The 54217-nt window shown below is 68.4% G+C and carries 62 protein-coding genes (2 of these 62 only partly in view); 22 read left to right on the forward strand and 40 right to left on the reverse strand.

The features are described 5' to 3' along the window. The 6 genes from pdxA to Q8Q71_RS00310 form a co-directional block, all read left to right on the forward strand. Positions 1-254, forward strand: partial view of a 4-hydroxythreonine-4-phosphate dehydrogenase PdxA gene (gene pdxA, locus Q8Q71_RS00285; RefSeq protein WP_305757649.1) — the final stretch only. Its footprint begins 754 nt before the window's first position; the window shows 254 of its 1008 coding nt (coding positions 755-1008); its start codon lies beyond the left edge, outside the window; it ends in the stop codon at positions 252-254. 217 nt (positions 255-471) lie between these two features. After that, complete coding sequence (gene rsmA, locus Q8Q71_RS00290; protein ID WP_305757650.1) at positions 472-1287, forward strand: 16S rRNA (adenine(1518)-N(6)/adenine(1519)-N(6))-dimethyltransferase RsmA; 816 nt, start codon at positions 472-474, stop codon at positions 1285-1287. Between the two features lie 251 nt (positions 1288-1538). Further along, complete coding sequence (locus tag Q8Q71_RS00295) at positions 1539-1916, forward strand: hypothetical protein (RefSeq protein ID WP_305757651.1); 378 nt, start codon at positions 1539-1541, stop codon at positions 1914-1916. A gap of 302 nt (positions 1917-2218) precedes the next feature. Beyond that, positions 2219-2485 carry a hypothetical protein gene (locus Q8Q71_RS00300; RefSeq protein WP_305757652.1) on the forward strand — a complete coding sequence of 89 codons (267 nt, stop codon included), beginning with the start codon at positions 2219-2221 and terminating at the stop codon, positions 2483-2485. A 214-nt stretch (positions 2486-2699) separates the two neighbouring features. Continuing rightward, positions 2700-3257: a hypothetical protein gene (locus Q8Q71_RS00305; RefSeq protein WP_305757653.1), complete on the forward strand. Its 558-nt coding sequence runs from the start codon at positions 2700-2702 to the stop codon at positions 3255-3257. Further along, positions 3254-4507, forward strand: a complete 1254-nt coding sequence (locus Q8Q71_RS00310) for a DNA-packaging protein (protein WP_305757654.1) — start codon at positions 3254-3256, stop codon at positions 4505-4507. The genes Q8Q71_RS00305 and Q8Q71_RS00310 overlap by 4 nt, the downstream gene beginning before the upstream one ends. A 166-nt stretch (positions 4508-4673) precedes the next feature. Here Q8Q71_RS00310 and gmk read toward each other — a convergent pair whose 3' ends face one another. From gmk to fabG, 10 genes are all read right to left on the reverse strand, one after another. Beyond that, positions 4674-5315, reverse strand: a complete 642-nt coding sequence (gmk, locus tag Q8Q71_RS00315; RefSeq protein WP_305757655.1) for a guanylate kinase — start codon at positions 5313-5315, stop codon at positions 4674-4676. Beyond that, complete coding sequence (locus Q8Q71_RS00320) at positions 5305-6201, reverse strand: YicC/YloC family endoribonuclease (RefSeq protein WP_305757656.1); 897 nt, start codon at positions 6199-6201, stop codon at positions 5305-5307. The genes gmk and Q8Q71_RS00320 overlap by 11 nt, the downstream gene beginning before the upstream one ends. Further along, a complete protein-coding gene (mltG, locus tag Q8Q71_RS00325) occupies positions 6198-7361 on the reverse strand; it encodes an endolytic transglycosylase MltG (RefSeq protein ID WP_371315911.1) in 1164 nt (387 codons plus the stop codon). The genes Q8Q71_RS00320 and mltG overlap by 4 nt, the downstream gene beginning before the upstream one ends. Next, positions 7362-8642 (reverse strand): beta-ketoacyl-ACP synthase II, encoded by a 1281-nt coding sequence (fabF, locus tag Q8Q71_RS00330; RefSeq protein ID WP_305757657.1) that lies wholly within the window; start codon positions 8640-8642, stop codon positions 7362-7364. 108 nt (positions 8643-8750) lie between these two features. Further along, positions 8751-8990, reverse strand: coding sequence for an acyl carrier protein (locus Q8Q71_RS00335; protein WP_055830235.1), 240 nt, complete (start codon positions 8988-8990; stop codon positions 8751-8753). A 220-nt stretch (positions 8991-9210) separates the two neighbouring features. Continuing rightward, on the reverse strand, positions 9211-9777 hold the full coding sequence (locus Q8Q71_RS00340; RefSeq protein ID WP_305757658.1) for a hypothetical protein: 567 nt from the start codon (positions 9775-9777) through the stop codon (positions 9211-9213). 17 nt (positions 9778-9794) lie between these two features. Next, positions 9795-11081, reverse strand: coding sequence for a hypothetical protein (locus Q8Q71_RS00345; RefSeq protein WP_305757659.1), 1287 nt, complete (start codon positions 11079-11081; stop codon positions 9795-9797). Continuing rightward, a complete protein-coding gene (locus Q8Q71_RS00350; RefSeq protein WP_305757660.1) occupies positions 11081-12403 on the reverse strand; it encodes a hypothetical protein in 1323 nt (440 codons plus the stop codon). Before Q8Q71_RS00350 ends, Q8Q71_RS00345 begins: the two co-directional genes overlap by 1 nt. Before the next feature lie 14 nt (positions 12404-12417). Beyond that, positions 12418-13314 carry an OmpA family protein gene (locus Q8Q71_RS00355; protein ID WP_305757661.1) on the reverse strand — a complete coding sequence of 299 codons (897 nt, stop codon included), beginning with the start codon at positions 13312-13314 and terminating at the stop codon, positions 12418-12420. A gap of 121 nt (positions 13315-13435) precedes the next feature. Then, positions 13436-14188 (reverse strand): 3-oxoacyl-[acyl-carrier-protein] reductase, encoded by a 753-nt coding sequence (gene fabG, locus Q8Q71_RS00360; protein ID WP_305757662.1) that lies wholly within the window; start codon positions 14186-14188, stop codon positions 13436-13438. Between the two features lie 70 nt (positions 14189-14258). Between fabG and Q8Q71_RS00365 the strand changes: the two genes are divergently transcribed. Next, the gene (locus Q8Q71_RS00365; RefSeq protein ID WP_305757663.1) at positions 14259-15530 is read left to right on the forward strand and encodes a serine hydrolase; all 1272 of its coding nucleotides are present in this window, start codon (positions 14259-14261) and stop codon (positions 15528-15530) included. 7 nt (positions 15531-15537) lie between these two features. Here the strand turns inward: Q8Q71_RS00365 and fabD are convergent, their stop codons facing one another. The 3 genes from fabD to Q8Q71_RS00380 all read right to left on the reverse strand — a co-directional run bounded on the left by fabD (position 15538) and on the right by Q8Q71_RS00380 (position 19976). After that, entirely contained in the window at positions 15538-16482 is a 945-nt protein-coding gene (gene fabD / locus Q8Q71_RS00370; RefSeq protein WP_305757664.1) for an ACP S-malonyltransferase, read from the reverse strand. Positions 16483-16526: 44 nt separating this feature from the next. Continuing rightward, the gene (locus Q8Q71_RS00375; protein WP_305757665.1) at positions 16527-18497 is read right to left on the reverse strand and encodes a beta-propeller domain-containing protein; all 1971 of its coding nucleotides are present in this window, start codon (positions 18495-18497) and stop codon (positions 16527-16529) included. A 72-nt stretch (positions 18498-18569) separates the two neighbouring features. Next, positions 18570-19976 (reverse strand): FAD-binding oxidoreductase, encoded by a 1407-nt coding sequence (locus Q8Q71_RS00380; protein ID WP_305757666.1) that lies wholly within the window; start codon positions 19974-19976, stop codon positions 18570-18572. A gap of 55 nt (positions 19977-20031) precedes the next feature. Here Q8Q71_RS00380 and Q8Q71_RS00385 point away from each other — a divergent pair, with 55 nt between their 5' ends. From Q8Q71_RS00385 to Q8Q71_RS00395, 3 genes are all read left to right on the forward strand, one after another. Beyond that, positions 20032-20442: an NUDIX hydrolase gene (locus Q8Q71_RS00385; RefSeq protein WP_305757667.1), complete on the forward strand. Its 411-nt coding sequence runs from the start codon at positions 20032-20034 to the stop codon at positions 20440-20442. Positions 20443-20536: 94 nt separating this feature from the next. Next, a complete protein-coding gene (locus tag Q8Q71_RS00390; protein WP_305757668.1) occupies positions 20537-21550 on the forward strand; it encodes an SPFH domain-containing protein in 1014 nt (337 codons plus the stop codon). A 3-nt stretch (positions 21551-21553) separates the two neighbouring features. After that, the gene (locus Q8Q71_RS00395) at positions 21554-22012 is read left to right on the forward strand and encodes an NfeD family protein (RefSeq protein ID WP_305757669.1); all 459 of its coding nucleotides are present in this window, start codon (positions 21554-21556) and stop codon (positions 22010-22012) included. Here the strand turns inward: Q8Q71_RS00395 and rnhA are convergent. Further along, positions 22009-22452, reverse strand: a complete 444-nt coding sequence (gene rnhA, locus Q8Q71_RS00400) for a ribonuclease HI (RefSeq protein ID WP_305757670.1) — start codon at positions 22450-22452, stop codon at positions 22009-22011. The genes Q8Q71_RS00395 and rnhA overlap by 4 nt on opposite strands. A gap of 104 nt (positions 22453-22556) precedes the next feature. Here rnhA and Q8Q71_RS00405 point away from each other — a divergent pair, with 104 nt between their 5' ends. From Q8Q71_RS00405 to tatC, 3 genes are read left to right on the forward strand one after another with little or no spacing between them, the layout of a single operon-like run. Further along, positions 22557-22775, forward strand: coding sequence for a twin-arginine translocase TatA/TatE family subunit (locus tag Q8Q71_RS00405; RefSeq protein WP_292066693.1), 219 nt, complete (start codon positions 22557-22559; stop codon positions 22773-22775). Between the two features lie 29 nt (positions 22776-22804). After that, a complete protein-coding gene (tatB, locus tag Q8Q71_RS00410; protein ID WP_305757671.1) occupies positions 22805-23332 on the forward strand; it encodes a Sec-independent protein translocase protein TatB in 528 nt (175 codons plus the stop codon). After that, positions 23329-24216, forward strand: a complete 888-nt coding sequence (gene tatC, locus Q8Q71_RS00415; RefSeq protein WP_305757672.1) for a twin-arginine translocase subunit TatC — start codon at positions 23329-23331, stop codon at positions 24214-24216. The genes tatB and tatC overlap by 4 nt, the downstream gene beginning before the upstream one ends. A 4-nt stretch (positions 24217-24220) precedes the next feature. Here tatC and Q8Q71_RS00420 read toward each other — a convergent pair whose 3' ends face one another. Beyond that, positions 24221-25081 carry a DUF4238 domain-containing protein gene (locus Q8Q71_RS00420; protein WP_305757673.1) on the reverse strand — a complete coding sequence of 287 codons (861 nt, stop codon included), beginning with the start codon at positions 25079-25081 and terminating at the stop codon, positions 24221-24223. 116 nt (positions 25082-25197) lie between these two features. Between Q8Q71_RS00420 and Q8Q71_RS00425 the strand changes: the two genes are divergently transcribed. Then, the gene (locus Q8Q71_RS00425; RefSeq protein WP_305757674.1) at positions 25198-25458 is read left to right on the forward strand and encodes a hypothetical protein; all 261 of its coding nucleotides are present in this window, start codon (positions 25198-25200) and stop codon (positions 25456-25458) included. A 77-nt stretch (positions 25459-25535) separates the two neighbouring features. Here the strand turns inward: Q8Q71_RS00425 and glnA are convergent, their stop codons facing one another. Both glnA and Q8Q71_RS00435 read right to left on the reverse strand, forming a co-directional pair. Continuing rightward, positions 25536-26945: a type I glutamate--ammonia ligase gene (gene glnA / locus Q8Q71_RS00430; RefSeq protein WP_305757675.1), complete on the reverse strand. Its 1410-nt coding sequence runs from the start codon at positions 26943-26945 to the stop codon at positions 25536-25538. A gap of 71 nt (positions 26946-27016) precedes the next feature. Next, positions 27017-27355 (reverse strand): P-II family nitrogen regulator, encoded by a 339-nt coding sequence (locus Q8Q71_RS00435; RefSeq protein ID WP_305757676.1) that lies wholly within the window; start codon positions 27353-27355, stop codon positions 27017-27019. A gap of 120 nt (positions 27356-27475) precedes the next feature. Here Q8Q71_RS00435 and Q8Q71_RS00440 point away from each other — a divergent pair, with 120 nt between their 5' ends. The 4 genes from Q8Q71_RS00440 to Q8Q71_RS00455 all read left to right on the forward strand — a co-directional run bounded on the left by Q8Q71_RS00440 (position 27476) and on the right by Q8Q71_RS00455 (position 31125). Beyond that, positions 27476-28303, forward strand: coding sequence for an NAD(P)H-hydrate dehydratase (locus Q8Q71_RS00440; RefSeq protein WP_305757677.1), 828 nt, complete (start codon positions 27476-27478; stop codon positions 28301-28303). A gap of 74 nt (positions 28304-28377) precedes the next feature. Continuing rightward, positions 28378-29145, forward strand: coding sequence for a peroxide stress protein YaaA (yaaA, locus tag Q8Q71_RS00445; RefSeq protein ID WP_305757678.1), 768 nt, complete (start codon positions 28378-28380; stop codon positions 29143-29145). A 67-nt stretch (positions 29146-29212) separates the two neighbouring features. Then, positions 29213-30061: a 3-hydroxybutyrate dehydrogenase gene (locus Q8Q71_RS00450; protein WP_305757679.1), complete on the forward strand. Its 849-nt coding sequence runs from the start codon at positions 29213-29215 to the stop codon at positions 30059-30061. A gap of 14 nt (positions 30062-30075) precedes the next feature. Beyond that, on the forward strand, positions 30076-31125 hold the full coding sequence (locus Q8Q71_RS00455) for a patatin-like phospholipase family protein (protein ID WP_305757680.1): 1050 nt from the start codon (positions 30076-30078) through the stop codon (positions 31123-31125). Here Q8Q71_RS00455 and Q8Q71_RS00460 read toward each other — a convergent pair. From Q8Q71_RS00460 to Q8Q71_RS00470, 3 genes are read right to left on the reverse strand one after another with little or no spacing between them, the layout of a single operon-like run. Further along, entirely contained in the window at positions 31122-32015 is an 894-nt protein-coding gene (locus Q8Q71_RS00460) for an L-threonylcarbamoyladenylate synthase (RefSeq protein WP_305757681.1), read from the reverse strand. The genes Q8Q71_RS00455 and Q8Q71_RS00460 overlap by 4 nt on opposite strands. Positions 32016-32035: 20 nt before the next feature. After that, a complete protein-coding gene (locus Q8Q71_RS00465) occupies positions 32036-32590 on the reverse strand; it encodes a YceI family protein (protein WP_305757682.1) in 555 nt (184 codons plus the stop codon). Beyond that, on the reverse strand, positions 32587-33138 hold the full coding sequence (locus tag Q8Q71_RS00470) for a cytochrome b (protein WP_305757683.1): 552 nt from the start codon (positions 33136-33138) through the stop codon (positions 32587-32589). Before Q8Q71_RS00470 ends, Q8Q71_RS00465 begins: the two co-directional genes overlap by 4 nt. Positions 33139-33259: 121 nt before the next feature. Between Q8Q71_RS00470 and Q8Q71_RS00475 the strand changes: the two genes are divergently transcribed. After that, a complete protein-coding gene (locus Q8Q71_RS00475; RefSeq protein WP_305757684.1) occupies positions 33260-35044 on the forward strand; it encodes an acyl-CoA dehydrogenase in 1785 nt (594 codons plus the stop codon). A 158-nt stretch (positions 35045-35202) separates the two neighbouring features. On the opposite strand, the gene lpdA is transcribed toward Q8Q71_RS00475, so the two are convergent. The 17 genes from lpdA to lipA form a co-directional block, all read right to left on the reverse strand. Beyond that, positions 35203-36603, reverse strand: coding sequence for a dihydrolipoyl dehydrogenase (gene lpdA, locus Q8Q71_RS00480; protein WP_305757685.1), 1401 nt, complete (start codon positions 36601-36603; stop codon positions 35203-35205). Between the two features lie 20 nt (positions 36604-36623). Further along, a complete protein-coding gene (locus tag Q8Q71_RS00485; RefSeq protein WP_305757686.1) occupies positions 36624-37028 on the reverse strand; it encodes an amino acid-binding protein in 405 nt (134 codons plus the stop codon). 1 nt (position 37029) lies between these two features. Then, on the reverse strand, positions 37030-37509 hold the full coding sequence (locus Q8Q71_RS00490; protein WP_305757687.1) for a glutathione peroxidase: 480 nt from the start codon (positions 37507-37509) through the stop codon (positions 37030-37032). A gap of 13 nt (positions 37510-37522) precedes the next feature. Beyond that, complete coding sequence (locus Q8Q71_RS00495) at positions 37523-38803, reverse strand: pyruvate dehydrogenase complex dihydrolipoamide acetyltransferase (RefSeq protein WP_305757688.1); 1281 nt, start codon at positions 38801-38803, stop codon at positions 37523-37525. A gap of 3 nt (positions 38804-38806) precedes the next feature. Continuing rightward, complete coding sequence (locus Q8Q71_RS00500) at positions 38807-39133, reverse strand: DUF5076 domain-containing protein (RefSeq protein ID WP_305757689.1); 327 nt, start codon at positions 39131-39133, stop codon at positions 38807-38809. After that, positions 39130-40518: a pyruvate dehydrogenase complex E1 component subunit beta gene (locus Q8Q71_RS00505; RefSeq protein WP_305757690.1), complete on the reverse strand. Its 1389-nt coding sequence runs from the start codon at positions 40516-40518 to the stop codon at positions 39130-39132. Before Q8Q71_RS00505 ends, Q8Q71_RS00500 begins: the two co-directional genes overlap by 4 nt. Further along, on the reverse strand, positions 40515-40949 hold the full coding sequence (locus Q8Q71_RS00510) for a hypothetical protein (RefSeq protein ID WP_305757691.1): 435 nt from the start codon (positions 40947-40949) through the stop codon (positions 40515-40517). Before Q8Q71_RS00510 ends, Q8Q71_RS00505 begins: the two co-directional genes overlap by 4 nt. Next, entirely contained in the window at positions 40946-41971 is a 1026-nt protein-coding gene (gene pdhA, locus Q8Q71_RS00515; RefSeq protein ID WP_305757692.1) for a pyruvate dehydrogenase (acetyl-transferring) E1 component subunit alpha, read from the reverse strand. Before pdhA ends, Q8Q71_RS00510 begins: the two co-directional genes overlap by 4 nt. Before the next feature lie 113 nt (positions 41972-42084). Next, positions 42085-42402, reverse strand: coding sequence for a septum formation initiator family protein (locus Q8Q71_RS00520; RefSeq protein ID WP_371315915.1), 318 nt, complete (start codon positions 42400-42402; stop codon positions 42085-42087). Positions 42403-42816: 414 nt separating this feature from the next. Continuing rightward, positions 42817-44097, reverse strand: a complete 1281-nt coding sequence (eno, locus tag Q8Q71_RS00525; protein WP_305757694.1) for a phosphopyruvate hydratase — start codon at positions 44095-44097, stop codon at positions 42817-42819. Between the two features lie 71 nt (positions 44098-44168). Continuing rightward, complete coding sequence (locus Q8Q71_RS00530; RefSeq protein WP_305757695.1) at positions 44169-44762, reverse strand: hypothetical protein; 594 nt, start codon at positions 44760-44762, stop codon at positions 44169-44171. 110 nt (positions 44763-44872) lie between these two features. Continuing rightward, a complete protein-coding gene (gene rpmF / locus Q8Q71_RS00535) occupies positions 44873-45055 on the reverse strand; it encodes a 50S ribosomal protein L32 (RefSeq protein ID WP_284220375.1) in 183 nt (60 codons plus the stop codon). A gap of 110 nt (positions 45056-45165) precedes the next feature. Continuing rightward, entirely contained in the window at positions 45166-45693 is a 528-nt protein-coding gene (locus Q8Q71_RS00540) for a GNAT family N-acetyltransferase (RefSeq protein ID WP_305757696.1), read from the reverse strand. Between the two features lie 4 nt (positions 45694-45697). Then, complete coding sequence (locus Q8Q71_RS00545) at positions 45698-46228, reverse strand: GNAT family N-acetyltransferase (protein WP_305757697.1); 531 nt, start codon at positions 46226-46228, stop codon at positions 45698-45700. Then, positions 46221-47333 carry an NAD(P)/FAD-dependent oxidoreductase gene (locus tag Q8Q71_RS00550; protein WP_305757698.1) on the reverse strand — a complete coding sequence of 371 codons (1113 nt, stop codon included), beginning with the start codon at positions 47331-47333 and terminating at the stop codon, positions 46221-46223. The genes Q8Q71_RS00545 and Q8Q71_RS00550 overlap by 8 nt, the downstream gene beginning before the upstream one ends. Further along, positions 47330-47785: a type II toxin-antitoxin system RatA family toxin gene (locus Q8Q71_RS00555; RefSeq protein WP_305757699.1), complete on the reverse strand. Its 456-nt coding sequence runs from the start codon at positions 47783-47785 to the stop codon at positions 47330-47332. Before Q8Q71_RS00555 ends, Q8Q71_RS00550 begins: the two co-directional genes overlap by 4 nt. A 7-nt stretch (positions 47786-47792) precedes the next feature. After that, complete coding sequence (gene lipA / locus Q8Q71_RS00560; RefSeq protein WP_305757700.1) at positions 47793-48755, reverse strand: lipoyl synthase; 963 nt, start codon at positions 48753-48755, stop codon at positions 47793-47795. A gap of 170 nt (positions 48756-48925) precedes the next feature. On the opposite strand from lipA, the gene Q8Q71_RS00565 reads away from it, so the two are divergent. Continuing rightward, positions 48926-50485: an AMP-binding protein gene (locus tag Q8Q71_RS00565; protein ID WP_305757701.1), complete on the forward strand. Its 1560-nt coding sequence runs from the start codon at positions 48926-48928 to the stop codon at positions 50483-50485. 64 nt (positions 50486-50549) lie between these two features. Further along, the gene (locus tag Q8Q71_RS00570) at positions 50550-50951 is read left to right on the forward strand and encodes a DoxX family protein (RefSeq protein WP_305757702.1); all 402 of its coding nucleotides are present in this window, start codon (positions 50550-50552) and stop codon (positions 50949-50951) included. On the opposite strand, the gene ygiD is transcribed toward Q8Q71_RS00570, so the two are convergent. The 3 genes from ygiD to Q8Q71_RS00585 are packed head-to-tail and all read right to left on the reverse strand — an operon-like array spanning position 50942 to position 53134. Continuing rightward, a complete protein-coding gene (ygiD, locus tag Q8Q71_RS00575; RefSeq protein ID WP_305757703.1) occupies positions 50942-51703 on the reverse strand; it encodes a 4,5-DOPA dioxygenase extradiol in 762 nt (253 codons plus the stop codon). The genes Q8Q71_RS00570 and ygiD overlap by 10 nt on opposite strands. 37 nt (positions 51704-51740) lie before the next feature. After that, positions 51741-52241 (reverse strand): hypothetical protein, encoded by a 501-nt coding sequence (locus tag Q8Q71_RS00580; protein WP_305757704.1) that lies wholly within the window; start codon positions 52239-52241, stop codon positions 51741-51743. Further along, positions 52238-53134 (reverse strand): M15 family metallopeptidase, encoded by an 897-nt coding sequence (locus Q8Q71_RS00585; RefSeq protein ID WP_305757705.1) that lies wholly within the window; start codon positions 53132-53134, stop codon positions 52238-52240. The genes Q8Q71_RS00580 and Q8Q71_RS00585 overlap by 4 nt, the downstream gene beginning before the upstream one ends. A gap of 264 nt (positions 53135-53398) precedes the next feature. Between Q8Q71_RS00585 and Q8Q71_RS00590 the strand changes: the two genes are divergently transcribed. Beyond that, a protein-coding gene (locus tag Q8Q71_RS00590) for an MFS transporter (protein ID WP_305757706.1) crosses the window boundary here: on the forward strand, positions 53399-54217 show its 5' portion. 570 nt of this gene lie beyond the right edge of the window; only the first 819 of its 1389 coding nucleotides appear in the window; its start codon is at positions 53399-53401; its stop codon lies beyond the right edge, outside the window.

The following is a 54217-nucleotide window of genomic DNA, read 5'->3' on the forward strand; positions in this document are numbered from 1 at the left end:
CCCTGTTCCACGACGCGGCCCGCGCGACCTATGACGCCGTCCTGTGCCTGTACCACGACCAGGCCCTGATCCCGGTCAAGACCCTGGACTTCTGGGGCGGGGTCAACACGACCCTGGGCCTGCCGGTCGTTCGCACTTCGCCCGACCACGGCACCGGCTTCGACATCGCCGGCAAGGGCCTGGCCCGGGCCGACAGTCTGATCGCGGCGGTGAAGCTGGCGGGGGCGATGGCGGGGAAGAGGGTGGCGGGCTAGCGATCCCTTACTGCTATCGTCATCCTCCGGCGAGCGAAGCGAGACCGGGGGACCCAGCGGCGCGCGTAAGCGCGAAACTGTCGAGAACGCCACCGCCGGACACAGCCTGCCTGAACAGGTCGCCTTCGGGGCCGCTGGGTCCCCCGGTCTGCGCGGCTGCGCCGCTTGCCGGAGGATGACGATAGCGGGGGGAAACTGCGTCACGTAAGGAAGGCGCGTGAACCCGACCGACCTCCCCTCCCTTCGCGAAACGCTCGACGCCCACGGCCTGCTGGCGAAGAAGAGCTTCGGGCAGCATTTCCTGCTCGACCTCAATGTGACCCGCAAGATCGTGCGGCTGGCGGGGCCGTTCGAGGGGCGGGCGGTGATCGAGGTCGGGCCGGGTCCCGGCGGGCTGACGCGGGCGCTGCTGGAGAGCGACGCGGGCAAGGTGGTGCTGGTCGAGAAGGACCCGCGCTTCCTGCCGCTGCTGGCAGAACTCGACGACGGTACGGGGCGGCTGGTCGTGGTCGAGGCCGACGCCCTGAAGGTGCGCGAGGCGGAACTGGTCGAGGGACCGGCGCATGTGGTGTCCAACCTTCCCTACAACGTCGGCACGCCGCTGCTGATCAAATGGCTGACGGGGCCGTGGACGCCGCACGCCCTGACCCTGATGTTCCAGAAGGAGGTGGCCGAGCGGATCACGGCCGCCCCGGGGGACGACGCCTACGGACGGCTGGCGGTGATCGCCCAGGCCGTGTGCGAGGCGCGTCTGGTCATGCACCTGCCCGCCGCCGCCTTCACCCCGCCGCCCAAGGTGGCCTCGGCCGTGGTGCATCTGGTCCCGCGGGCGGACCGGCCGGACCCGGAGACGCTGAAGCGGCTGGAACGGGTCACGGCGGCGGCGTTCGGCCAGAGGCGCAAGATGCTGCGCTCGAGCCTGAAGACCCTCGGCGGGGCGGCCTTGTGCGAAGCCGCCGGGATCCCGCCGGACGACCGGGCCGAGGTGGTGGACGGGGCGGGGTTTTTGAGGCTGGCGCGGGCGTTTGGGTAGCGGTCCCTGTCCCGTCATCCTCGGGCTTGACCCGAGGATCAGAGGCCGGGTCAGGCTGGAGGGCGGCCCGAGGGCCCGCAGTCTCGACGGAGCCCCCCTCGATCGGAGTGGGGACACACACTCTTTTTGCTTTCGCTCGGCCGAACAGCCGGAAAAGTGGTGTGTGTCCCCGTTTGCTCATCAGCTTTCGTCCCTCGTGATCGGCGGTGTCGGGCGTTACCGTATGGGGTGAACGGGATCGGGGAGTTCGGATGTTGAATGTCATCGTGCGGCGGACCTTCGGAGCCGCCGCCCTGTCATTGGCGATCCTCGGATCGGCGGCGTTCCAGATGGCCGATTGCCCGTCTCGCCCGGTGCTCATCGTCAACGCCACCGGTCAGACGATCACCCATTTCTACGCCTCCACGCCCGGCTTCAATGTCTGGGAGGAGGATCTGCTGGGCGACCGCGTGATCCCGAACGGCGCCTCGGCGCGGATCGACGTGAACAACGGGTCTGGCCGATGCCGCTATGATTTCCGCGCCCGCCTGGCCGACGGAACGGAGCTGGACCGGTGGGGGGTCGATGTATGCCGGATCGCCGAGTACCGTTTCACGACGGATGAACCTGAGCGTCGCGCGGACCCGTGACCGTGCCATGCAAAAAGGGCCGCCCCTTGCGGAGCGGCCCTTCCATTGTCAGCCGGCGAACGGCTTCGTCAGGCGACAGCCCCCGCCAGGGGGGAGGCCGGGCTCATCCGACGGGCCGCGCGCGGCGTGAGACAATGAGACATTCGACCACCTCCTCTCGTTGTTGAAACAGGGGGCGGATGTGGGACGGCCCGGGACGGGATCAAGGGGCGCCGCGCGACGTCTTCGCCCGGCCCAACGATCCTGGTTCGGAGCCGCCGCCTTAACCCTTGGCGAGTACGACGGCGGTAAACTGACTCGCCATGTCCGTTCCCGACGCCCCTCCCGCCGACGCGCGCCGCAATCCGCGCCCTCGCATCGCCATGCGCGGGCAGATTCTGCATGGCGTTCACCAGGAGTGCGCCGAGGTGGTGATCCGCAACCTCACCGACGGCGGCGCCAAGGTGCGGCTGGTCTCGAGCGTCGCCGCCGCCATCCAGGGCCGGCTGATCCTGAGGCTTGAGTCGGGCGACCGTCCGGGCGTGGTGGCCTGGCAGGCCGGGAACGAGATCGGCCTCCGGTTCGATTGAGACCGGACGGCGGGGCGGACCGGGACAATTCGCCCGGGATACCCGCGACATCGCGCCGAAGACATCGGCGACACCCGATACATCCGCGACAAATGCTGACATTCCGCCGCCAGACATCCTAATTTTTCCGGCCGTTTCGTTGATTTTCAACGGATTTCTTCGGTCTGCAGCGTCACGAACGCGCCGCATCTAGCGGCGGGGCGATACTGGGGGGATGGAACAGACAGACACGCCCAAACGCCGAAGACACTACAAGATCCGCAGCGAGCGGACCTGGACCCTGATCCGGGAACGCTATCTGGCGGGCGAGAGCGCGCCGAGGCTGGCCGAGGTGTTCGACGTCACCGAGGCCGCGATCCGGAAGCGGGTGAGCCGCGGGGGCTGGACCAAGCGGGCCATGGCCGAGGCCATGCCGGCGGAGCCCGCCGACGCGGGGCTGGCCGAGGCCGTGGCCGGGCTGCTGGAGGGGGAGCTGACGCCGCGCGAGGCGGCGCGGCTGGCGCTGGGCGAGGCGGTGAAGCTGATTCGGTCCGGCAGGATGGGGCTGGCCGGCGAGGCCGCGCGGGTCGCCGATGTGATGGGCCGGGCGGCGGCGCGGCTGGGGGAAGAGGCGGCGGACCCGGGCGAGCCGGACGAGGCGGCGTTCGAGGCGGTGAGACGGAAGGTGCTGGGCGACGACTACTCCACCGCTTCTCGGTCCCGTCGCCCGATCGCCGCCGGCGACCGTTCCTCCACCCCATTCGCAAGAGCGAACGGGGAGGAGACGGATTGAGCCGGGCGGCTCGCATCGCGGCGCTCTCGCCTCCGGAGCGGCGGCTGTTCGGAGCGGACTGGTGGTTCGCGGCGCACGAGGGGCAGACGCCGCCGGAGGCGGACTGGACCACCTGGCTGGTGCTGGGCGGGCGCGGCGGGGGCAAGACGCGGGCCGGAGCCGAGTGGGTGGCGAACCGGGCGCGGGACCAGGGCGGACCCATCGCCCTGGTCGGGCAGAGCCTGCACGATGTGCGCGAGGTGATGATCGAGGGGCCTTCGGGGCTGCGCGCCCTGCCCCGCTACGCCATCGGCGGACGGCCGTGGTGGGAGGCGAGCCGGCGAAGGCTGGTGTGGCCGAACGGAGCGGTGGCGATGGCGTTTTCGGCCGAGGACCCGGAGTCGCTGCGCGGGCCGCAGTTCGGGGCCGCGTGGGCGGACGAGTGGTGCGCCTGGCGGCGGCCGGAGCCGACCCTGGCCCTGCTGCGGATGGGGCTGAGGCTGGGGACGCGGCCCCGGCTGGTGGTGACCACCACGCCGAAGCCGACGGCGGCGCTGCGCCGGCTGCTGAAGGAGCCGGGGCTGGAACGGTCGGACCTGCCGACGCGGGTCAACGCCGCGCATCTGGCGCCGGCGTTTCTGGAGGGACTGGAGGCGCTGTACGGCGGGACGCGGCTGGCGGCGCAGGAGCTGGACGGGAAGGTGGTCGAGGGGGACGGGGCTCTGTTCACGATGGAGATGATCGGGAAGGCGCGGGCGGGGGGTGAGGCGCCGGACCGATTCGAGCGGGTCGTCGTCGCGGTCGATCCGCCGTGCTCAGCGGGCGGCGACGCCTGCGGCATCGTGGTCGTGGGGCGCAAGGACGGCGTCGCCCATGTGCTGGCCGACCGGACCGTACACGGACGGTCGCCGCAGGGCTGGGCCGGGGTCGTGGCGCGGGCGGTGGTCGAATTCGGGGCCGTGGGCGTTGTGGCCGAGGCCAATCAGGGCGGGGAGATGGTCGAGGCGGTGCTGAAGGCGGCGGGGATCGGCTGTCCGGTCAAGCGGGTGCATGCCCGGTTCGACAAGCGGACGCGGGCCGAGCCGGTGGCGGCGCTCTACGAACAGCGGCGGGTGATGCACGCGCCGGGGCTGGAGGCGCTGGAGGAGGAGCTGATGGGGCTGGGAGTCTTGGGCGGCGGGAGTCCCGATCGCGCCGATGCGCTGGTCTGGGCGGTGACGGATCTGCTGATCAACGGGGGCGGGATGGGGCCGAGCGTGAGGGTGTTGTGAGCCCTGCCCGGTCCTCCCACCGTCATCCTCGGGCCTGACCCGAGGATCAGATGTTGGGCCGCGCTGTGCGGCGGTGAAGGTTCCGCGAGGGCAACCGCACGGGTTGGCGCCGAGCACCGGACGGTCTGATCCTCGGGTCAAGCCCGAGGACGACGGCTTGAAGCCGTCACACCGCCTCGTTCAGCAGGGCGTCCTTGTAGGCGTCGACCCAGATGTTGCGGAACCGGCAGCTGCGCTCGGCGTGGTAGATGTGGGCCAGTTCGGCGTAGCTGCGGTCGAAGTCGTCGTTGACGAAGACATAGTCGAACTCGCCGCAGTGCTCGATCTCGCCCTTGGCGTTCTGGATGCGGCGCTCGATGACATCGTCGGCGTCCTGGGAGCGGGTAACGAGGCGGCGGCGCAGTTCCTCGAGGCTGGGCGGCAGGATGAAGACGCGGACGGCGTCCTCGGGACATTTTTCGGCGATGTCGCGGGCGCCCTGCCAGTCGATGTCGAACAGGACGTCGCGGCCCTCGGACAGGGCCCGGTCGATCGGCGCGCGCGGGCTGCCGTAGCGGGCCCCGTGGACGTCGGCCCATTCGAGGAAGGCGTCGGCGTCGACGAGGCGCTGGAACTCGGCGTCGTCGACGAAATGATAGTCGCGATCGGCGACCTCGCCGGGGCGGATGGCGCGGGTCGTCATGGAGATGGACAGCTCCAGCCCGCCGTGATCGGCCATCAGGCGGCGGCACAGGCTGGTCTTGCCGGCCCCCGAGGGGCTGGCCACGATCAGCAGGACGCCGCGGCGGGGATGGCGTTCATTCGACATTCTGGACCTGTTCGCGCAGCTGTTCGATCACGGCCTTCAGCTCGAGGCCGATTCCGGTGAGCGCGGTGGTAGCCGATTTCGAGCAGAGGGTGTTCGCCTCCCTCATGAATTCCTGCATCAGGAAGTCGAGTTTCCGGCCGGCGGGGGGTTGCCGCAACAGGGCGCGGGCCGAGGCGACATGGGCGGTCAGGCGGTCCAGTTCCTCGCGGACGTCGGCTTTCGTGGCCAGCGCCGCCGCCTCCACATAGATGCGGTCCTCCAGCCCCGGGGCGTCCGGGGCCAGTTCGGTCATGCGGCGGGCGAAGCGCTCGCGGATGGCGTCGGTCTGGGCCGAGGCTTCGGCTTCGGCCCGGGCGACCAGGGCCTCGATGCGGTCGACGAAGTCGGCGATGACCGGCAGGAGCTGGGCGCCCTCGCGCTCGCGCGAGACCCGGAGGGCGTCGAGGGCCTGGTCGATGGTGAGGGCCATGGCCGCCTCGACGGCGGCGCGGGCCTCGGGGTCGTCGGCCTCCTCGGGGGCTTCCAGCACGCCGCGCAGCGACAGCAGGCCGTCGGCCGAGGGCGGCGTGGCTCCCTCCTCCGCCAGTTCGTTGGCGAGGGCCAGGTAGCGGGCGAGGACGTCCTGGTTGACCTTCAGCGCGGCGGCGCCGAGTTCGCGTTTCGCCTGGATCCCGAGGGTGACCTGGCCGCGGTTCAGCCGGGCCTGGGCCGAGGTCCGGGCGTGGCGCTCGAGGGCGTCGAAGCCGGGCGGGCCCCGGAAGCGGACCTCGAGGGTGCGGCCGTTGACCGAGCGGGCCTCGACCGACCAGGTCCAGTCGCCGCCCCCCTCGACCGGCAGGGCGCCGTCGGCGCGGCCGAAGCCGGTCATGCCGGAGAGGACGCTCATCGGGCCGGCGCCGCGGCTGGCGGGATGCTGATCACCCGCGCCCCGGGCGGGACCGTCACGCCGGGCGGGGCGGCGGCGCCCGAGGCGGCGTCGGTCGGCGCATTGGGGACGCCGGGAACCGTGCCGGGCACGGCGGGCGGCGGAGCCTCGGGCGGCAGGCCGGCCTTGCGGCGCTCGATCTCGCGCCAGCGGGCGACATTAAGCAGGTGTTCGTCATAGGTGCGGGCGAAGACGTGGCCGCCCGTGCCGTCGGCGACGAAGAACAGCTCGCTGGTGGCCGGCGGGTTGAGCACGGCGGCGAGGGCGTCGCGGCCGGGGTTGGCGATCGGCGTCGGGGGCAGGCCGTCGATCTGGTAGGTGTTCCAGGCCGTCGGCCGGTCCAGCTCCGAACGGCGGATGCCCCGGCCCAGCGGCCGGCCCCGGGTGATGCCGTAGACGATTGTCGGGTCGCTCTCCAGCCGCATGCCTGCGCGCAGGCGGTTGGTGAAGACGGCGGCGACCCGCGGGCGCTCGGCGGCGACGCCGGTCTCCTTCTCGACGATGGAGGCGAGGATGACGGCCTCTTCCGGCGAGCGGACGACCGTGGCCGGGCCGCGCGCCGCCCACAGACGGGCGAGGTTCCCGTCGCGGGCGCGACGCATGCGGGCGATCACCGAGGCGCGGGTTTCGCCGCGGCTGACCTCATAGGTGTCGGGCCACAGCATGCCCTCTTCCGGCGTCGTCTCGACGGTCCCGGTCAGGATCGGCTGCCGGTTCAGGATGTCGACGGCCTGGGCCGAGGACCAGCCCTCCGGCAGGGTGACGTAGTGGCGGACCACCCGGCCCTCGACCAGCAGGACGAGCACCGACCGCAGCGAGGCCCCGGACGGCACCTCATATTCGCCGGCGCGCAGCTTGCGGTCGGCCCCGGTCAGGGTGGCGGCGGCCTTGAACATGTCGGTCGAGCGGATCACCCCGGCCGACTTCAGGGTCGCGGCGATGGCCGAGACGCCGGCGCCGCTGGGCAGGCTGACGATGGTGGACCGGCCCTCGCGGGCGGACGGCCCGGGGGCGTAGAAGACGCTCCAGGCCGCGACCAGGGCGGCGATCAGGAACAGGCTGAAGGTGGCGGTGGCGGCCAGAAAGGCCGTCTTGCGCCCCGAGCGCCGCTCGACCGACACCTAGGCGACCTTCCGGAAGACGACCGAAGCATTGGTGCCGCCGAAGCCGAAGCTGTTGGACATGGCCACGTCGATCTTCATCGACTGCCCCTTGTGCGGCACGAGATTGATCCGGGTCTCTTCCTCGGGATCGTCGAGGTTGATGGTCGGCGGAGCGATCTGGTCGCGGATGGCCAGGACGCTGAAGATCGATTCGATGGCCCCGGCCGCGCCGAGGAGGTGGCCGGTCATCGACTTGGTCGAGGACACCGCCAGGTTTTTGGCATGGTCGCCGACCAGCCGCTCGATGGCGCGCAGTTCGATCCAGTCGGCCATGGTCGAGGTGCCGTGGGCGTTGACGTAGTCGAGGTCCGAGGGCTGCAGCCCGGCCCGCTTCAGCGCCGCCTTCATGGCCCGCAGGCCGCCCTCGCCGTCCTCGGACGGGGCGGTGATGTGATAGGCGTCGCCGCTCATGCCGTAGCCGACCACCTCGGCGTAGATCTTCGCGCCGCGGGCCTTCGCATGCTCGTATTCCTCCAGCACCATGATGCCGGCGCCCTCGCCCATGACGAAACCGGCGTGGCCGCGGTCATAGGGACGCGAGGCCTTTTCGGGCGTGTCGTTATAGGCGGTGCACAGGGCCTTGCAGGCCAGGAAGCCGGCGATGCCGATGGGCACGATGGAGCTTTCGGCGCCGCCCGCGACCATGACGTCGGCGTCGTCCATGGCGATCATCCGGGCCGCGTCGCCGATGGCGTGGGCCCCAGTGGCGCAGGCGGTGACGACCGAATGGTTCGGCCCCTTCAGGCCGTGGCGGATCGAGATCTGACCGGAGGTCAGGTTGATCAGCGACGAGGGGATGAAGAACGGGCTGACCCGGCGCGGCCCCTGTTCGTGCAGGATAACGGCGGTCTCGGCGATGGGGCCAAGGCCGCCGATGCCCGAGCCGACCATGACGCCGGTGCGTTCCCTGTCCCCGTCGCTTTCCGGCTTCCAGCCAGCGTCGGCGAGGGCCTCGTCGGCGGCGGCGATGGCGTAGACGATGAAGTCGTCGACCCGCTTGCGGTCCTTGGGCGACATGACGCGCTCGTGGTCGAAGACGCCCGGCTGGCCGGGCGCCCCGCCGCCGCGGCCGTCGACCGAGGGAATTTCCCCGGCGATGGTGCAGCCCCACCCCGTGGCGTCGAAATTGGTGATCGGGCCGATGCCCGAGCGTCCCTCGAGAATGCCCCGCCAGTTGTGTTCCACGCCCCAGCCGAGCGGGGTGAGCAGACCGAGGCCGGTGACGACGACGCGGCGCATGAGCGCTCCTCGCTACAGAATCCTGACCGCAAACAGTAATGGCCGCCGGACGGCGCCGCTAGGGGCGCGTCACGGCGGCCATCAAGGCCTTGTCGAAAAGGGCGGCGATCAGCCCGCCAGCTTCTCGTCGATGAACTTCACGGCGTCGCCGACCGTCTGGATGTGTTCGGCGGCGTCGTCGGGGATTTCGATGTCGAATTCTTCCTCGAAGGCCATGACCAGTTCGACGTTGTCGAGCGAGTCGGCGCCGAGGTCGTCGATGAAGCTGGCCTTTTCAACGACCTTTTCCGGATCGGCGTCCAGGTGGTCGATGACGATCTTGCGGACGCGTTCCAGGGTGTCGGACATGGGGGTCTCTGCTTTTGGGGCCGCCGGGGCGGCTGTTGTCTCAGTCTTTGCCGTATGACGACGGCGACGGCTGCGCAAGCCTTGAACGAAGACTCAGGCCAACCGGTTGCGGAGGCTTTAGCACAGATGGCCGCGCGCGAAAGAGCAAGCGACGGGGGCTCGTCCGCAAGCCGCCGACCTCATAAGGACGAACGTCTCCGGGCAGGTCCGCCAATTTGCGTCAGCCACGCTGGACCTCCCATGCCCGAGTCTGGGGATTGCGGCACACCAGGACCTGGGGCAGGTCGCCGGACCCTACCGTCTCAACGGTCAGGGTGGTCTGCTTGTAGCGACAGATGTCAGTGAGGGTTTCCTGCGCGGCGACCGGCGTCGCCTGGTCCGCAGCGGCGGGCGCGAAGGTCCAGGTCCGGTCGGGGGCGGCCGTCGGCACTACCCGGATGATCCGACGCTTGCCGTCAGGACCATCATAGGTTTCCTCACGAGCCTGCCCGGTCTCCAGGGCCGCGTATTCCGCTTCGCGAATGCGGCGCTGATCCTCTGCCGAAGCCATGGCGAGAAGAACGGCGCAGATGCCCGCGCCGACAAGCGCGCCCCTTTGCGCGCCCCGCCGTGCATCACCGCTGCCCGAATTGTTGCCGATGATCGCCCCGGCGAGGATCGAAATAGCTCCGGCGGCCAGGCACTGGCCCTGGGCGCGCTGCATGGCCGTTGGCGGGGCGCCGCCCGTGGTCGCGCAACCTGAGGCGATCAGTGAAATCGACAAGATGAGAGCTGTCGCGAAACGCATTGTCATTCTTTCCTGGATCACAGCGGGGTGAGATTGAAGGTCAGGGATCTTGTGCCAGGAGCGCCCTCGAAACTTCCGACATGGGGGTCGGAAATCTCGCCCCGCGCGTATTCGCGCGTCAGCTCGGCCTCAATGTTGCGAAGCCCGCTGAGAGGCAGGTCGGGGGTGAACTCGGGTTCGGGATCCGGGTCAGGGCTCCATTGCTGAGCCAGTCCTCCCCGATCGGATACCAAACGACACACGCCCTCGGCGCAGGTCAGGGATCCGCCGATCGGCGTCGCCAGTTCGGTGTCCGATCGCACGATCAGCCAGCTGTTCACCAAGCGGTTCTGCGCATCGCGGCCGATCACGAGGCGCATCGGAAATCTGTCCGCCGGATACACGATCTCGCCGGTATAGGTCCGTACCTCCACAGGCGCTGCCGGCAGGGCGTTGAAGGCCGCACCACCCCAGCCAAGCACGCGGCCCTGAGAGCCAAGGAAGAAGGCCTGGGCGAAGTCGCGCCCGTGACCCGCTGACGAAGCCCCTGGACCAACCAGAACGACATCCGCACCGCCAAGATTGACTTCGGCCTCCCGGGCCGCGGCGAAGCCGGCTTGTCGCGCGGCGGTCCGATCGGCGCCCCCGGGGAATGTTCTCAGGTTGGTGAAAAGGAAGAAGCGCGGCACCCCTGCGCCGTCGATCACCAGGTTTGCCGATCCAAGCGACGACATGAGGTTGCCGTCGGTGAACCCACCCGCACTAATTGAACCGGGAACCGGCGCTCGCGCAGCCTTGGAAAGCGCCAACAAGACCGCGTCCTGGAACGCCTGTCGCGCCGACTCAAGCTCCTGGCCCAAACCGCCGGTCACATAGGTGGACAGCCCGCCGGTCCCGGCCGCACCCGCCGCGCGGGCGACTTCAATCTCCTGGGCGCTCATGGCGGGCAGACAGCCGCTCAGGATCAGCCGGGGCGCCCCGCCGTCGGTCGGAGCCAGATAGATAGACAGGCGCTCGCGCGGGGCCAGGGCGCCGACCTGACCCGCCCCCGCGTCGGCGAGACCGGTCACCAAGGCGAAAAGCTCCGGATTTGCAGTACGAAGTTCGGCCCCCTGGCCCGGTCGAACGGCGCGCTCGTCAATAACAACCGCGGTCTGGCGCAGGGCCTCGTCCAGACCATCACGACGACACCAATCGTCCAGCCGTACGGGTTGGCCCAGGTCGCCGGTCCCGCCGGGTTGGCCCTTGTCACCACAAGCGGTGACAGCGACGGCCATGGCCGCCACGGCAATCCAGACCCTGTTTGAACGGGGGAATGCGTTCATCACAGCATCCTCAATTTAGCGGGGCGGGCCAAGTATTGTTCAGCGCTTAACCGTTCTTCGCGGCCGGCATCATCACGTGTGACAGTCGGCTGGACGAAAATCGGCGCCTGACCCTGACTTCGCAGCCGACTGACCAAGGCGTTCTTGTAACGGTTCAGCGCAGCTTCGACGCGATCATCAACGGCCGTGAGGCGGGCCAGCGCCTGGCGGTTCGCTTCCCACGCCGGACTGGACGATTGACTGGTTTCGAAGACCTCCAGCTTCCTGAGTTCGGCGTGCCACCGGTCGTCGATCTCTTTCAGCTTGAGATTTATCGACCTGCGCAACCCGTCGAGTGCTTTCTCGGCCTTGTCGAGTTCGACCTTCTTCGGAGGGTAGTCCGGATCTTCATCGTGACAGAAATAGGCAAGCATCGCTCCCACTCCGTAGACGATGACATTGGTGACGGTCATGAACATAATCGAGGTTATTAAGTTGGGCGGCGTCGTGCCCCGAATGATGGCGATCTCGATCTGTGGCTGAATGTAGTAAAAGCGGGCCCAGGCGATCAGGGCCAGTCCAGCGCCAAGCAAGACTGTGCCAATGGCGATCTTGCGCGACGCCTTCCACACCCGTGTCGACTCGTGGCTGTTGAACCAGTAGTGCCATTGCTTCAAAACCGTGCCGTGCAGGTGCGAAGCGCCGCCGACGGACAGCCCGACCAGGATTGCAGCGGTGGTTGCGAACAGGCCGCTGGTGATCCAGGGCAACTGCATCAGGCTCTCGACGTTGACCCCCGCCTCGAGAACCACGACGGCGACGAGACCGAGATAGTACCAGAACCGTGTCAGCACCGGATCGCGGTTGCCGCGCATGGCGCGCGCTTCCTCGAACTCGGCGCGGCGGGTCTCCCGCTCGTCGATCTTCTGCTGATGATCGCGGCGAAAGTCAGTGTGCACCAGGTTGTAGCCGATCAGCTTGGCCTGATCGTTTCGCGTTCGCTCGGCCGGGATCAGCTTGCCACGACCCGCGGCGGTGCGATTGAGGGCGGCGCCTTCGAAGCCGCTTCGAACCTCCGCCAGGGCGGCTGACCTCGCAGGAGCGATCTCCGACTGGTACCAAGACATCATCTGGGGGGTGAAGCCACACGGATGGCTGCCCAGCTCGTCAGTCAGGTCTATGCGCCCTCCCTCGGCCTGCTCGTGTTCCACAGAATCCATCAAGGAGACGCAAAGGCTTGAGCCCTGCGTCAGGTCGAGTGCGCGATAGCCATCCACGCCGCCCTCGGAAGCCGGATCAGCCGTCCGGCTCGCCTGGGGGTGAAGCGACGAGGTGTTGTCCATGACTGGTCGGCCTTTCAGCGCTGAGGAGCGGCGATGGTGATGGTGCGTCGAAGCGGGATGGTCAGGGTAAGCGGCACAGCTGCCGTAACCTGAGCGGTGCGTGGAACAGGCGCTGAAGTACGGGGCGGGCGTCGACCAAGCGGAGCCCTTCTCGTCGGCCGTCCGGGCGCTGCGGCCGCAGCGCGACCGTCCATACCAATCCCGATGGCGCGGCGCGTCAGCTGGGTGGCCTCAAAGGCTTCGCGGCCCGGCAGCGGGAAGCGGCAACGGTCACTCTCGGCTTGGGATGAGGAAATGCAGAAGTCGTCGAGCTGGGCGCTCAGAACCTGGACGACGGGCTCCACTCGCGCGCCGAAAAGGAATTCCACCCGGCGGTTGAACCCGCGATGCTCGTCGGTGTCGTTCGCGTAAAGCGGGGCTGACTCGCCGAAACCGACCCGCCACAGCGCCACGTCCCCCACTCCGAAACGCATCAGCGCATCAGAAACCGCGTTCGCCCGATTAACGGACAAGTTGTGATTGTAGGCCTCACCGCCCCGGTCATCTGTATGTCCGGCGACGAAAACGGCGGCGTCCGGAGCCTCCCCCCGGGTGGCGGCCGCCACCGCTTCGACCGCGAGCAATCCTTGCGGCAGGATCGTCCAATCGGCCGTATCGAAGAAGGTTCGCTCGGAAAAGGCGACCCGGAGAACGGGCGCAGAGACACTGAAGTTCGCCGGCATACGCTCGCGCGGCACCCGCGAAACCGAAAAGCGTGGCGGGTTCGGCATCCCGAGCCGATCCACGGCGGCTCGCAGGCGCGCCATGCGGTCGTCATGCTCAAGCTCGACCGTCTGCTCAGCACTCAGGATACGGTGCTGGGCGCGCCCGGCAGTCGTTGGGCCGAAGACCGCGCAAGCGGCCGCCGACAAGAAAAGGCGCCGCGAACCCCCCACGTCGAATAACCTCGTTGGCCGAACAACGAGACGTTAAACACGTCTTGCTTGTGACACAAGCGTTCGCGACACTTTTTACGTGCCGCTGGAGGCGTGGTCAGATCATCGCCATGCCGCCGTTCACGTGCAGGGTCTGCCCCGTGACATAGGCGGCCTCGTCCGAGGACAGGTAGACGGCGGCGGCGGCGATCTCGTCGCCCGCGCCCAGCCGGCCGAGGGGGATGGTCTTCAGTATGGTCTCCCGCTGCTGGTCGTTCAGCACGTCGGTCATCGGCGAGGCGATGAAGCCCGGGGCGATGCAGTTCACCGTGATGCCGCGGCTGCCGACCTCCTGGGCCAGCGATTTGGAGAAGCCGATCATGCCGGCCTTGGAGGCGGCGTAGTTGGTCTGGCCCGGATTGCCGGTGACCCCGACCACCGAGGTGATGCCGATGATGCGGCCCGAACGACGCTTCATCATCCCCTTCATGGCCGCGCGCGAGAGGCGGAAATAGCTCTCCAGATTGACCTTGAGCACGTCGGTGAAGTCCTCGTCCTTCATCCGCATCAGCAGGCCGTCCTTCGTGATGCCGGCATTGGCGATCAGGATGTCCAGGGGCGCGCCGGCGGCGTCCTCGGCGCGGGCGATCAGGCCATCGACCGAGTCGGGATCGGAGAGATTGGCGGCGGCGGCGAAGGCCCTCCCGGCGTTATTGGCGCCCAGCTGCCCGGCCAGGTCCTGGAGCACCGTCTCGCGGGTGCCGGAGAGGACGACCGTCGCGCCCTGGCCGTGCAGGGCCCGGGCGATGGCTCCGCCGATGCCGCCGGTGGCGCCGGTCACCAGCGCGGTCTTGCCAGACAGGTCGAACATGTGGGTAGCTCCGCCATTGCTTCGGAGCGGTCCTAACCGAGCCCGCGCCACATCGCCAGAGGAACGCACGATGGACCTGAATCGCTTCTCCCCGAGCCGCCGGTCGCTGCTGCTGGGCGTGGGAGCGCTTGGACTCGCCGGCTGCGCCGGCCTCGGCAGGGCCTCCGTTCCCGGCGGAGCGCTGTTGCCGCGCACCCAGGCGGTGCTGGACCGCTTCGTCGCCGAAGGCCGGCTGCCGGGCGTGACCGTCGGCGTGCGGCTGCCGGACGGGACGAGGACTTATCTGCAGGCCGGAACGCAGGACTTCGGCCCCTCCCCGGCCATGGATCGGGACACCCTGTTCCGCATCTATTCGATGACCAAGCCGGTCACCGGTGTGGCGGCGGCCCTGCTGATCGAGGACGGCAAGCTGGCGCTGGACCAGCCGGTGACGGACTTCGTGCCCGAGTTCTCGCATCTGACGGTGGCCGTCGATCCGGAGACGAGCCTGGAGGCGCAGCCCGCCCGGAACGTCATGACCGTGCGCCACCTGCTGACCCACACCAGCGGCCTGAGCTACAACATCGCCGGCGACGGTCCGGTGCAGCGGGCGTACCGTCAGGCCGGGGTATTCCCCTTCACGGGCGATCTGAATGCAGGGGCCGGCGACGGGCCGCGGGTGCATGATCTCGACGAGATGGTCCGGCGGCTGGGCGGCATCCCGCTGATGTTCGAGCCCGGCACGGCCTACCATTACAGCGTCTCGCTGGACGTGCTGGGGCTGGTCATCCAGCGCGCCTCGGGCATGGCCTTCCCCGAGTTCCTGAAACGCCGCCTGTTCGACCCGATCGGCATGAACGACACCCGGTTCAACCTGGCGCCCGGAGAGGCGGGACGGATGGCGGCCCTGTACGACTATTCGCCGCCCGGGCGGCGGCTCGATCCCGGAAGCTCGGTCGAGGCCTATTCGCGGCTGGTGACCCTGTTCGCGGGCGGGGCCGGGCTGGTGTCGACGACCGGGGACTATCTGGCCTTCCTGACCACCCTGCTGGAAGACGGTCGCGCGGGCCGGGTGCGGGTGATGCGGCCCGAGACCGCCCGGCTGGTGCGCACCGACATCATGCCGGCCGGGCTGGATTCATACGGCAACGGCTTCGGATTCGGCGGCTATGTGGCGCGGCCGGGGGCCTGGAACGCGGGGGAGTACGGTTGGGACGGCGCGGCCGGAACCAAGGCCTGGCTGGACCCTGTCCGAGACTACGCCGCGGTGGTCATGGTGCAGTTCTTCCCCTGGGGCGCGCTGCCGATCTCCACCGAGACGCGGGCGGCGATCGTGGCGGACCTGGGGATTCAGTCGGGCTGACGCCGGATCAGAGGCTCCTGGCGAAGGCTTCCAGGTCTTCCGGCGCATTCAGCGACAGGCTTTCGGCGTCCGGCGCGATGCGTTTGGCCATGCCGGCCAGCACCTTGCCCGAGCCGATCTCGGCGAAGCGGGTCACGCCGCCCTCGCCCGCCATCCATTCCATGCTCTCGCGCCAGCGGACGCGGCCGGTGACCTGTTCGACCAGCAGGCGGCGCAGGACCTCGGGGTCGGTCTCGGGCCGGGCGGTGACGTTGGCGACCACGGGAACAGCCGGCGCGACGATCGTCGCCGTGGCCAGGGCCGTAGCCATCTCGTCGGCGGCGGGCTGCATCAGCGGACAGTGGAACGGGGCAGAGACGTTCAGCGGAATGGCGCGGGCGCCGAGTTCCTTCGCCTTTTCGATGGCGCGGTCGACGGCCGCCTTGTCGCCCGAGATGACGATGTTGCCTGCGTTGTTGTCATTGGCGACGACACAGACGCCGATCTCGGAGCCGGCGGCGGCGGCGGCCTCGGCCAGGGCCAGGTCGGTCTTCGGCCCGATCAGCGAGGCCATGGCGCCGCGTCCGACAGGGACGGCGCGCTGCATCGCCTGGCCCCGCAGCTTCAGCAGGCGGGCCGTGTCGGCGACGGTGATCGAACCCGCCGCGCACAGGGCCGAGTATTCGCCCAGGGAATGGCCGGCGACGAAGCCGGCGCGGGTGACCTCGACGCCGAACTCGGCCTTCAGCACCCGAACGGCGGCCAGCGACACGGCCATCAGGGCGGGCTGGGCGTTCTCGGTCAGGGTGAGCTGGTCCTCGGGACCCTCGCGCATCAGCACCGACAGCTTCTGACCCAGGGCGTCGTCGATCTCTGCGTAGACCTCGCGCGCCGGGGCGAAGGCGTCGGCCAGGGCCGCGCCCATGCCGACCGACTGGCTGCCTTGGCCGGGGAACAGCAGGGCGAGGGTCATGGGGGTCTCCGGCGGCGTTGAATCGAGCCGGAGGGGTAGGACGATCAGGCCGCAGGGGCAAGCCGGGCGGCGGCGCTCCGGCGGGGTGTGAAATCCAGACGGCCTATCTCGCGAATCCGCCCGCCCTCCTCCCGGCCCTCGACCAGCTCATAGCCCATCAGGGCGAAGACCCGGCCACGCAGGAAGATCGGACGCGAAGCGCCGTACCAGTCGACGCAGGAGACGCGGCAGAAATCATCCCGGCTCCCGGCCGCCGTCGACAGGGCGCCGAGCGCCACCAGGGAGCCGGGATCGCGCCGCAGGAACAACATGTCGACACTGCCCGCCCATTGGGCCGGTCGTCCCGGCGCGGGATAGTGCTGGATCGGCAGGCCCAGAAGGCCGGCGTCCGCGCCTCGCGCGTCGGGCCGGAAGAAGAAGCCATGGCTGCGCCCCTCCGATTCGCCGGCGCCCGGGACGGCGTAGCGGGCGCCCAGTTCGGGCCGGGCCCCGTCGAGCTCGACGGCGGTCAGCGTCATGGCCCGCTCGCCGCTGACGACGATCAGGGCGTCGGGGCCCAACGCCTCGATGCGGCTGACCGGGGCGGCGAGATCGAACATGCGCGCCTGGCCGTCATCGACCCGCATGGCCATCAGCATCCCGGCGCGGCGCGCCTCGTCGCCGTCCGGAGACGGGCGATCAACGGCATAGAGAAGATGGTCGCCGACGAAGCGGTTCTGCCGCTGCCAGCTGTCCGCCGGCAGGCCTTCCAACGGACGGTAATCGTCCGGACGGGCGGCGCCCGAGCCGTCGCCGAAACGATCCAGCGGCAGGCTGAGCAGGGCCGTGGTCCCTTCACGCGTGTCGCGGTCCCACATGGCGTCGCCGCCGTCGTCGGACTGGACGACCACGTCGAGACGGCCCCGGCGCCGGTCCTCGCGGAACGAGAACTGATCCAGCGGCGCGCCCGACGCCCGCACCGCCTGCGGCCGGCCGCCGTCCAGCGGCATGCGATAGACCGTGGCCGACGGGCGATGGTTCGGCGCGGGATTGCCGGCCCTTGCCGTGGTCCAGACGTAGATGGCCTCGGGCGAGACGTAGAAGGTCCGCGACGCCGGTCCGAGGATGGCCGTCGCCTCGCAATCCAGCCTCGGCGCGGTCAGGTCGCACCGGGTCACCGAATGCAGGGCGTTGAAGTCCATGTCGGAGGGCCGAGCGTCGGGATCGATGAAGACATCGCGGGGTTGGGCCAGCACCCGGGTGCTCCGCGCCCGGCCCGGCGTCTCGTCGGTCAGGGCCGGCAGGATCGCCATCGGATCCTCGACCTCCCACAGGTAGCGCACGTTGTAGAGAACGAGCTCGTCGCCGATCAGGCGCGAGGCGTAGTTCTCGGCCGAATAATAGTCGCTGGCGCGCAGCCGGGACGCGTCCTCGAAGCTGAGTGCGCCGTCTGGAGAGAGACGGAAGCGGAGGATTTCGGTCCCTTGCGTCTCATAGCTGTAGCCGATGACCACGACCCGGTCGCCGACGACCAGCATTTCGTCGTACCAGGCGCCGTCCCAACTGGACTTCGGGGCCGGGGTTCCCGGCGGTGGAACATCGATGGAATCGACGGCGCGAAGGCCGTCGGCGATGGACAGGGTGAACAGCCGCCCGCGCCGCAGGACCACGAGGTAGTCGCCGGCGGCCTTGACGATGCCGCCCTCGTCGACGCCCGCCTCCTGGACATTGGTGATGGAGTCGCCCGCCGCATCGGCGGCTGCGTCGGTCGAGGCGACCTCCATGGCCGGCGGCATGATCATCGCCGAGAGGGGTTCGTCAGACGCTCCGGCGCGGCGGAGGATCTGCGCCTCGATGGCGGCGCGGCGTTGATGGAAGAAGGCCCGAAACTGGTCCTCGGAGGCAAAGGCCGGAAGTCCGTCCGCGGAGGTCGCGGGCCGGAAGGGTCTCGCCGTTCCGAAGGCGGCGCCGACACCCACCAGGGCCGCGAGCGCGAGAGACAGGGGGACCGCGTGGCGTTTCAGGATTGCGAGCATTCCGGTTCCCTCGAAGCTTGGCCTTGCGGAATGAACGGCCCGGACTGCGGCGATCCTGAGGTGGAATCCCGACTAGAACAGCACGCCCGGGTTCATGATCCGGTGGGGATCGATCGCGGCGCGGACGGCCTGCATGACGCCGATCTCCAGTGGGGACTTGTAGCGGCGGGCCTCGTCGGTCTTGAGGCGGCCGAGGCCGTGCTCGGCCGAGATGGAGCCGTCGTAGCGGGCGACGATGTCATGGACGACCTCGGAACCCTCGGCCCAGCGGGCGAGAAACGCCTTCAGGTCTCCGCCTGGCGGGCACAGGACGTCGTAGTGGAGATTGCCGTCGCCCACGTGGCCGAAGGCGCTGACCCGGGCGCCGGGGTGGAAGCGTTCGACGGCGGTCGTGGCTTCCTCGAGAAAATCGGCGATGCGGGAGAGGGGGACGGAGATGTCGTGCTTCCAGCCGCCGCCCTCGGGCTTCTGGGCCGCGGACTGCTCCTCGCGCACCTTCCAGAAGGCGGCGCGCTGGGCGTCATTCTGCGCGATCGCCGCGTCGGTGATCAGGCCGGTCTCGAAGGCGTGGGTCAACAGCCGCTCCATGGCGGCGTCGGCGGCGCCGGGTTCGCCGGAGACCAGTTCGATCAGGACATACCAGGGCGGCGCGCTTTCCAGCGGCTCGCGCGTGTCGGGGATGTTGGCCAGCACGAACGACATGCCGAGGCGTTTCATCAGCTCGAAGGCCTCGACCCCGCCGCCGGTTTCGGCCTTGGCCCGGGCCAGCAGTTCGACGGCGGCGGCCGGGGTTTCCAGCCCGACCATGGCGGTGGCGCGGGAGCGCATGACCGGGAACAGCTTCAGAGTCGCGGCGGTGACCACGCCCAGGGTGCCCTCGGCGCCGATCAGCAGCTGTTTGAGGTCATAGCCGGTGTTGTCCTTGCGCAGCCGTTTGAGGCCATGGAAGACCTCGCCGTCCGGCATCACGGCCTCGATCCCCAGCACCAGGTCGCGCATGACGCCGTAGCGGAGCACCGCCGTGCCCCCGGCGTTGGTCGAGATCACCCCGCCGATGGTGGCGCTGCCCTCGGCGGCGAGGCTGAGCGGGAACATCCGGTCGGCGGCGGCGGCGGCCTGCTGGGCCTCCAGGAGGGTGACGCCGGCCTCGACGGTCATGGCGTCGTCCAGCGGGGTGACGTCGCGGACCGTGCGGAGCTTGCGGGTCGAGAGCAGGACCTCGCCATAGGGGATCTGGCCGCCGACGAGGCCGGTGTCGCCGCCCTGGGGGATAAGGGCGATGCGGTGGTCGGCGCAGACGCGCACGGCCGCGGCGACCTCGGCGGTCGTGCGCGGCGTCAGCATCAGCGGGGTGTGGCCGGTCCAGCGGTTGCGCCATTCGGTCAGCCAGGGCGCAATCTCGACGGGATCGTCGGTCCAGCCGCCGTCGCCAAGAGCGGATTTCAGGGCGGCGAGGGCGGCGGGAGTCGGCGGGGTCATGGCTCCTTGTCTCAAAGTCGTGGGCGCGGCGAAAGGGCCGTGACAGGATTGCGCCATGACCGCCCCCCTGCCCGCCCCCGTCCCCGCCGTCGGCGTCGTCTGCCTGCGCGGCGACACGGTGCTGCTGATCCGCCGGGGCCGGACCCCGCGACAGGGCGAGTGGAGCCTGCCGGGCGGGCGGATCGAGCCGGGCGAGCGCGCGGTGGACGCCGCGCTGCGGGAGCTGCGCGAGGAGACCGGGGTCGAGGCTGAAATCACCGGCCTGATCGAGGTGGTCGACGGATTGTTCCCCGAGGCCGGGCTCCACTATGTGCTGATCGACTACGCGGCGCGGTGGCTGTCGGGAGAGCCGGTCGCCGCCGGCGACGCCGTCGAGGCGCGGTTCGTGGCGCTGGACCAGGTCGAGACCATCGTCGCCTGGCCGGAGACGCTGCGGGTCATCCGGATGGCCGTCGCGGTGCGCTGAACGGCGAAGATTACGCGGATGTCATCTCCACCTGGTCCGGTTTCTGTGGCGCAGCGGCCACAGGGTGCTAACCTGACCGGGACAGGGAGAGATCATGGACACCTCGGTTCTATTCACCATCGCGCTGGTCGCGCTGGCCTTCGTGCTGCTGTTCAGCGTGGTCAAGATCGTGCCCCAAGGGCGCGAGATGACGGTCGAGCGCTTCGGCAAATATACCCGCACCCTCAGCCCCGGAATCAGCATCCTGACGCCGTTCGTCGAGCGGATCGGCCGCCGCATGAACATGATGGAGCAGGTCCTGGACGTGCCCCAGCAGGAGGTCATCACCAAGGACAACGCCATGGTGAAGGTCGACGCCATCGTCTTCATCCAGGTGATGGAGGCCTCGGCCGCGGCGTACCGGGTCGAGAATCTGCCCTACGCCATCACCCAGCTGTGCTCGACCAACCTGCGCACCGTGGTCGGCTCGATGGAACTGGACGAGGTCCTGTTCCAGCGCGACAGCATCAACTCGCGCCTGCTGACCGTGATCGACGCGGCGACCGAGCCCTGGGGCGTCAAGGTCAACCGGATCGAGATCAAGGACCTGACCCCGCCCGTCGACATCACCAACGCCATGGCCCGCCAGATGAAGGCGGAGCGCGAGCGCCGCGCTGTCATCACCGAGGCCGACGGCGAGAAACAAGCCGCCATCGCCCGCGCCGAGGGCGCCAAACAGGCCGCCATCCTGGAAGCTGAAGGTCGCCGCGAGGCCGCCTTCCGCGACGCCGAGGCCCGCGAGGGCGAGGCCGAGGCCGAGGCCAAGGCGACCGCCATGGTGTCCGAGGCCATCGCCCGCGGCGACGTCAACGCCATCAACTATTTCGTGGCCCAGAAATACGTCGAGGCCTTCGCCGAACTGGCCCGCAACCCGACGGCCAAGACGGTCATCGTCCCTGCCGAGATGTCCGGCCTCGTCGGCACCATCGCGGGCCTGGGCGAACTGGTCGGCCTGGCCAGGGAGCAGCAGCAGAGCCGCACCGACGTGCGCCGCGACGCGCCGCCGCCGCCCGCCCCGACGCGGCCGACCCCGCCGCGACCGCCCCGTCCCTCCGTGCCGAGGACCTGATCCATGGACGCCCTGACCGACCTGCACGCCGCCCAGCCGTTCTGGATCTGGCTGGCCCTGGGCGTGATCCTGCTGGCGATCGAGGCGGCCTTTTCGACCGAATGGCTGCTGTGGCCGGCGGTGTCGGCCGGCGTGGTGGCGGTGGTCACCGCCTTGGGCCTGCCGCTGGGCTTCCTCGGCGAGGCAGCCCTGTTCGCCATCCTGACCGTGATCGCCACCCTGCTGTCGCGGCGGCTGATCCAGAGGGTCAACCCGTCGGACGCCCCGGACATCAACGCCCGCGACAGCCGGTTGATCGGCCAGCGCGCCCAGGTGGTCCAGGCCTTCGTCGACGGCCGTGGCCGGGTGTTCGTCTCGGGGGCGGAATGGGTCGCCGAGATCGAGGGCGCCGCGCCGTTGGCGGGCGAGAGCGTGATCGTTGAGGGCATGGACGGGCCGAAACTGAAGGTCCGCGCGGCCTAACCCGCCCGCATATCCTCGATCCCGCGGTTCGCGAGCCCGTCCGCCCGCTCGTTCAGTTCATGCCCGGCGTGGCCCTTGACCCAGTGCCATTTGACCTCGTGCCGGGCGCGGGCGGCGTCGAGGCGTTTCCAGAGGTCGTCGTTCTTGACCGGCTTCCTGTCCGCCGTCTTCCAGCCGCGCGCCTTCCAGCCGTGGATCCATTCGGTGATCCCGGTCATGACGTATTTGCTGTCGGTGTGCAGATCGACGCGGCACGGCCGGGTCAGGGCCTCCAGGGCGCGGATGGCGCCCATCAGCTCCATGCGGTTGTTGGTGGTCAGGGGCTCGCCGCCCCACAGCTCCTTCTCGTGACCCTTGCCGGTCTGCAGGACCGCGCCCCAGCCGCCGGGGCCGGGATTGCCCTTGCAGGCGCCGTCGGTGTGGATGATCACGTGACTCATGGGCGCGTCCTAACAGGTTCGCTTGGCGTCGCGCCACTGAACGGCCTATATGCGGCACAAGTGTTTGAGCGGGCCGCGCATCGGTCCGAACGAGGAGACGAGTCGTGGGCTCTTTCAGCATCTGGCATTGGGCCATTGTCGCTATCATCGCGCTGCTGCTGTTCGGCGGGCGGGGCAAGCTGTCGGGCCTGATGGGCGATGCGGCCAAGGGCATCAAGGCCTTCCGCGAAGGCCTGAAGGACACCGATTCGGACAAGCCTTCGGACGAGCGCGCGGGCGCCCTGCCTCGCACGGACGCCGAAAAAGAAGACCTGAAGTCGTAGGCCGCGCATTGACGTCGGAGACCTGACGGATGGGTGGCCTCGGCCCCGGTATCGGCGGCTTTGAAATCCTGGTGATTGGCATCGTGGCCCTGCTCGTGGTGGGGCCAAAGGATTTGCCGTTGCTGATGCGCAAGATCGGCAAGGTGATGGCCCGTGCCCGCGCCATGGCCAACGAGTTCCGCTCCAGCTTCGACGAGATGGCGCGTCAGTCCGAGCTGGACGAACTGCGCAAGGAGGTCGAGGCGCTGCGCACCGGCCAGGGCATGGTCCCGCTGGGGGCAGAGGCCGACGCCGCTTTCCGCGAGATTCGCGACGACCTGAACCGGCCGCTGGACGCGCCGGTCATGTTGGCCGCCCCCGACGAATGGCCCGACAGCCCCCCGGTCACGGCGTCGCCGGACAGTGAGCCGGCGCCCGGGCCCGCACCCAAGATCAAGGCGAAAGCCACGCCCAAACCCCGCAAGACGCCGGCGAAGACGGCCGCGACGCCGGTCGCCTCGATCAAGACCGCCAGCGGCAAGACCCGGTCCATCCGCGCGAAGAAGGTGGACCTGTGAGCCGCCCCGACCGCGACGAGGACGAGATCGAGGCGTCGCGCGCCCCGCTGATGGATCATCTGATCGAGCTGCGCGGGCGGCTGGTGATCTGCGTGGTCGCCTTCGTCATAGGCTTCATCGGCTGCTTCTATTTCGCCGAGCCGCTCTACATCTTTCTGGTCAAGCCGTTCGCGGCGGCCGCGGCCTTCCACCAGTCGGTCGGACCGGACGGCCATGTGTCTCCGCTGGATCTCATCCTGGGCACGGCCGGGCTCAAGCCCCTGCCCGGCGTCGATGGCCAGACGGTCAATCTGATCTATACGGCGCCGCTGGAAATCCTCTTCACCAAGATGAAGCTGGCGGGTTTCGGCGCCATCGTCGTCGCCTTCCCCGTGCTGGCCTGGCAGCTGTACCGGTTCGTGGCCCCGGGCCTGTACCGCAACGAAAAGGGCGCCTTCCTGCCCTTCCTGATCGCGGCGCCGCTGCTGTTCCTGCTGGGCGCGGCCCTGGTCTATTTCGTCATGCTGCCCTTCGTCATGTGGTTCTCGCTGAGCCAGCAAATCACCGGCGGCGGCGTCTCGGCCGCCCTGCTGCCCAAGGTGTCGGACTATCTGAACCTGGTCACCGCCCTGCTGTTGGCCTTCGGCCTGTGCTTCCAGCTTCCGGTGGTGATGACCCTGCTGGGCCTTGCCGGGATCATCTCGTCGAAGGTCATGGCCGAGGGCCGCCGCTACGCCGTCATGGCCGTGGTCGTGGTCGCCGCCGTCGTGACTCCGCCCGACCCGATCAGCCAGATCATGCTCGCCGTGCCGCTGGTGCTGCTTTACGAAATCTCGATCTGGTGCGTGCGGCTGATCGAGATGCGGCGCCGGAAGGCGGACGAAGCGGACGGACTGTCAGCGTAGCCAATCACGACTCCGGTTCGACCGCCCAATATCGGCGGACGAAATCCATCTGCTCCGGTTGCACCCCGTAGACGTAGTCGATCTTGTGTTGAACGACGTATTTGTTCATCGCCTCGATGAAGACTCCATCCGCGATATTTCGCTCGATCGAGCGACGCATGTCGATCACGCCATCATTAAAGATCGCCAAAAACTCGGTTGGAGAAAGTGGCAGAAGCCAGAGCCCGTCAGGATCACGCATTCCCTTGTACCGAACAAGCGGGACATCCGACGTTATGATGGGTGTACCGTCACGCACACTGACTAACTGCCAGTCCATTGCCATCAGGCGTTTTCGGATGGGGTTGTTCAGCACCAGATTCTGAAGGCACAGAGCCCCATGCTCTGTCAGGCCCGGCTGTTCGAGCGCTTCCTTGAATTCCTCGAATGTCGCCGGCTCGTGTGGACGACGGTGGCTGGCATAGTCTTCGGCAAGAAGCCCTTCTAGGACATGCAGTTTCGCTTGGGCCTCAATCTCCATGACCTTTCTCGGGTTACGAAGTTCGAGGGAGAGTATGTAGATCGCCAACCTCTCCAACTTGATTTTCGATACTGAATCAGGATCGCTTGACCGAAGCAAATTCAGGCCGTCGCTACCCCACTGATCTACCTTCTTCCAGAAAACATCCTCCATAAAGTTCCGACCTTCTGGTGGGGCCATGGGGATGTAGTAGAGGCCTGCTCGCCCTCCAGTGGCTTTTGTTGGCTTGGGATCGCAAACCAATTTGTCATGCCACCAGCGGCACACCCGGACCCGTCCTTCAGAATCCGTCCAGCCTCGCTGGTAGTTCTGTGGAAGATAGTGGTGGTTTTGATCTGCAGACACGTCCGTTGACTAGGCACTCTCAGTCTTCCGATCAAGAAATGGCGTCGGCCAGTTCTCCCCCACGGAACCCGCCCGAAGCGTGACCGTTTGAGTGCTCCAGACATCAGGAGCCATCCATGGCGCGCCAGACCAGCCTCTACGCCCTCGCTGCCCTCGCCTTGGGTGCCGCCGCCTGTACCCCCGCCGCGGAGACGCCCGCGAAAGAACCGGAAACCACCACAACAATCGTCGAGACCCGCGAGGTCCAGGTTCCACCGGTGGTGATCGAACGGGAAGTACAGTCTCCGCCGGTCGTCATCGAGCGAGACCGCGACGGCGACAGCACGACCGTCCGGGCCGGCCGGGACGGCATCGAGGTGGAGACCACCAACCGCTAGATCGCGGAAGCCGAAAAGACAGAGGCGCCGGACGGCTTCCCGTCCGGCGCCTCGTTTCGCTCGACCTCAGCCGCCGATCAGCAGCTGTAGTACATGTCGAATTCGACCGGGTGCGGGTGCAGCTGCAGGCGCATCACCTCTTCCATCTTCAGCTCGATATAGCTGTCGATGAAGTCGTCATCCATGACCCCGCCCTTCTTGAGGAAAGCGCGGTCCTTGTCGAGGCTGTCGAGCGCTTCCTTCAGCGAGCCGCAGACCTCGGGGATCGAGCCGCGCTCTTCGGGCGGCAGGTCATAGAGGTTCTTGTCGGCGGGCGCGCCCGGGTCGATCCGGTTCTCGATGCCGTCCAGGCCGGCCATCAGCAGGGCGACGAAGGTCAGATAGGGGTTGCCCATCGGATCGGGGAAGCGGGCCTCGATGCGCTTGGCCTTGGGCGAATTGACCCACGGAATGCGGATCGAGGCCGAGCGGTTGCGCGACGAATAGGCCAGCTTGACCGGAGCCTCGTAGCCGGGGACCAGGCGCTTGTAGGAGTTGGTGGTCGAGTTGGCGAAGGCGTTGATGGCCTTGGCGTGCTTGATGATGCCGCCGATGTACCACAGACAGAGGTCCGACAGACCGGCGTATTTGTCGCCCGCGAACAGCGGCTTGCCGTCGCGCCAGATCGACTGGTGCACGTGCATGCCCGAGCCGTTGTCGCCGAAGGTCGGCTTGGCCATGAAGGTGGCCGACTTGCCGTAGGCGGCGGCCACGTTGTGGATGACGTATTTGTAGAGCTGCAGCCGGTCGGCCATGGTCAGCAGGTCGCTGAATTTCAGGCCAAGTTCGTGCTGGGCCGGGGCGACCTCGTGGTGGTGCTTCTCGGGCTGCATGCCCAGGTCGCGCATGACGCCCAGCATCTCGCCGCGCAGGTCCTGGGCGCTGTCGACCGGATTGACCGGGAAATAGCCGCCCTTGGGCCCGGGGCGGTGGCCCATATTGCCTTCCGAGTATTCGGCGCCCGTATTGGCCGGCAGCTCGATCGAATCGTAGGCGTAGCCGGTGTCATGCGGCGCCGTGCTCCAGCGCACGTCGTCGAAGATGAAGAATTCGGCTTCCGGGCCGAAGAAGACGGTGTCGCCCACGCCCGAGGACTGGACATAGGCCAGGGCCTTCTTGGCCATCGAACGGCTGTCGCGGTTGTAGGGCTCGCCCGTGTCGGGGTTCAGCACGTCGCAGAACAGGAACAGGGTCGTCTGCTGGTAGAACGGGTCGATCCAGAAGCCGTTCAGATCCGGCTTGAGCAGCATGTCGGACTCGTTGATCGCCTTCCAGCCGGCGATGGACGATCCATCGAACATCGTCCCTTCCTCGAGGAACTCCTCATCGACCAGGTCGATGTCGAAGGTGACGTGCTGCATCCGCCCCTTGGTGTCGGTGAAGCGGAGATCGACGTATTTGACGTCCTTCTCCTTGATCTCCTTGAGGATCTTGCCTGCGTCGCTCATTCTTGAGAGTCCGTTTCTTGGGGGAGGAAAAGGAAAGGCCGCCCCCCGGGGGACGGCCCGTGGAGAAGCGGTCAGACGGCCTGGGCTCCCGTCTCGCCGGTGCGGATGCGGATGACGTCGAGGACATCGGAGACGAAGATCTTGCCGTCGCCGATCTTGCCCGTCCGGGCGGCGGCCTGGATCGCCTCGACGACCGAGTTGACCATGTCGTCGGGAACCACCACCTCGATCTTGATCTTGGGGAGGAAGTCGATGACGTATTCGGCCCCGCGATAGAGTTCCGAATGGCCCTTCTGGCGACCATATCCCTTGGCCTCCAGAACGGTCATGCCTTGCACGCCTGCGTCCTGCAGCGCTTCCTTCACTTCATCCAGCTTGAAGGGCTTGATGACGGCTTCGATCTTTTTCATCGGCGATCCCAGGCGGGCTTTCTCGTGCCGCGCGCTCGGGTCGTAAAGGGACATTGCATTGCACAATAAGGCAAGCGTTTTTCGTCCGGAGTCGCCATCCGTGAACGGAGCAGGGCCGCGATGACCGGATCCGTCCCTGCCGACTGGCGCGACGTCCTGCCCTGGCCCGGCCCGGATACGCACAAACACGCCCGCGGCCGACTGGGCGTGGTGTCCGGAAAGGCGACCCAGACGGGCGCGGCCCGGCTCGCGGCCCGGGCCGGCCTGCGCATCGGCGCGGGCCTGGTGCGCATCCTGTGCCCGCCCGACGCCGCCGCCGCGATCGCACCGGCCATAGAGGCGGTCATGCTGACGCCGTTCGGCTCCGACGAAGCCCTGGCCGAGGCCGCCGAGGGGATGGACGCCGTCGTGATCGGTCCGGCCGCCGGCGTGAACGACGCCACCCGGGCCAATGTCCGCGCCCTGGCCGGCACGGGCGCCGCCCTGGTCGTCGACGCGGACGGACTGACGGTGTTCGAGGGGTGGCCCGCGGACCTGTTCGACCTGCTGGACCGCGACGACGTGCTGACCCCGCACGAGGGCGAGTTCAAACGCCTGTTCCCCGGCCTGCTGGACATGGGGCGCGAAGCGGCCGCGGCCGAGGCCTCGAGGCGGGCCGGCGCGGTGGTGGTGCTGAAGGGGCCGGCGACCGTGATCGCGGCGCCGGACGGTCGGCTCGCGGTCAACGGCAACGGCACGCCCTGGCTGGCGACCGCGGGCAGCGGCGACGTGCTGGCGGGCATGATCGGCGGCCTGATGGCCCAGCGGATGGACAGTTTCGACGCGGCGCGGGCGGCGGTCTGGATGCATGCCGAGGCGGCGCGGGGGTTCGGGCCGGGCCTGATCGCCGAGGATCTGCCCGAGCGGCTGCCGGCGGTGCTGGCGGCGCTCCATGCACAGGCCGGTTGAATCGGGACGCCGCGCCCGGTTCAATTCGGCGTCGAAGGGGCCTATCTGCAGGGCGCCGCCGCCGGAGCCCTGTCTTGCTGATCGTCCTGTCCCCGGCCAAACGGCTGAATTTCACGGAAGCCGACCCGGCCCTGCCCGCCTCGGAACGGCGCTTCCGCGAGGACACGGCGTCGCTGGCCCGGACGGCGCGGGCGCGGACGGTGGCCGAACTGCGTCGGCTGATGGGCATTTCCGACGATCTGGCGCGCCTGAATCGCGAGCGGTTCCAGGCCTTCGACGCCGAATCGACCGACGGGGTGCAGGCGGCCTTCGCCTTCGCCGGCGACGTCTACGAGGGGCTGAAGGCGCGCGAACTGGACGAACCGGCGCTGACGTGGGCGCAGGATCATCTGCGCATCCTCTCGGGCTTCTACGGCCTGCTGCGGCCGCTGGACCGGATCCAGCCCTACAGGCTCGAGATGGGCGCGCGACTGAAGACCCGGCGCGGGTCCAGCCTCTACGACTTCTGGGGCGACCGGATCTCGAAATGCCTGAACGCCGACGCCGCGGGCCAGGCCGATCCGACCCTGGTGAACCTGGCCAGCCAGGAGTATTTCGGCGCGGTCGACGCCCGGGCGCTGAAACTGCCCGTCGTGACGCCGCATTTTCGCGAATCGAAGGATGGCGAGAGCCGGATCATCTCCTTCTTCGCCAAGAAGGCGCGCGGCGGCATGGCGCGGTTCGCCATCGACGAGCGGATCGAGCGGGCCCAGGATCTCAAGGCCTTCGACCGCGACGGCTACCGCTTTGACAAGGCGGCCTCTAACGACACAGACTGGATATTCATCAGATCGGGAAATTAAACCCGGCTGTCGCCTTCGCAACCGCGAACGGCTAGGCTGACAAGACTGACGGACGGACGAGACACCCATGTTCCAATGGCCCAAACGCGGTGACGGCTCCGAGACGGCGCGCGAACCCTTCCGCGACATCGGCGACCTCAAGGGTCAGGTGGCGGTGATCTCGGGCTCGACCTCCGGCATCGGCCTGGCCTTCGCCCGCGCGATCGCCTCGCGCGGCGGCGATGTGGTCCTGAACGGACTGGGCGACCCGTCCGAGATCGAGCGCACGCGGGCCGAGCTCGAGGCCAGCTGCGGCGTGAGGGTGCGCTATCACGCCGCCAACATGCTGCGCGGCGACGAGGTCGCCGACATGGTGGCCTACGGCAAGCACCAGCTCGGCCGGCTCGACATCCTGATCAACAACGCCGGGGTCCAGCACGTCGAGGCGGTGGAGAAATTCCCCTCCGACAAGTGGGAACAGATCATCGCCATCAACCTGTCCTCGACCTTCTATGCGACGCGGGCCGCCATCCCGATCATGAAGGCGCAGGGGCGCGGGCGGATCATCAACGTCGCCTCGGCCCACGGCCAGGTCGCCAGCCCGGTAAAGTCGGCCGATGTCGCCCCCAAGCACGGCGTCCTCGGCTTCACCAAGACGGTGGCGCTGGAGCTGGCCCAGGACAACATCACCTGCAACGCCCTGTGCCCCGGCTTCGTCGAGACGCCGATCGTCGAGAAGCAGATCGCCGACCAGGCCCGCACGCGCGGCATGTCGAAGGAGGCGGTGCTCAAGGACGTGATCCTGGGTTCGCAGCCGACCAAGCGGTTCGTCACCACCGACGAACTGACCGGCATGATGCTGTATCTGGTCAGCGACCTCGGCGCCTCGGCCAATGGCGCCAGCTTCTCCATCGACGGCGGCTGGACCGCCCAGTAGGCGCGGAGGCGCGGGTGCTGAAGCGAAAGCCGCGCGCACCGCGGCGGCGGCCCATCAGCCTGGCCCTGCAGGGCGGCGGCGCCCACGGGGCCTTCCAGTGGGGCGTGCTGGATCGCCTGCTGGAGGACGACCGGCTCGATATCCGCGCCGTGACCGCCTCATCAGCCGGGGCCATGAACGCCGCCGCCCTGATCAGCGGCCTGCACGCCGACGGGGCCGTGGGCGCCCGACGGCAGCTGGATCTGTTGTGGCGCGAGGTGAATCTGTCGGGCGGGCGAAATGTGTTCGGCGACTCCTCGATCTGGAGCGCGGCCCTGACGCCGGGATGGTTGAAGGACAGCAGTCTGTGGCGCTCGGCCGAGAACGCCGCCATGTCGATGAGTCCTTATCAATTCAATCCATTCAATCTGAATCCTCTCAAACGAGTTCTGGACACGGCGATTGATTTCGACGCTGTGCGCGCCTCTTCCATCCAGTTGTTCGTCGCCGCGACCGCGGTCAGGCACGGCCGGGCGCGACTGTTCAAAACGTCGGAGATCACCGATCAGGTCCTGCTGGCCTCGGCCTGCCTGCCGCACCTGTTCCAGGCCGTCGAGATCGACGGCGAGCCCTATTGGGACGGCGGCTATCTGGCCAATCCGGCCCTTTGGCCCCTGTTCTACGCCGACACCCCCGACGACATCCTGCTGTTGCCCTTGAACCCGTTCGTGCGCGAGGAGACGCCGCGCGCGGCGGGGGACATCATGGACCGGCTGAACGAGATCGTCTTCAACGCCCCCCTTGTCGCCGAGCTGAGAGCCGTCGCCTTCGTCCAGGACATGATCGCCGACGGCCGGCTGAAGCGCACCGGCGAGGACCGCTATCGCAGCCTGATGCTGCACGCCATCGAGCCCGGCCCGTGGCTGGGCGCCCTGTCGCTGAGCTCGAAGTTCAACACGGAATGGACCTTCCTCAACGACCTGAAGGCGCGCGGGCGCGAGGCGGCGGGCGAGTGGCTGGAGCAATGTTTCGCCGATGTCGGCCGGCGATCCAGCATCGACATCAAGGCTCGCTTCCTGGCCTAGCCCACAAATCCCGCCGCGCGGCGCAGCCGGTCGTTGATGGCTTCGCCGAGCCCTTCCGTCGGGATCGGCGCCACCGCGATCCCCGCGGGCTTTTCCCGGTCAGCCTCGCGCAGCCGCCGGAACAGATTGGCCGCCGCCTCGCGCAGGTCGCCGCTCGGGCTCAGGCTCCAGCGCGGATCGCCGGCGCCCCGGCCAAACCCCAGCAGGATTTCGCCGTCGCGCGCCGTCTCGGCCTCGATCCGCACAGGCGCGTCGGGCGCATAGTGCAGGGCCAGACGGCCGGGCGAGCGATGCCCCTCCCCGTCCCGGTCCAAAGGCCCGACGACGGCCTCGATCTCGTCGCGCGTGACCGAGCCCGGGCGCAACAGGGCGACACGGCCGTCCAGCACCGAGACCACCGTGCTCTCCACCCCCACGGCGCACGGCCCGCCGTCGATGGCGGCGCCGGCGGCGAACCCCGTCTCCTCCACCGCGTCAGCGAAGGTGGTCGGGCTGGGCCGCCCCGAACGGTTGGCCGACGGCGCCACCACCGGCCGCCCGAAGGCCGCGATCAGGGCGCGGGCGCGGGCGTGGCCCGGCACCCGAACGGCCACGCTGTCCAGCCCCGCCCGGGCGAGGTCGCATACGCCCGTCCGGTCGCGGATCGGGGCCACGATCGTCAGCGGTCCGGGCCAGAAGGCCTCGGCCAGGGCACGGGCGCGACGGTCGAACACCGCGACCGCCTCGGCCTGCACGGCGTCGGCGACATGGGCGATCAGGGGGTTGAACCGGGGACGGCCCTTGGCTTCGAAGATGGCGGCGACCGCCCGGGCGTCGCCGGCGTCGGCGGCCAGTCCGTACACTGTCTCCGTCGGCAGGATGACCAGGCCTCCAGCGTTCAGGACCGCCACGGCGTCGGCGTCGGACGCGCTCAGGCGGGGCGCGCCTGAAGCATCACCCGCACCGTCACCTGCCGTCCGACCAGCCCGTTCCACGGCCCCGATGTTCCTATTCCAAAGTCCGCGCGATCCAGCGTCAGCGCGCCGGCCAGATGCGCCCGGTCACCGTCGATGCGCAAGTCCAGGGGGAAGGCGACCGCCCGGGTCCGCCCCTTCATCGTGATGTCGGCGTTGGCCGTATAACGGTCGCCGCCCAGCGGCTCGAGCGACTTCAGATCGAAGCGGATGACGGGATGCCGCGCGGCGTCCAGGAACCCCGGCCCGATGGCGCGCCGGGTCGCGACCGACGGGGACATTCTCAGGGACGCCGACTGGACCGTCACCGTGGCCCGGGCCGTTTCAGGGTGGGCCCGATCCAGAACGGCGGAGCCCCGCCAGTCCTCGAATCGTCCCGTGCGCCAGCCGCCGAACGCCCGGACGGACATTTCGATACGCGACGCCTCCCGCTCGAAGGTCCAGGGCCCCGGCGCCGCGCCGGCCAGCAAGGGCGTCAGCAGCGCCAGGAGCAGGGCGGCGAGCAGCCTCATGGGCGGCGCGGTATCCACGGGATCATCCGGTGCAGGACATTGTCGCGGTCGACGAAATGGTGCTTCAGGGCGCCGATGATGTGCAGGACGACCAGGGTTATGAGCAGCTTGGCCGCCGTTTCGTGCAGGTCCATCAGGGCGCCGGCGGTCTCCCGGCCGCCGCCCACCGGCAGCAGGGGCCACTGGAACAGGCCGAACCAGAGGATCTCCCGGCCCGCCGCCGATGACGCCGCCCAGCCGACCAGCGGCATGGCGATCAGGAACACGTAGAAGAGCACATGAGTGGCGCGCGCCAGCAGCTTCTGCCAGCGCGGCAGGGCGTCCGGCAGCGGAATGGCCGGATTGGCGATGCGCCAGCCGAGTCGGCCCAGGGTCAGCACCAGTATGCTCAGCCCCACGGACTTGTGGATGTTGACGAACTCGCGCGAGATCGGCCCCTCGGTCCATTCATGCGCGGCGATCAGCACCACCTGGGTCACGACCAGGGCGGCGATCAGCCAGTGCAGGATCAGCGAGACGGTGGAATAGCGGTTGCGCGGTTCGGCCACGACGAGCTCCCTTTGGATGCGCCACTCTGACCCGCCCCGGCGTCTTCGCCAAGCCGCCGCTTGCATGCCCCGGCGGCAAGGCGGCATGAACGCGGGACCGTCCGAACCGAGGCCTCTCGTCATGACCTATCGCGCGCCCGTCCGCGACATCGCCTTCGCCCTGCAGGCCGTGGCCGGCATCGACCAGGTCGCCGCCACCGGCGCCTTCCCCGACTATGACGCCGATGTCCTCGGCGCGGTGCTGGAGGCCGCGGCGCAGTTCTCGGAGGGCGTCCTGGCCCCCCTGAACCGCATCGGCGACCTGAAGGGATCCACATACGCCAACGGCTCGGTCACCGCCGCGCCGGGCTTCGCCGACGCCTATCGCCAGTTCGCCGCGGGCGGCTGGACCGGCCTGTCCGCCCCCGCCCACGCCGGCGGCCAGCAACTGCCCAAGGCGCTGGAGCTGGCGGCCTACGAGACGGTGCACGCGGCCAACATGGCCTTCGGCCTGTGCCCCATGCTGTCGCTGGCGGCGATCGAGGCCTTGGAGGCCCACGGCACGCCATCGCAGAAGGAGATCTATCTGTCCCGGCTGGTGTCCGGCGAATGGACCGGGGCCATGGTCCTGACCGAGCCGCAGGCCGGCTCCGACCTCGGGGCCCTGACCGCAACGGCGACGCCGAACGGCGACGGGACCTGGGCCCTGAACGGCCAGAAGATCTTCATCACCTGGGGCGATCACGACGCCACGGACAACATCGTCCACATGGTGCTGGCCCGCCTGCCCGACGCCCCGGCCGGACCCAAGGGGATCAGCCTGTTCCTCGCCTCGAAATATCTCGCCGCGCCCGACGGGACGCTGGGCGACCGCAACGGCTTCCGGCCCGTGGGCGTCGAGCACAAGCTGGGCATCCACGCCTCGCCGACCTGCGTCATGGCCTATGAAGGCGCGATCGCGGAACTGGTCGGCCAGCCCAATCAGGGCCTGGCCCACATGTTCGTCATGATGAACGCGGCCCGCCTCGCCGTCGGGGTCGAGGGAGTGGGCATCGCCGAGCGGGCGTATCAGCACGCCCTCTCCTACGCCCGCGAGCGGAGGCAGGGCCGATCGGTCTGGACCGGCGAGGCCAACGCCCCGATCGTCGACCATCCCGACGTGCGCCGCACCCTGTCGGTGATGAAGGCGAAGGTCGCCGCCGCGCGCGCCATCTGCCTGTCCACCGGGGTGGCGGCCGACCTGGCGAAGCACAGCGCCACCGAGGAAGAACGCCGCCGCTGGAAGGGGCGCGAGGACCTGTTCACCCCGATCGCCAAGGCCTGGTCGACCGACGTCGGCTGCGAGGTCGCCTCGCTGGGGGTGCAGATCCACGGCGGGATGGGCTTCATCGAGGAGACCGGCGCGGCCCAGCACTATCGCGACGCACGTATCGCCCCGATCTACGAAGGGACCAACGGCATCCAGGCCATGGATCTGGTCGGCCGCAAGCTGTCGATGGACGGCGGCCAGTCGGCCCGCGACCTGATCGCCGACATGAAGGCGACGCTGGCGGTGCTGCCGCGTCTGTATTCCGGCAAACCGGTCGAGGCCCTGACCGAGGGCGTGAGCGCCGTCGAGCAGGCCACCGACTGGCTGATGGGGCGCAAGGGCGCCGCTGACGGCGCGGCCGACGTGCTGGCCGCCGCCGACGCCTATCTGAAGCTGCTGGGCGACGTCGCGGGCGGCTGGATGCTGGCGCAGGGCGCGCTGTATGCCCGCGACCAGCTGGACGGCGGTCAGGGCGACCCGACCTGGCTGGAAGGCAAGATCGCGCTGTACGAGGTCTACGCCGCCAATGTGCTGGGCCAGGCCTCCAGCCGGCTCTCCGCCGTCGGGCAAGGGGGCGCCCTGCTGGAGCGGATGAGCGTGGACGTGCTGGCGGGGTGACCTTTACACCGTCATCCTCGGGCTTGACCCGAGGATCGGATTGTCAGCCGCTCGGTGGCCGACCTCTGACGACGATCGAAGGGCCGAACCCTGACGACCAGCCGCGGAAGGTCTGATCCTCGGGTCAAGCCCGAGGATGACGGGCGGAAGAGCGCCCGTCAGATGTGCAACACCCGCCCGTAGGCGTCCAGCGCGGCCTCGTGCATGGCCTCGGACATGGTCGGGTGGGGATAGACGATGCCGTGGATGTCTTCCTCGGTCGCTTCCAGGGCGATGGCGGTGACATAGCCCTGGATCATCTCGGTGACCTCGGCGCCGATCATATGGGCGCCGATCAGGGCGCCGGTCTTCGCGTCGAAGATCACCTTGACGAAGCCCTCGATCTCGCCCGCGGCCACGGCCTTGCCGTTCACCCGGAAGGGGAAGCGGCCGACCTTGACCTCGCGCTTCGCCTCGCGCGCGCCCTGCTCCGTGATCCCGACCGAGGCGACCTGCGGCTGGGCGTAGGTGCAGCCGGCGATCGGCGAATTGACGTTGGGCGTCTTGTAGCCGGCGATGTGTTCGGCGGCGTGGATGCCCTCGTGCGAGGCCTTGTGCGCCAGCCACGGCGCGCCCGCGCAGTCGCCGATGGCGTACAGCCCCTTCACATTGGTCTGGCAGTGACCGTCGATGACGATATGGCCGCGATCCATATTGACGCCCAGCGCCTCCAGACCGATGCCGTCGGTGTTGGCGGTGATGCCGACCGCCGAGATGCAGACCTCGGCCTCCAGGGTCTCGGCCTTGCCGCCGGCCTCGATGGCCACCCGCACGCCCTTGCCGCCCCTGGACACCCTGGTGACCTTGCAGCCGGTGCGGAACTTCATGCCGCGCTTTTCGAAGGCCTTCTGCGCCGCCTTCGAGACCTCCTCGTCCTCGACGGGCATGATGCGATCGACGGCCTCGACCACCGTCACCTCGGCCCCGAGGGCGCGATAGAAGCTGCCGAACTCGACGCCGATGGCGCCCGAGCCGATGACGACGATGGAGGCGGGCATCTTCTTCGGCGCCATGGCCTCGCGATAGGCCCAGATCTTGTCGCCATCGGCCTCCAGGCCGATCTGCGGGATGGCCTTGGCGCGGGCGCCGACGGCCAGCATGACCGCCCTGGCCTCGACCGTGCGCGATCCGCCAGCCTTCAGGGCGACGACCACCTTGGGCGCGGCGGCGCCCTTCTCCAGCTTCGCCGCGCCCTCGATCACCTCGATCTTGTTCTTCTTCATCAGATAGGTGACGCCCTTGTTCATCGTGGCGGCCACCCCGCGCGAGCGCTGGATGATGGTCTCGAAGTCGAAGCCGACCTTGTCGGCGGACAGGCCGTAGTCCTTCAGATGCGACAGGCTCTCGTACTTCTCGGCCGACTTGAGCAGGGCCTTGGTCGGGATGCAGCCCCAGTTCAGGCAGATGCCGCCCAGGCTCTCGCGCTCGACGATGGCGACCTTCTGGCCCAGCTGGCTGGCCCGGATGGCGGCGACATAGCCGCCGGGGCCCGAACCGATGACGATGAGGTCGAATTCCATGGTCGTTCCGCTTGTTATGGTCACAGGCCGGTCTCGCGAATCCACGCCTCGGAAACCTCTCGGCCCCGCGTCATGTCATCGACTACCAAAATCATCTGATGGTCGTGGTCGCTGTACAGGACCTCGATATTGACGCCGGCTTCCGCCAGGCGGCGCGTGAGCTTTCCCAACTGGCCGGGAACATCCTGCCTCAGCCGCTGCACCAGGACCTCGCGTTCAGCGACGACCTTGATGCCGGCGGCTTCCAGCGCCGCGCGCGCGGCAGGGCCGTCGTTGAACAGAAAATGCGCGACGCCGCTTCCGTTCGCGAGCCATGCGCCGCCGCCCTCGATGCTGACGCCGCCGCGCGCCAGGGCCTCGCCCATCTCGGCCAAGGCCCCGGGGCGATCGTCAAGAGCGATGGCGAGGTCCCGCAGGGCGGCCATGTCAGATCAGCTTCTCGATATCGGCCTTGATGGCCTCGGGTTCGACCTGGGGGGCGTAGCGCGCGACCACGCGGCCCTCACGGTCGGTCAGGAATTTGGTGAAGTTCCACTTGATGTCGCGGCTGCCGAGGAAGCCCTTCTTCTGGCTGGTCAGCCAGGCGTAGAGCGGGTGCCGGTTGGGGCCGTTGACCTCGATCTTGTCGAACATCGGAAAGTCGACGCCGTAGGTCGAGGTGCAGAAGCTCGCGATCTCGGCGGCCCGGCCCGGTTCCTGCTGGCCGAACTGGTTGCAAGGAAACCCCAGCACTTCGAACGGTTTGTCGGCGAACTCCCGATGCAGCGCCTCCAGACCGGCGTACTGGCCGGTGAAGCCGCATTTGGAGGCCGTGTTGACGATCAGCAGGGCCTGGCCGCGATACCGCTCCAGCGCCTGCTCGGCGCCGTCGATGGCCGTGGCGCTGAAATCGTAGACCGAGGTCACACCGCGTCTCCGCCTAGGCCAGCATCGTCACAGGATCTTCGATCATTGCCTTGAAGGCCTGAAGGAATTTCGCGCCGACGGCGCCATCCACCACGCGGTGATCGCAGCTCAGGGTCACGGTCATCACGGTAGCGACGGCCAACTGGCCGTTCCTGACCAGGGGGCGCTGCTCGCCGGCGCCCACGCTCATGATCGCGCCCTGCGGCTCGTTGATGATCGAGGCGAAGGATTTGATCCCGAACATGCCCAGGTTGGAGACCGAGAAGGTGCCGCCCTGGAATTCCTCGGGCTTCAGCTTGCGGTCGCGGGCGCGCCCGGCCAGGTCCTTGGACTCGGTCGCGATCTGCGACAGGGACTTGGTTTCGGCCGCGCGGATGATCGGGGTGATCAGGCCGCCGTCGATCGCCACCGCCATCGCCACGTCGGCGTGGTGGTGCATGGCGATGCCTTCGGGCGAATAGCTGGCGTTGGCTTCCGGCACCGCCTTCAGCGCCATGGCCGAGGCCTTGATGACGAAGTCGTTGACCGAGACCTTCACGCCCGACTTCTCGAGCATGGCGTTCACCTTGACCCGCGAGGCCAGCAGGCCGTCGATCTCGCAATCGATGGTCAGCGGGAAATGCGGCACGTCGCGGAAGCTGTCGGTCAGGCGGCGGGCGATGGCCTTGCGCATGCCGTCCAGCGGGATCAGGTCGTAGCTGCCGTCCGGAATGCCCATCTGGGCCAGCGACAGGACCTTGCGGACCTCGCCGACCGGCGCCGCGGCGCTCGATGCAGCGGGAGCCACGGCCCCGCCCTTGGCGCCCTCGACGTCGCGCCTGACGATGCGGCCGTGCGGGCCGGTGCCCTTGACGGACTTCAGGTCGACGCCGTTCTGCGACGCGATGCGGCGGGCCAGCGGCGATGCGAAGACGCGCTCGCCATCGGCCTTGGCCGGAGCGGGCGCGGCTTTCGGAGCGGCTGCGGCCGCCGGAGCGGCCTCGGCCTTCGCCGGCTCAGCCTTCGTGACCTCGGCGGGCGCCGCGGCGGCCTTGGTCGCCGGAGTGGTCGCGCCGCCCTCGTCCTTCAGACGCGCGATGGGCGTATTGACCTTCACGCCTTCCGCGCCTTCGGCCACCAGGATGTCGGTGATCTCGCCCTCGTCGACGGCCTCGACCTCCATGGTCGCCTTGTCGGTCTCGATCTCGGCGATGACGTCGCCGGCCTTGACGACGTCGCCGACCTTGACGTGCCATTTGGCCAGCACGCCTTCTTCCATGGTGGGCGACAGGGCGGGCATCAGGATGTCGGTCATGCCTCAGGCCTCTCCGGTCTTGTCGATCGTCACGGTCGGCATCAGCGGCGGCGCCTTCAGCCCCGTGGCGCGGACGTGGGCGTCGCTCCAGCCCTTGACGATGGCCTTCAGCGTCTCCGCCTGGTCCATTCCATGGGAGCCCTCGTAGGCGCGGGAGAAATGCCAGGCCAGTTCGGCCAGAACGCTTCCCATCAGCTCCGGATCGCGCAGCGCCGGACGGATCATCATGGCCGGCTGGTTCGCGTTCCACCACACCCGGGCCAGTTCGGTGACGCCCTCGCCGCCGGCGGCGGGAATCTCTTCCGGGATCGGCAAGGCCTGGGCGGTCATGCCATCACCTGCTTCACCGCCTTGACGATCTTGTCGACGCCCGGCAGCGACAGGGCTTCCAGATTGGCGGCGTAGGGCAGAGGCACGTCCTCCTGGTGCACCCGCAACGGCGGCGCATCCAGATAGTCGAAGGCGTGCTCGATGACCCGGGCCACGACCTCGGCCCCGACGCCCATGGGACCCCAGCCTTCCTCGGCCGAAACCAGACGGCTGGTCTTCTTCACGCTCTCGACGATGGTCTCGTGATCCAGCGGCCGCAGGGTGCGCAGATCGACGACCTCGCAGCTGATCCCCTCCTCCGCCAGCTTCTCGGCCGCCTGGAGGGCGAAGCCGACCATGCGGCTGTGGGCGGTGATGGTGACGTCGGTCCCCTCGCGGCGAACCTTCGCCTTGCCGATCGGCACCAGCCAGTCCTCGACCTCGGGCACGTCGAACTCCAGCCCGTACATCATCTCGTGCTCGAGGAAGACGACGGGGTTCGGATCGCGGATGGCCGACTTCATCAGCCCCTTGGCGTCGGCGGCGTCATAGGGCGCGATGACCTTCAGGCCGGGCACCTGGGCGTACCAGGCCGAATAGTCCTGGCTGTGCTGGGCGCCGACGCGGCTGGCGGCGCCGTTGGGGCCGCGGAAGACGATGCTCGCGCGGATCTGGCCGCCCGACATGTAGAGGGTCTTGGCCGCCGAATTGATGATGTGGTCGATGGCCTGCATGGCGAAGTTGAAGGTCATGAACTCGACGATCGGCTTCAGCCCCGCCATGGCGGCGCCGACGCCGAGGCCGGCGAAGCCGTGCTCGGTGATCGGGGTGTCGACCACGCGCTTGTCGCCGAACTCCTGCAGCAGTTCGCGGCTGACCTTGTAGGCGCCCTGGTACTGGGCGACCTCCTCGCCGATCAGGAAGACGCCCTCGTCGCGGCGCATCTCCTCGGCCATGGCGTCGCGCAGGGCGTCGCGGATGGTGGTCTTGACCAATTTGGCGCCGGCGGGGATGTCGGGGTCGCGCAGTTCGACCTTCAGTCCGACCGCGGTGACGTCCTTCTTCTCGGGTTCGCCCGAAGCGTCGGAAGTGGTCTTTTGAGTCTCCGGAGTCGCACTCGCGGTCGTCGGAGTCGCAGCGGAATCCGTCTTCGAAATAGCAGGCGCGTCTTCACCGGTCAGACGCGCGATCGGCGTGTTGACCTTCACGTTCTCGGAGCCCTCGGCCACGAGAATTTCCAGCACCTCGCCCTCGTCGACGGCCTCGACCTCCATGGTCGCCTTGTCGGTCTCGATCTCGGCGATGACGTCCCCGGCTTTCACCGTGTCACCCACCTTGATGTGCCATTTGGTGAGCGTGCCCTCTTCCATCGTGGGCGACAGCGCCGGCATGAGAATGTCGGTCATTGAAGAACCTCTTGAGCCGCCTTTACCGCGGCAGCTTCGTTTTCGTGTCGCACAACGATAGGTGCGTCTGGCGAGAGCACTTCGTACTGCATGAAGCCTCCCAGCAAGGCGTAATGCTGGAGCTTCTCGCTCGCGAACGGATCGACGCGTGACAGGGCGGTGGATTCTTCCGTCACATTCAGCACGCTCTTCGTGTCAACTGAGCCGCCGAGAGCACCATAGTAACGGTCCTCAATTGCCCAGAACGCTTCGACCCGGTCGAAGGCCACCGAGTAGAACTCTCCGTCGCTTCCGTCTTCAGACGCAGTCCCTGTCACGACGACGTGCAAGCCACCTTGGCCAGCCGAGTGAGTCATCGAGGGGAAAAACAAGCGGTCCATACCGCTCGGCAATCCCTTCCACTTCAATCCGGACTCGGGCGTCACCGTCACGCCTCCACATAGACGTCGGTGTAGAGCTCGGACGGGTCCGGCTCCGGGCTTTCCTGGGCGAACTGGACCGCCTCGGCGACGATGGTCTTGATCTCGGCGTCGATGGCCTTGAGGTCGTCCTCGGTCGCGCCGGCCTGCTCCAACAGGAGTTTGACATGGTCGATCGGGTCACGGGTCTTCTTGACCTCGTCGACCTCTTCCTTGGCCCGGTATTTGGCCGGATCGCTCATGGAATGGCCGCGGTAGCGGTAGGTCTTCATCTCGAGGATGAAGGGGCCGCCGCCCTCGCGGGCGCGTTTGACGGCCTTGGCCACGGCGTCGCGCACGGCCAGGACGTCCATGCCGTCGACCTGTTCGCCGGGGATGCCGAAGCTGGACCCGCGCTCGCTCAGCTGGGTCGTGGACGACGAGCGCTCGATGCTCGTGCCCATGGCGTACTGGTTGTTCTCGATGATGTAGATGGCCGGCAGCTTCCACAGCTGGGCCATGTTGAAGCTCTCATAGACCTGGCCCTGGTTGGCCGCGCCGTCGCCGAAATAGATGAACGCGACCGAGTCATCGCCCCGGTAACGGCCGCTGAAGGCCAGGCCGGTGCCCAGCGCCACCTGGGCGCCCACGATCCCGTGGCCGCCGTAGAAGCCCGTGGCGGTGTCGAACATGTGCATCGACCCGCCCTTGCCCTTGGACGAGCCGCCGATGCGCCCGGTCAGCTCGGCCATGACCTCTTTCGGATCCATGCCGGCGGCCAGCATGTGGCCGTGGTCGCGGTAGCCGGTGATGATCTTGTCGTGACCCTGCCGCACGCTCTCCTGAACGCCCACGGCGACGGCTTCCTGGCCGATGTACAGGTGGCAGAACCCCCCGATCAGGCCCATGCCGTACAGCTGGCCCGCGCGCTCCTCGAAACGGCGGATCAGCACCATCTCGCGATAGAAGCGCAGCAGGTCCTCCTTCGAGGCCGCGGGCGTATTGGGGATTTTTGCGGTCTTGGACGCAGTCTTCGCGGCGGGGGCTTTCGCCATCCGTCATCTCCCGGCTGAGCCCCGCGTTCAGGGCCTCTTGTCGTTACGGAAAGGGGCTTTAGCAGCCTTCGTTCCCGAAAGGCAAAGCCGGCTCGCGGGGATGTAACGAAAGTTCACGCCGCCGGCGCGGGTCCCCCGGTCGCGGCCGGCGCCGCGACCCGGATGACATAGTCGCGCGGGTCGGCGAAGCCCAGCACGGCGCGGGCGCGCTCTTCCAGCAAATCGCGGGACAGGCTGTCGGTGCGCAGATAGCGGACGCGAACCTCGAGATCGCGCCGCTGGTCCATGATCCCCGCCAGCTGGGCCTCGCGCCGGACCATCATGGCGTCGCGCTCACGCCCGCTCAGCAGGCCGCGTTCCCCCGTCAGGGCCTGAACGCCCAGGTAGACGACCAGCAACAGGAGGATGGCGGACGGGAAATACGGCTTCATCCGTTCGGACACAGACAGACGCTCCTTCTGAGCGTGGACTCACAATCAACGAATCCTGACCGAAAATGCCTAACGAACCGTAGCTTGGCGGTAAGATTTGGCGCCACCCGATCACGAACCCGCGGCTGGATGGTTCTTCACAAAGGACACAAAGGAAATCACGAAGGACACGACGGGACCGGAGATGTGTCCAGGCCTGCATCCTCTTCCGCACGTCATGAGAAAGCGGATCCGCCGCCTTGATCCGATCGACGCCCCGGCGTCGATCCAACGTCTTTCCCATACATCGATAGCAAGCCCGGCTCGGTCATCCGCTCAGGACCCGTTGTGTCCTTTGTGATTTCCTTTGTGTCCTTCGTGATGAACCCGCCATCGCCGGTGTGGAGACGGCGCGTCGACGCAAGGACGACGGCGCTACCGGTTCAGCAGCATGCCGTCGCCGAAATAGGCCCCCTGGTCGCCCAGCATCTCCTCGATGCGGAGCAGCTGGTTGTATTTGGCTGTCCGGTCCGAGCGGGCCAGCGAGCCCGTCTTGATCTGTCCGCAGTTGGTGGCGACGGCCAGATCGGCGATGGTCGAATCCTCGGTCTCGCCCGAACGGTGGCTCATGACGGCGGTGTAGCCGGCGCGATGCGCCATATCCACGGCGTCCAGAGTTTCCGACAAGGTCCCGATCTGGTTGACCTTCACCAGGATGGAGTTGGCCAAGCCCTCCCCGATGCCGGCGGCCAGTCGGGCCGGATTGGTGACGAACAGGTCGTCGCCGACGATCTGGCAACGGTCGCCCAGCCGGTCGGTCAGCAGCTTCCAGCCGTCGAAATCGTCCTCGGCGCAACCGTCCTCGATCGAGACGATGGGGAAGCGTTCGCACAGATCGGCGAGGTAGTTGACCATGGCGTCGGCCTCGAGCGTCTTGCCCTCCCCCGCCATGACGTATTTGCCGTCCTTGAAGAATTCCGTGGCCGCGACGTCGAGGCCGAGGTGGAAATCCTCGCCGGCCAGATAGCCGGCGGCCTGTCCCGCGCGGGTGATGAAGCTCAACGCCTCCTCGGCCGAGGCCAGGTTGGGGGCGAAGCCGCCCTCGTCGCCGACATTGGTATTGTGGCCCGCGTCCTTGAGCTGCTTCTTCAGGGCGTGGAAGATTTCGGCGCCCATGCGCAGGGCCTCGGAGAAGCTCTCCGCCCCGGTCGGCAGGATCATGAACTCCTGGATGTCGATGGGGTTATCGGCGTGGGCCCCGCCGTTGATGATGTTCATCATCGGCGTCGGCAGGATGCGGGCCGAGACCCCGCCCAGATAGCGGTGCAGCGGCAGACCCGAGGAAATGGCGCTGGCCTTGGCGCAGGCCAGAGACACGCCGAGGATGGCGTTGGCGCCCAGACGGGCCTTGTTCTCCGTGCCGTCGAGCGCGATCAGGGCCTCGTCGATGCGGCGCTGGTCCTCGGCGTCCATGCCGCTGAGGGCGTCGAAGATCTCGCCATTGACGGCGTCGACCGCCTTGCCGACGCCCTTGCCGCCCCACAGGTCCTTGTCGCCGTCGCGCAGCTCGACCGCCTCGTGGGCGCCGGTCGAGGCGCCCGAGGGCACGGCGGCGCGGCCGAAGCTGCCGTCGTCCAGGGTCACGTCGACCTCGACCGTCGGATTGCCCCGGCTGTCGAGAATCTGGCGGGCGACGATGTCGGCGATGTCGGTCATGGGAGCGCTCTGCTGTCAGGGAGTTCGGCGGGGTTTAACGCAGCCCCCGCCGATAAGCCAACCGCAAGCGATCAGGCGCAGCCCTCGACGTACTGGATCGAGGGGTCGCCGCCGGCGATGGATTGCACCCGGCCGTCATTACCGATCTCGTACTTCAGGCCGCGCGCCGCCGGGCTGTCATGATCGACGGTCGACCAGACGGTGATGTATTCGGCCGGCGCGGCCGCATATTTGTGCGGCATGACCTCGGCGTCCGCGCCATAGACCCGTTTCACCTCGGCGGCGGCATCTCCGATATTCAGGGCCCGGTCGGTCTCGACGACGGTGTTCCGGCTCAGCCAGACGCTGGTCAGGACGCCGTTCTGGATCATGACCAGCATGCCCTCGGGCGCGCGCTCCGGGCGGAACATGTCGCAGACTTCGGGCTCGGGCCCACCGACGGCGTCCGGGTCGGCGTCAGAGCCAAGCGCGGCCTCGACCTCGGCGAGGGTCATGCCGATCCGCAGGGGGCCGTAGCCGGCGGCGGTCAGCTTGTCGGCGGCGGAGACGGGCGGGCCGGGCGCCGCCGGGGGATCGGCCGGCGGGGCGGGCTCGGCGGGCGGCGGTGCATTGCAGGCGGCCAGGGCAAGAAGGGCGACGGAGCCGAAGGCGGCGAAGCGGATCATGGGACGTCTCCAGCGTTGCATCAGCCGGACAGAACGCACGAAAACGGCGCGCGAGTCATCGCGCGCCGCAAAAAGCTTCGTTCGGCCCGACGACCGGGCCGCCGAAAGACCTAGTCTTCCTTGGGCGTCAGGACCTGGCGGCCGCGGTAGGTGCCGGTCTTCAGGTCGATGTGGTGCGAGCGGCGCAGCTCGCCCGTGTCCTTGTCCTCGACGTGCGGGTTGGAGCCCAGCGAGTCGTGCGAGCGGCGCATGTTGCGACGCGAGGGCGATACTTTGCGCTTCGGAACGGCCATGTCCGTCTCAATCTTCTCAAGGGTGGCGCCGGCGGAGGCGCGAAAACAACAGCGGCGGCCCGAAAGAGCCGCCTGCGAGGGCGGGCTTATGCCCCAACCCGGCCCGGAGTTCAAGCGGGAGCTTGTGTCACAGCCTTCGTCGTCCAATCCGTCCGCGACAAAGCGTAGTACAGACTGTCCTTCCAGACCCCGCCGACATTCCAGGTACGCTCGGCCGAGCCCGCAGGGACGAAGCCGAGCCGCTCCAGCAGCCGAATCGAGGCGGCGTTGTCCGGGTCGACGTCGGCGGTCAGGGTCTCGACGTCGCGGGTCCGGAAGACATGGTCGACGGCGGCGCCGACGGCCTCGACGGCCAGCCCCTGCCCCCAGCAGTCGGGATGCAGGATGTAGCCGACGTTCGGCATCTCGTAGAACCCGGCCTTGCCGATCACCCGGCCCTCCAGTTCGACGACGAAGTCCGGATGGTCGGGCCCGCTGGCGATCATCCCGTCCAGCCAGGCCGCCGTCTGGTCCAGCGACTCATGCGGCGGCGTCGACCACCAGCGGGTCGCGCGCGGATCCGACAGGACGGCGTGCATCGCCTCCAGGTCGTCCGGCCGGGCGGAGCGCAGGATCAGACGGGACGTGCGGATCTCCATCGGATCAGTCCAGCGCGCGTTCCATGACGAGGAAATACAGGTCGTCACGTCTGGGCAGGCCGAAACGAAGGTCGCCATAGGGGAACGGCAGGGTGTCGCCCGTGAGCCGGTAGCCGAGCCGTTCGTACCAGGCGATCAGGGTCTCGCGCTGCGGGAAGACGGAGATGCGCACGCGCCGCGCGTTGAAGCGATCGGCCAGCGTCCGGTGGGCGGCCTCGACCAGCCGGCGACCCAGGCCGCCGGCCTGCAGGGTCGGGCTGACCGACAGCATGCCGAAATAGCCCGTCCCTTCCCCCCGGTCGGCGATGAGCACGGATCCGACCAGACTCCCGCCGCGCCATGCCGTCAGCAGGGCCTGTTTCGGGTCGGCCAGAATATCGGCCAGATCCTCCGGATCGGTACGCTGGCCGTCCAGCAGATCGGCTTCCGTGGTCCAGCCCGCGCGTGAGGCCTCGCCGCGATAGGCGCTCTCGATCAGGCGGTGGAGGGCGGGGATGTCGGCGGGTGTCGCGTCCCGGATCGTCGTCTCAGTCATGGGCCAGCATTTCGCCGACCGCCTCGCCGATCGCAAGGGAGCTGGTCAGGCCGGGGCTCTCGATGCCGAACAGGGCGACCAGGCCGCCGAGGCCATGCACCTCGCGGCCGTGCAGCTGAAAATCCGGCTGCGGCTCGCCCGGCCCGTGCAGCTTGGGGCGGATGCCGGCGTAGTCGGGGGTCAGGGCGCCGTCGGGCAGGCCGGGCCAGAACCGGCGGATGTAGCCTTCGAATTCGGCGGCCTTGGCGGCGTCGATCGAATAGTCCTCCGTCTCGACATAGACGAGGTCGGGACCGAACACGGCCTGCCCGCCGAGGTCCTTGCGATAGTGGGTACCCAGCGCTCCGGGGATGGGCGGCGGATAGATCAGCCTCTCGAACGGCGCCTTGCCGGTCAGGCGGAAATAGACGCCCTTGCCGAAATGGCCGACGGGAATGCGGTCGGTGGGATAGCCCTCGATCCGGGCGGCGACGGCCTGCGCCGACAAGCCGGGGGCGGTGACCAGCAGACGGGTGGTCAGGGTCGCCCCGCCCTCCCCGCCCGCCGTGATCCTGTAGCCGCCGCCGGGCAGCGGCTCGGCCCGTTCGAACGGCGTGGAGACAACCACCGAACCGCCGCCCGCCTCGATCTCGCCCTCCAGCGCCAGCATGTAGCCGTGGCTGTCAAAGACGCCGCTCTCTGGCGAGAGGATGGCGGCGTGGGCGTTCAGGCCGGGCTCGAGGGCGCGGGCCTGGGCGCCGGTCAGATGCTCAAGGCCCTCGACGCCGTTGGCCGTCGCCTGCGTGAAGATGGCCTCGATCCGCCCGACCTCCGTCTCGTCCGTGGCCACGACCAGCTTGCCGCATTTGCGGTGGTCGACCTTGTGGCCGTCGAGGAAGGCATACAGCGCCCGTCGCCCCTCGACGCAGAATCGCGCCTTCAGCGAGCCGGTCGGATAGTAGAGGCCGCCGTGGATGACCTCGGAATTGCGCGACGACACGCCCTGGCCGATGTGCGGCTCCTTCTCGAGCACCAGCACCGACAGGCCCCGTTTCGCCAGCGCCCGACCGCAGGCCAGGCCGACCGCGCCGGCGCCTACCACCGTGGCGTCGAAGTCGAAGCTCACCCCCCGGGTCCGTACAGCTTCGCCGCCCGCGCCTCGAAACAATGCATCAGCCGTCCGACCGCCCGGTCGAAATTGGCGTGCAGCATGGCGTCGAGAATGCGGGACTTGAAGGCGAAATCGATGAAGAACTCGACGCGCGTTCCCGCCGGATCGGGAAAGAACTCCCAGCGGTTCTTCAGGTGTCTGAACGGCCCGCGGATCAGACCGACCTCGACCATGTCGCGGTTCCGGTCATGCCGCACCCAGGTGGAGAACCGCTCCTTGAGGAAGGAGAAGCCCACCGCCGCCTCGGCGTCGATCAGGCTGACGCCGGGCGCCTCTTCCCGCGGAGCCCAGGTCCGCATGGCGGTTACCCAGGGCACGAACTCGGGATAGGCGCGCACGTCGGCGACCAGCGCGGCCAGCTGGGCCGGCGCCCAGGGCAGGATTTTGGTGACGCGGTGGACGGCCAAGCGCGGCTCAGCGCCCGGTCTGCGCCAGACGCGCCGCCCTCAGCCGGGCGAAATCGTCGCCGGCGTGGTGCGAGCTGCGGGTCAGGGGCGAGGACGAGACCATCAGGAAGCCCTTGGCGCGGGCGATGGCCTCATAGGCCTTGAACTCTTCCGGCGTGACGAAGCGGTCGATGGCGGCGTGTTTGCGGGTCGGCTGCAGGTACTGGCCGATGGTGATGAAGTCGACGCCGGCCGAGCGCATGTCGTCCATCACCTGCATGACCTCCTCGCGGGTCTCGCCCAGGCCGACCATGATGCCGGACTTGGTGAACTGGTTGGGGTCGCGCTCCTTGACCATCTGCAGCAGGCGCAGGGAGTGGAAGTAGCGGGCCCCGGGCCGGATCTTCAGATACAGCCGCGGCACGGTCTCGAGGTTGTGGTTGAAGACGTCGGGCGTGGCGTCGATCATCACCTCGGCCGCCCCGTCCTTGCGCAGGAAGTCGGGGGTCAGGATCTCGATGGTGGTGTTCGGGGCCTGAAGGCGGATCTGGCGCACCACCTCGGCGAAGTGGGCCGCGCCGCCGTCCGATACGTCGTCACGGTCCACGCTGGTGATGACGACGTGGTTCAGCCCCATCTCCGCCACGGCGAGACCGACCTTCGCCGGCTCTTCCGGGTCCAGCGGCTGGGGCAGGCCCGTCTTGACGTTGCAGAAGGCGCAGGCGCGGGTGCAGGTGTCGCCCATGATCATCAGCGTGGCGTGCTTCTGGCTCCAGCACTCGCCGATATTGGGGCAGGCGGCCTCTTCGCAGACCGTGTGCAGGCCCTTTTCGCGGACGATGGCCCGGGTGGCGTTGTACTGGCCCGATCCCGGCGCCTTGACGCGGAGCCAGTCCGGCTTCTTCAGCACGGCCGTTTCCGGGCGGTTCTGCTTTTCGGGGTGACGCAGTTCGGCCGGCGTCTTCGTCAGGGTGTCGATCAGCGTGACCAAGGCGGCGCGGGCTCCGGGCGTGGCGAAGCCGCTATGTCGTCCTTCCGCGCGGCGAAGGCAAGGCGGCGGAAAGCTCACGCAGGGTAACGCATCTTTTCAATGGGGCGTCGCGGCCCTAGTTTGCGCGTTCAGCATACAAGGGCGCGGGCCAACCGCGGCCCGCACGGAGGATGGATTTGCGCGTACCCCTGGATGCGAAGGCCGGCGAGCAGACCATTTTCGACGGCCTGATCGCGGCCCGCGAACGGTACGGCGACAAGGAAATCCTGGAGGACCAGGACCGCAAGCCGCTGACCTACACCGGTCTGATCCGCGCCGCCTTCGTTCTGGGGCGGAAGATCGCCGCCATGACCGAGCCGGCCGAGCGGGTCGGCATCCTGCTGCCGTCCAGCATGGGGGTGGTGGTCACCTACTACGGCCTACACGCCCACAGCCGCGTGCCGGTGATGCTCAACTTCACCTCGGGCCAGAGCAACATCAAGGCGGCCATCAAGGCGGCCGGGGTGAAGAAGATCCTGTGCGCCAAACGCTTCGTCACCCAGGCCAAGCTGGAAGACCTGATGGCCGACCTGGCCGCGGCGGCCGAGATCGTCTGGCTCGACGACGTACGCAAGACCATCGGCCTGCAGGACAAGCTGTACGGCCTGATGGCCGGAATGATGCCCAAACGGTTCCGGGTGAAGACCGAGCCGTCCTCGCCCGGCGTGGTGCTGTTCACCTCGGGCAGTTTCGGCGCGCCCAAGGGGGTGGTGCTGAGCCAGTGGAATCTGGTCGCCAACTGCCGCCAGGTGGCCCAGCACATCGACCTGAAGCCCGAGTGGGTGATGTTCAATCCCCTGCCGACCTTCCACTGCTTCGGCCTGACGGGCGGAGTGCTGCTGCCGATCCTGCACGGGATGAAGGCCTTCCAGTATCCGTCGCCGCTGCACGCCAAACAGATCGTCGAGCTGTTGCCTGACGTGAAGGCGTCGATCCTGTTCGCCACCGACACCTTCCTGAACCAGTACGCGCGCGTCGCCGCGCCGGACGACTTCGCCACCCTGCAGTTCGTCGTCGCCGGGGCCGAAAAGGTGCGTCCCGAGACCCATCACCTGTTCAACACCCGCTTCCACGGCCTGAAGCTGCTGGAAGGCTACGGCGCGACCGAAGCGGCCCCCGTGGTGGCGGTGAACCATCCTGACCGTAACCGTCCCGGCACGGTCGGCCAGATGATGCCCGGCATGGAATGGCGCATCGACCCGGTCGACGGCATTCCCGACGGCGGGCGGCTGTTCCTGCGCGGACCCAATGTCATGCGGGGCTATCTGTCCCCGGATGATCCGCTGAGCGTCGAGCCGCTGGCGGGGGGGTGGCATGACACGGGGGATATCGTCGATATCGACAAGGACGGTTACGTCTCGATCCTGGGGCGGGTGAAGCGGTTCGCCAAGATCGGGGGCGAGATGGTGTCGCTGACGGCGGTCGAGGGACTGGCCAGCGCGGTCTGGCCGGACGCGCGGCACGCGGTCGTCTCCATCCCCGACAGCCGCAAGGGCGAGAAGCTGGTGCTGGTCACCGACCGCAGGGACGCCGACGTCGGCCGCCTGGCCGAATGGGCCCGCAGCCACGGCGCCCCCGAACTGGCGGTGCCGAAGAAGATCATGCGCGTGGTCGAGGTGCCGGTCCTGGGCACCGGCAAGACCGACTATGTCCGCATCCAGCAGATGGCCGAGCTGGAGAAGGCCGCCTGAACCTTTGTCATTGAACTGAAACTGCGACTGTTGCAGTGTATCTGTCCCAATCGAGGAGTGTTTCATGTTCGATCGAGTCTCCGCCTACCAGCCGCAACTGCTCAGCGTGCTGCGCATCGTTGCTGGTCTTCTGTTTGTCTCCCACGGCGTGGCCAAGGTGCTGGGCTTCCCCGCCATGGAGGGTCTGCCGGCCCCGGGGCTCAGCCTCGCCGGTCTGTCCGGTCCGCTGGAGCTGGTTCTCGGCTCCCTGCTGGTGATTGGCCTGTTCACGCGGCCGGCCGCCTTTCTGGCTTCCGGCTTCGCCGCCGTCGGCTACTGGATGATCCACGCCGCCCAGGGGCCCCTGCCGATCCAGAACGGCGGCGAGACCATCGCCCTCTACTGCTTCGTCTTCCTGTATTTCGTGGCCGCCGGCCCGGGCCCGTGGTCGGTCGATGCGGCGATGCGGAAAAAGCCCTACGCCTGACCGATCCGCACGCCCGTCATCGAGATCGATCCGCCCTCGATGACGTCGTTGAAGAAGCCGACGTCGTCGCCCGGCCCGCGCTGGGCGGCGACGTAGAGCAGCGGCAGATAGTGTTCGTCGGTCGGCACGCTGAGTTGCGCGTCCTCCGCCAGGCCGACCCAGTCGATCAGGGCCTCGTCGTCGCCACGCACCAGCGCCGCCTTGACCGCCTCATTGAACCGGCTGGCCCAGTCATAGGCCTCGCCGCCGGCCCGCTTCCAGGTGCGCAGATTGTGCACGAAGTCGCCCGAGCCGGCGATGACGACGCCCTCGTCCTGCAGCGGCCGGAGCCGCCGGGCCAGGTCGAAATGGCCGCGCGCGTCGAGGCGGCGGTCCAGCGACAGTTGCACCACGGGCACGTCGGCCTCGGGCCAGACGTGGGCCAGCACCGACCAGGTCCCGTGATCCAGCCCCCACTGTGTCGTCGGCGTCGCTCCGGTCAGGTCCGAGACCCGCGCCGCCAGATCAGGTGACCCCGGCGCGGGATACCGCATCGCATGAAGTTCGTCCGGGAAACCGCCGAAATCATGGATGGTTTCCGGCTTCTGCTGGGCCGTCACGGCGAGGCCCGCGGTTTCCCAGTGAGCCGAAATCATCAGCACGCCCTTCGGCTTCCCCATGGCCTCGCCGAGCGCGCGCCACGCGTCGGCATGGGGGCCGCCGAGGGCGTTCATCGGCGACCCATGGCCGAAGAAGATCGCGGGTTGGCGCATCGGTCGTTGCTCCAGGCATTAGAAACAGTGATGGTTTCTAATGTGGGATGTCAGGCTTGTCCGGCAAGGCGTCAGGGACGGTCCGCCGTCCGATCGGGCAGACCCGGTCGTAGAAGGCCCGATCCGCCGGGGTTCGCTGGCCGCGCGACAGGCGGAAGCGGTGCTCGACCACCATGGCCTGCTGCTCGATATTCAGCCCGCCCCAGTCGCAGTCCATGCCCACGGGGTATTCGTAGGACGACGGCCGGTCTCCGGCCCTGATCTTGCCGGTCAACAGGTTCACGCCCTGCTGCGCCTGCCAGACGTGGGTCAGTTCGTGGATCAGCATGGCCTGGAGCCGCAGGGGCGCGGCCGCGATATCGGGCGTCAGGGTCCGGCGCGGCCAGACGATCCAGTCGCGCCGAAACCAGCGGCCCGGCACGAAAGCCCTGTCGAACGGCCGGGGCGCGGGCAGGATGCGGATGGCGTCGAGGACAAGGGCGTCGCCGAAGGCCTCGGCCGCCAGGGCGCGTTCGCCATCGGTCAGGGCCCGGATCACGGCGCGGGCGGGGGCCCGGCGTAGCCGCCCGTCGGGCTGACCCACTCCCAGTGCCAGGGCTCGAAGGCGTAGGGGACGAAGCCGAACCGCCCGGCGTTCCTGACCAGCCAGCGGTAGGTCGCGCCCCGGCTCATGTGCAGGCGGCTGGGCGGAGAGGTGTTGTCGACGCCGAGGCCGACGATCTGGCCGACATAGAGATCCACCGCCGTCCCGGTGCGATGCGGCGAACAGACCGCGCGCCGCACGCCGTCGCAATTGCCGGAGGCCGCGCAGCGCGCCGCGTCGGCCTCGGGATCGCGGAAGCCGGAGAAGATCTGCAGCAGCTCCGGGTCGTTGGCGACCTCGGGAACCTCGGCCCGGGCGGCCGCCACCATCCGGCGATAGGCGTCCAGAACGTCCCGGCGCAGCAGGCGGGTCAGGCGGTCGGCGTGTTCCTCCTCGGCGACCAGATAGCCGAGCTGGTTCAGCGGCGGCGGGTCCGGACAGGGCTCCTCGCGCACCCGCGCCATGATGAAGGGCCGCCGCTCCTGCCACAGACCGCGGAAGGTCTGGAAGGTGGGCTGATCGAAGACGCCGGTCGAGGGCAGCTGGTGCGCCAGCTGGAAATCGGCCAGCCGGCGGGCGAAGACGGGCGAATTGGCGGCGCAGGTGGTGCCCAGCTCCTGCTGCATCAGCGGGACATAGGTCTCCCAGCCCCATTCGGAGGAGCCGAACGGGGCCCATTCCAGCGAATGGAGCGAGATGCCGTTGGCGAGCGCCGGACCGCCCCAGTCCTCGATCTGGCGGTCGCAGAATTCGGTCTGCGCCCTCGCCGGCCCGGCGACCAGCACGGTCGCGAGGGCGCTGATCAGCAGCAGGAGCAGGCGCGTCGGCATCGCGGAAGCTGAGCCCACCTCTGTGTCCGCCGCAAGACCCTTCACGTTGCGCCAGAACCCTGGCCGGCCGGCTCGCGCGGCGCGCGCAAAGGCGGTGGCGAGAACTCCCCGCGACGGGTGGAATCGACCCGATACAATTCGGGCGGGACAACCGCGACAATGCCGGGCGACAAGGGCGACAACCGTGACACCGAAGACATCGCGCCCCGCCCATGTCCGCCGGACGGAAAACTGGCATGGTGAGGGGACGGCCGACTCAGGGCCGGATCGCCGGACGCCCGCATGACCGACGCCGCCCCGACTGCCGCGCCCACGACGCCGCGCCGTTCCAACGCCGTTCTGGCCGCCTTCTCGGGGCCCTGTCTGCCCTATGCGGCTGTTGGCCTGCCGCTCGCAGTCAGCCTGCCGGCCTTTTACAGCCAGTACGTTGGCCTGAATCTGGCGGCCGTCGGCTCGGCCTTCCTGTTGGTGCGGATGATCGACATCTTCTTCGACCCCGTCGTGGGCTGGGGTATGGACCGGACCCGTAGCAAATGGGGTCCCTACCGAACTTGGCTGACCCTCGGCACACCGATCCTGATGCTGGCCGTGGCCTTCATCTTCTTCGTCAAGCCGGGCGCAGGATTCGGTTACCTCTTCTTCTGGTTACTGATCCTCTATCTCGGCTTTTCGATCACCACTCTCGCCCAGCTGGCTTGGGGCGCCGTGCTGGCTCCGCAATACGACGAGCGGTCTCGCCTGTACGGCTGGTGGCAATCGGCCAATATCGTCGGTGTCCTGATCGCGCTGTTCATCCCCACCATCGTGCTGAAGGCCGGCCTGGGGACCTATGAGGACGGGGTGCGGGCGATGGGCTGGTTCATCCTGATCAGCCTGCCGGTGACTCTCGGTCTGGCCGTCATGATCGCCCCCGAGCCGCAGACGGTGAAGCGGCAGCCGCACGGTGCGCTCAAGGCCTGGATCGCGCTGTTCAAGCGCCCGGTGGTTCGCAAGGTCCTGCTGTGCGACCTGTTCCTTGGAATTGCGCCCGGCATCACCGGAGCCCTGCTGTTCTTCTATTTCGAGAGCATCAAAGGCTTTGACCGAGGGGCCAGCCAGATC

Source organism: Brevundimonas sp. (assembly GCF_030704825.1).
Classification (GTDB): Bacteria; Pseudomonadota; Alphaproteobacteria; order Caulobacterales; family Caulobacteraceae; genus Brevundimonas.

What these genes read in the sequence shown, in the direction of transcription:
- Q8Q71_RS00295 (WP_305757651.1), top strand. Translation starts at nt 1,539, where the DNA reads ATGTTGAATGTCATCGTGCGGCGGACCTTCGGAGCCGCCGCCCTGTCA.
- Q8Q71_RS00300 (WP_305757652.1), top strand. Translation starts at nt 2,219, where the DNA reads ATGTCCGTTCCCGACGCCCCTCCCGCCGACGCGCGCCGCAATCCGCGC.
- Q8Q71_RS00305 (WP_305757653.1), top strand. Translation starts at nt 2,700, where the DNA reads ATGGAACAGACAGACACGCCCAAACGCCGAAGACACTACAAGATCCGC.
- gmk (WP_305757655.1), bottom strand. Translation starts at nt 5,315, where the DNA reads ATGTCGAATGAACGCCATCCCCGCCGCGGCGTCCTGCTGATCGTGGCC.
- Q8Q71_RS00320 (WP_305757656.1), bottom strand. Translation starts at nt 6,201, where the DNA reads ATGAGCGTCCTCTCCGGCATGACCGGCTTCGGCCGCGCCGACGGCGCC.
- fabF (WP_305757657.1), bottom strand. Translation starts at nt 8,642, where the DNA reads ATGCGCCGCGTCGTCGTCACCGGCCTCGGTCTGCTCACCCCGCTCGGC.
- Q8Q71_RS00335 (WP_055830235.1), bottom strand. Translation starts at nt 8,990, where the DNA reads ATGTCCGACACCCTGGAACGCGTCCGCAAGATCGTCATCGACCACCTG.
- Q8Q71_RS00340 (WP_305757658.1), bottom strand. Translation starts at nt 9,777, where the DNA reads ATGCGTTTCGCGACAGCTCTCATCTTGTCGATTTCACTGATCGCCTCA.
- Q8Q71_RS00345 (WP_305757659.1), bottom strand. Translation starts at nt 11,081, where the DNA reads ATGAACGCATTCCCCCGTTCAAACAGGGTCTGGATTGCCGTGGCGGCC.
- Q8Q71_RS00350 (WP_305757660.1), bottom strand. Translation starts at nt 12,403, where the DNA reads ATGGACAACACCTCGTCGCTTCACCCCCAGGCGAGCCGGACGGCTGAT.
- fabG (WP_305757662.1), bottom strand. Translation starts at nt 14,188, where the DNA reads ATGTTCGACCTGTCTGGCAAGACCGCGCTGGTGACCGGCGCCACCGGC.
- Q8Q71_RS00365 (WP_305757663.1), top strand. Translation starts at nt 14,259, where the DNA reads ATGGACCTGAATCGCTTCTCCCCGAGCCGCCGGTCGCTGCTGCTGGGC.
- fabD (WP_305757664.1), bottom strand. Translation starts at nt 16,482, where the DNA reads ATGACCCTCGCCCTGCTGTTCCCCGGCCAAGGCAGCCAGTCGGTCGGC.
- Q8Q71_RS00375 (WP_305757665.1), bottom strand. Translation starts at nt 18,497, where the DNA reads ATGCTCGCAATCCTGAAACGCCACGCGGTCCCCCTGTCTCTCGCGCTC.
- Q8Q71_RS00380 (WP_305757666.1), bottom strand. Translation starts at nt 19,976, where the DNA reads ATGACCCCGCCGACTCCCGCCGCCCTCGCCGCCCTGAAATCCGCTCTT.
- Q8Q71_RS00385 (WP_305757667.1), top strand. Translation starts at nt 20,032, where the DNA reads ATGACCGCCCCCCTGCCCGCCCCCGTCCCCGCCGTCGGCGTCGTCTGC.
- Q8Q71_RS00390 (WP_305757668.1), top strand. Translation starts at nt 20,537, where the DNA reads ATGGACACCTCGGTTCTATTCACCATCGCGCTGGTCGCGCTGGCCTTC.
- Q8Q71_RS00395 (WP_305757669.1), top strand. Translation starts at nt 21,554, where the DNA reads ATGGACGCCCTGACCGACCTGCACGCCGCCCAGCCGTTCTGGATCTGG.
- rnhA (WP_305757670.1), bottom strand. Translation starts at nt 22,452, where the DNA reads ATGAGTCACGTGATCATCCACACCGACGGCGCCTGCAAGGGCAATCCC.
- tatB (WP_305757671.1), top strand. Translation starts at nt 22,805, where the DNA reads ATGGGTGGCCTCGGCCCCGGTATCGGCGGCTTTGAAATCCTGGTGATT.
- Q8Q71_RS00425 (WP_305757674.1), top strand. Translation starts at nt 25,198, where the DNA reads ATGGCGCGCCAGACCAGCCTCTACGCCCTCGCTGCCCTCGCCTTGGGT.
- glnA (WP_305757675.1), bottom strand. Translation starts at nt 26,945, where the DNA reads ATGAGCGACGCAGGCAAGATCCTCAAGGAGATCAAGGAGAAGGACGTC.
- Q8Q71_RS00435 (WP_305757676.1), bottom strand. Translation starts at nt 27,355, where the DNA reads ATGAAAAAGATCGAAGCCGTCATCAAGCCCTTCAAGCTGGATGAAGTG.
- Q8Q71_RS00440 (WP_305757677.1), top strand. Translation starts at nt 27,476, where the DNA reads ATGACCGGATCCGTCCCTGCCGACTGGCGCGACGTCCTGCCCTGGCCC.
- Q8Q71_RS00450 (WP_305757679.1), top strand. Translation starts at nt 29,213, where the DNA reads ATGTTCCAATGGCCCAAACGCGGTGACGGCTCCGAGACGGCGCGCGAA.
- Q8Q71_RS00465 (WP_305757682.1), bottom strand. Translation starts at nt 32,590, where the DNA reads ATGAGGCTGCTCGCCGCCCTGCTCCTGGCGCTGCTGACGCCCTTGCTG.
- Q8Q71_RS00475 (WP_305757684.1), top strand. Translation starts at nt 33,260, where the DNA reads ATGACCTATCGCGCGCCCGTCCGCGACATCGCCTTCGCCCTGCAGGCC.
- lpdA (WP_305757685.1), bottom strand. Translation starts at nt 36,603, where the DNA reads ATGGAATTCGACCTCATCGTCATCGGTTCGGGCCCCGGCGGCTATGTC.
- Q8Q71_RS00485 (WP_305757686.1), bottom strand. Translation starts at nt 37,028, where the DNA reads ATGGCCGCCCTGCGGGACCTCGCCATCGCTCTTGACGATCGCCCCGGG.
- Q8Q71_RS00495 (WP_305757688.1), bottom strand. Translation starts at nt 38,803, where the DNA reads ATGACCGACATCCTGATGCCCGCCCTGTCGCCCACCATGGAAGAAGGC.
- Q8Q71_RS00500 (WP_305757689.1), bottom strand. Translation starts at nt 39,133, where the DNA reads ATGACCGCCCAGGCCTTGCCGATCCCGGAAGAGATTCCCGCCGCCGGC.
- Q8Q71_RS00505 (WP_305757690.1), bottom strand. Translation starts at nt 40,518, where the DNA reads ATGACCGACATTCTCATGCCGGCGCTGTCGCCCACGATGGAAGAGGGC.
- pdhA (WP_305757692.1), bottom strand. Translation starts at nt 41,971, where the DNA reads ATGGCGAAAGCCCCCGCCGCGAAGACTGCGTCCAAGACCGCAAAAATC.
- Q8Q71_RS00520 (WP_371315915.1), bottom strand. Translation starts at nt 42,402, where the DNA reads ATGAAGCCGTATTTCCCGTCCGCCATCCTCCTGTTGCTGGTCGTCTAC.
- eno (WP_305757694.1), bottom strand. Translation starts at nt 44,097, where the DNA reads ATGACCGACATCGCCGACATCGTCGCCCGCCAGATTCTCGACAGCCGG.
- Q8Q71_RS00530 (WP_305757695.1), bottom strand. Translation starts at nt 44,762, where the DNA reads ATGATCCGCTTCGCCGCCTTCGGCTCCGTCGCCCTTCTTGCCCTGGCC.
- rpmF (WP_284220375.1), bottom strand. Translation starts at nt 45,055, where the DNA reads ATGGCCGTTCCGAAGCGCAAAGTATCGCCCTCGCGTCGCAACATGCGC.
- Q8Q71_RS00540 (WP_305757696.1), bottom strand. Translation starts at nt 45,693, where the DNA reads ATGGAGATCCGCACGTCCCGTCTGATCCTGCGCTCCGCCCGGCCGGAC.
- Q8Q71_RS00545 (WP_305757697.1), bottom strand. Translation starts at nt 46,228, where the DNA reads ATGACTGAGACGACGATCCGGGACGCGACACCCGCCGACATCCCCGCC.
- Q8Q71_RS00565 (WP_305757701.1), top strand. Translation starts at nt 48,926, where the DNA reads ATGGATTTGCGCGTACCCCTGGATGCGAAGGCCGGCGAGCAGACCATT.
- Q8Q71_RS00570 (WP_305757702.1), top strand. Translation starts at nt 50,550, where the DNA reads ATGTTCGATCGAGTCTCCGCCTACCAGCCGCAACTGCTCAGCGTGCTG.
- ygiD (WP_305757703.1), bottom strand. Translation starts at nt 51,703, where the DNA reads ATGCGCCAACCCGCGATCTTCTTCGGCCATGGGTCGCCGATGAACGCC.